53 protein-coding genes and 1 pseudogene (2 of these 54 running past the window's edge) are annotated in these 55,975 nt (G+C 73.8%); 22 read left to right on the plus strand and 32 right to left on the minus strand.

The features are described from left to right. From C892_RS0116995 to C892_RS0117005, 3 genes are all read right to left on the minus strand, one after another. Positions 1-1,355: the 5' portion of a hypothetical protein gene (locus C892_RS0116995; protein WP_017558149.1), read on the minus strand. It extends 898 nt beyond the left edge of the window; 1,355 of the gene's 2,253 nt are visible here — the first part of the coding sequence; its start codon is at positions 1,353-1,355; its stop codon lies off the left edge, out of view. A gap of 110 nt (positions 1,356-1,465) precedes the next feature. Next, positions 1,466-2,089, minus strand: a complete 624-nt coding sequence (locus tag C892_RS0117000) for a TetR/AcrR family transcriptional regulator (RefSeq protein WP_017558150.1) — start codon at positions 2,087-2,089, stop codon at positions 1,466-1,468. Between the two features lie 74 nt (positions 2,090-2,163). Then, positions 2,164-3,504, minus strand: coding sequence for a phenylacetate--CoA ligase family protein (locus C892_RS0117005; protein ID WP_017558151.1), 1,341 nt, complete (start codon positions 3,502-3,504; stop codon positions 2,164-2,166). 187 nt (positions 3,505-3,691) lie between these two features. Between C892_RS0117005 and paaN the strand changes: the two genes are divergently transcribed. The 6 genes from paaN to paaE all read left to right on the plus strand — a co-directional run bounded on the left by paaN (position 3,692) and on the right by paaE (position 9,291). Continuing rightward, a complete protein-coding gene (paaN, locus tag C892_RS0117010) occupies positions 3,692-5,362 on the plus strand; it encodes a phenylacetic acid degradation protein PaaN (RefSeq protein WP_017558152.1) in 1,671 nt (556 codons plus the stop codon). Positions 5,363-5,490: 128 nt separating this feature from the next. Further along, positions 5,491-6,468: a 1,2-phenylacetyl-CoA epoxidase subunit PaaA gene (paaA, locus tag C892_RS0117015; RefSeq protein WP_017538807.1), complete on the plus strand. Its 978-nt coding sequence runs from the start codon at positions 5,491-5,493 to the stop codon at positions 6,466-6,468. Between the two features lie 22 nt (positions 6,469-6,490). Then, the gene (gene paaB, locus C892_RS0117020) at positions 6,491-6,772 is read left to right on the plus strand and encodes a 1,2-phenylacetyl-CoA epoxidase subunit PaaB (RefSeq protein ID WP_017538808.1); all 282 of its coding nucleotides are present in this window, start codon (positions 6,491-6,493) and stop codon (positions 6,770-6,772) included. Further along, positions 6,769-7,581, plus strand: coding sequence for a 1,2-phenylacetyl-CoA epoxidase subunit PaaC (gene paaC, locus C892_RS0117025; protein ID WP_017538809.1), 813 nt, complete (start codon positions 6,769-6,771; stop codon positions 7,579-7,581). Before paaB ends, paaC begins: the two co-directional genes overlap by 4 nt. After that, positions 7,578-8,084: a 1,2-phenylacetyl-CoA epoxidase subunit PaaD gene (paaD, locus tag C892_RS0117030; RefSeq protein ID WP_017558153.1), complete on the plus strand. Its 507-nt coding sequence runs from the start codon at positions 7,578-7,580 to the stop codon at positions 8,082-8,084. The genes paaC and paaD overlap by 4 nt, the downstream gene beginning before the upstream one ends. A gap of 97 nt (positions 8,085-8,181) precedes the next feature. Then, positions 8,182-9,291: a 1,2-phenylacetyl-CoA epoxidase subunit PaaE gene (paaE, locus tag C892_RS0117035; RefSeq protein WP_017558154.1), complete on the plus strand. Its 1,110-nt coding sequence runs from the start codon at positions 8,182-8,184 to the stop codon at positions 9,289-9,291. 156 nt (positions 9,292-9,447) lie between these two features. Here paaE and C892_RS0117040 read toward each other — a convergent pair whose 3' ends face one another. The 18 genes and pseudogenes from C892_RS0117040 to C892_RS0117125 all read right to left on the minus strand — a co-directional run bounded on the left by C892_RS0117040 (position 9,448) and on the right by C892_RS0117125 (position 31,407). Then, complete coding sequence (locus C892_RS0117040; RefSeq protein WP_017538813.1) at positions 9,448-10,395, minus strand: beta-ketoacyl-ACP synthase III; 948 nt, start codon at positions 10,393-10,395, stop codon at positions 9,448-9,450. A 149-nt stretch (positions 10,396-10,544) separates the two neighbouring features. Then, positions 10,545-11,567 (minus strand): sugar phosphate isomerase/epimerase family protein, encoded by a 1,023-nt coding sequence (locus C892_RS0117045; RefSeq protein WP_017558155.1) that lies wholly within the window; start codon positions 11,565-11,567, stop codon positions 10,545-10,547. Positions 11,568-11,602: 35 nt separating this feature from the next. Further along, positions 11,603-13,003 (minus strand): alkaline phosphatase family protein, encoded by a 1,401-nt coding sequence (locus C892_RS0117050; RefSeq protein ID WP_017558156.1) that lies wholly within the window; start codon positions 13,001-13,003, stop codon positions 11,603-11,605. Next, positions 13,003-14,196, minus strand: a complete 1,194-nt coding sequence (gene eboE, locus C892_RS0117055) for a metabolite traffic protein EboE (RefSeq protein ID WP_017558157.1) — start codon at positions 14,194-14,196, stop codon at positions 13,003-13,005. Before eboE ends, C892_RS0117050 begins: the two co-directional genes overlap by 1 nt. Before the next feature lie 5 nt (positions 14,197-14,201). Further along, on the minus strand, positions 14,202-15,095 hold the full coding sequence (locus C892_RS0117060; RefSeq protein ID WP_017538817.1) for a TatD family hydrolase: 894 nt from the start codon (positions 15,093-15,095) through the stop codon (positions 14,202-14,204). After that, the gene (locus C892_RS0117065; RefSeq protein WP_017558158.1) at positions 15,095-15,787 is read right to left on the minus strand and encodes an EboA domain-containing protein; all 693 of its coding nucleotides are present in this window, start codon (positions 15,785-15,787) and stop codon (positions 15,095-15,097) included. The genes C892_RS0117060 and C892_RS0117065 overlap by 1 nt, the downstream gene beginning before the upstream one ends. Positions 15,788-15,960: 173 nt before the next feature. Beyond that, positions 15,961-16,857: a sugar phosphate isomerase/epimerase family protein gene (locus C892_RS0117070; protein ID WP_017558159.1), complete on the minus strand. Its 897-nt coding sequence runs from the start codon at positions 16,855-16,857 to the stop codon at positions 15,961-15,963. Further along, complete coding sequence (locus tag C892_RS0117075; RefSeq protein WP_017558160.1) at positions 16,854-17,714, minus strand: SCO3242 family prenyltransferase; 861 nt, start codon at positions 17,712-17,714, stop codon at positions 16,854-16,856. The genes C892_RS0117070 and C892_RS0117075 overlap by 4 nt, the downstream gene beginning before the upstream one ends. Further along, positions 17,714-18,885: pseudogene (locus C892_RS29110) on the minus strand (inositol-3-phosphate synthase). The gene C892_RS0117075 and the pseudogene C892_RS29110 overlap by 1 nt, the downstream one beginning before the upstream one ends. Continuing rightward, the gene (locus tag C892_RS0117085) at positions 18,885-19,559 is read right to left on the minus strand and encodes a hypothetical protein (protein ID WP_017558162.1); all 675 of its coding nucleotides are present in this window, start codon (positions 19,557-19,559) and stop codon (positions 18,885-18,887) included. Before C892_RS0117085 ends, C892_RS29110 begins: the two are co-directional and overlap by 1 nt. Positions 19,560-19,865: 306 nt before the next feature. Next, entirely contained in the window at positions 19,866-20,870 is a 1,005-nt protein-coding gene (locus C892_RS0117090) for a sugar phosphate isomerase/epimerase family protein (RefSeq protein ID WP_017558163.1), read from the minus strand. Between the two features lie 97 nt (positions 20,871-20,967). Further along, positions 20,968-24,432, minus strand: coding sequence for a ThuA domain-containing protein (locus C892_RS0117095; protein WP_017558164.1), 3,465 nt, complete (start codon positions 24,430-24,432; stop codon positions 20,968-20,970). A gap of 168 nt (positions 24,433-24,600) precedes the next feature. Further along, complete coding sequence (locus tag C892_RS0117100) at positions 24,601-25,512, minus strand: sugar phosphate isomerase/epimerase family protein (protein ID WP_017558165.1); 912 nt, start codon at positions 25,510-25,512, stop codon at positions 24,601-24,603. Next, positions 25,512-26,717 carry a substrate-binding domain-containing protein gene (locus tag C892_RS0117105; RefSeq protein WP_017558166.1) on the minus strand — a complete coding sequence of 402 codons (1,206 nt, stop codon included), beginning with the start codon at positions 26,715-26,717 and terminating at the stop codon, positions 25,512-25,514. The genes C892_RS0117100 and C892_RS0117105 overlap by 1 nt, the downstream gene beginning before the upstream one ends. 4 nt (positions 26,718-26,721) lie before the next feature. After that, positions 26,722-27,765, minus strand: a complete 1,044-nt coding sequence (locus C892_RS0117110; protein ID WP_017558167.1) for an ABC transporter permease — start codon at positions 27,763-27,765, stop codon at positions 26,722-26,724. Next, a complete protein-coding gene (locus C892_RS0117115) occupies positions 27,762-28,829 on the minus strand; it encodes an ABC transporter permease (RefSeq protein ID WP_017558168.1) in 1,068 nt (355 codons plus the stop codon). The genes C892_RS0117110 and C892_RS0117115 overlap by 4 nt, the downstream gene beginning before the upstream one ends. Next, complete coding sequence (locus C892_RS0117120; RefSeq protein WP_017558169.1) at positions 28,826-30,355, minus strand: sugar ABC transporter ATP-binding protein; 1,530 nt, start codon at positions 30,353-30,355, stop codon at positions 28,826-28,828. Before C892_RS0117120 ends, C892_RS0117115 begins: the two co-directional genes overlap by 4 nt. Next, positions 30,352-31,407, minus strand: coding sequence for a Gfo/Idh/MocA family protein (locus tag C892_RS0117125; protein ID WP_017558170.1), 1,056 nt, complete (start codon positions 31,405-31,407; stop codon positions 30,352-30,354). Before C892_RS0117125 ends, C892_RS0117120 begins: the two co-directional genes overlap by 4 nt. A gap of 169 nt (positions 31,408-31,576) precedes the next feature. Here C892_RS0117125 and C892_RS0117130 point away from each other — a divergent pair, with 169 nt between their 5' ends. Then, positions 31,577-32,806, plus strand: coding sequence for an ROK family transcriptional regulator (locus tag C892_RS0117130; RefSeq protein ID WP_017558171.1), 1,230 nt, complete (start codon positions 31,577-31,579; stop codon positions 32,804-32,806). A gap of 7 nt (positions 32,807-32,813) precedes the next feature. Here C892_RS0117130 and C892_RS0117135 read toward each other — a convergent pair whose 3' ends face one another. The 4 genes from C892_RS0117135 to C892_RS0117150 all read right to left on the minus strand — a co-directional run bounded on the left by C892_RS0117135 (position 32,814) and on the right by C892_RS0117150 (position 35,931). Beyond that, a complete protein-coding gene (locus C892_RS0117135; protein WP_017558172.1) occupies positions 32,814-33,479 on the minus strand; it encodes a DUF6069 family protein in 666 nt (221 codons plus the stop codon). A 143-nt stretch (positions 33,480-33,622) separates the two neighbouring features. Further along, the gene (locus C892_RS0117140) at positions 33,623-33,874 is read right to left on the minus strand and encodes a hypothetical protein (protein WP_017538833.1); all 252 of its coding nucleotides are present in this window, start codon (positions 33,872-33,874) and stop codon (positions 33,623-33,625) included. A 310-nt stretch (positions 33,875-34,184) separates the two neighbouring features. Then, positions 34,185-35,051, minus strand: coding sequence for an isocitrate lyase/PEP mutase family protein (locus C892_RS0117145; RefSeq protein ID WP_017558173.1), 867 nt, complete (start codon positions 35,049-35,051; stop codon positions 34,185-34,187). Beyond that, positions 35,011-35,931 (minus strand): cytochrome P450, encoded by a 921-nt coding sequence (locus C892_RS0117150; RefSeq protein ID WP_017558174.1) that lies wholly within the window; start codon positions 35,929-35,931, stop codon positions 35,011-35,013. The genes C892_RS0117145 and C892_RS0117150 overlap by 41 nt, the downstream gene beginning before the upstream one ends. A gap of 64 nt (positions 35,932-35,995) precedes the next feature. Here C892_RS0117150 and C892_RS0117155 point away from each other — a divergent pair, with 64 nt between their 5' ends. Beyond that, positions 35,996-36,730 (plus strand): ArsR/SmtB family transcription factor, encoded by a 735-nt coding sequence (locus C892_RS0117155; RefSeq protein WP_017558175.1) that lies wholly within the window; start codon positions 35,996-35,998, stop codon positions 36,728-36,730. A gap of 95 nt (positions 36,731-36,825) precedes the next feature. On the opposite strand, the gene C892_RS0117160 is transcribed toward C892_RS0117155, so the two are convergent. Further along, the gene (locus tag C892_RS0117160) at positions 36,826-37,707 is read right to left on the minus strand and encodes a sigma-70 family RNA polymerase sigma factor (protein WP_017558176.1); all 882 of its coding nucleotides are present in this window, start codon (positions 37,705-37,707) and stop codon (positions 36,826-36,828) included. Between the two features lie 84 nt (positions 37,708-37,791). Between C892_RS0117160 and C892_RS0117165 the strand changes: the two genes are divergently transcribed. Next, positions 37,792-38,256 (plus strand): carboxymuconolactone decarboxylase family protein, encoded by a 465-nt coding sequence (locus tag C892_RS0117165; RefSeq protein ID WP_017558177.1) that lies wholly within the window; start codon positions 37,792-37,794, stop codon positions 38,254-38,256. A gap of 228 nt (positions 38,257-38,484) precedes the next feature. Here C892_RS0117165 and C892_RS29115 read toward each other — a convergent pair whose 3' ends face one another. Continuing rightward, positions 38,485-39,657 (minus strand): HNH endonuclease signature motif containing protein, encoded by a 1,173-nt coding sequence (locus tag C892_RS29115; protein ID WP_017558178.1) that lies wholly within the window; start codon positions 39,655-39,657, stop codon positions 38,485-38,487. A 127-nt stretch (positions 39,658-39,784) separates the two neighbouring features. Between C892_RS29115 and C892_RS0117175 the strand changes: the two genes are divergently transcribed. Next, complete coding sequence (locus C892_RS0117175) at positions 39,785-40,393, plus strand: DUF5753 domain-containing protein (RefSeq protein WP_017558179.1); 609 nt, start codon at positions 39,785-39,787, stop codon at positions 40,391-40,393. Next, positions 40,390-40,578, plus strand: a complete 189-nt coding sequence (locus tag C892_RS0117180) for a DUF397 domain-containing protein (protein ID WP_026124437.1) — start codon at positions 40,390-40,392, stop codon at positions 40,576-40,578. Before C892_RS0117175 ends, C892_RS0117180 begins: the two co-directional genes overlap by 4 nt. Positions 40,579-40,605: 27 nt before the next feature. On the opposite strand, the gene C892_RS0117185 is transcribed toward C892_RS0117180, so the two are convergent. Further along, on the minus strand, positions 40,606-41,631 hold the full coding sequence (locus C892_RS0117185; RefSeq protein ID WP_017558181.1) for an alpha/beta fold hydrolase: 1,026 nt from the start codon (positions 41,629-41,631) through the stop codon (positions 40,606-40,608). A gap of 91 nt (positions 41,632-41,722) precedes the next feature. On the opposite strand from C892_RS0117185, the gene C892_RS0117190 reads away from it, so the two are divergent. From C892_RS0117190 to C892_RS0117215, 6 genes are all read left to right on the plus strand, one after another. Then, positions 41,723-42,334 (plus strand): TetR/AcrR family transcriptional regulator, encoded by a 612-nt coding sequence (locus C892_RS0117190; RefSeq protein ID WP_017558182.1) that lies wholly within the window; start codon positions 41,723-41,725, stop codon positions 42,332-42,334. A 458-nt stretch (positions 42,335-42,792) separates the two neighbouring features. Further along, positions 42,793-43,323: a hypothetical protein gene (locus C892_RS0117195; protein WP_017558183.1), complete on the plus strand. Its 531-nt coding sequence runs from the start codon at positions 42,793-42,795 to the stop codon at positions 43,321-43,323. A gap of 110 nt (positions 43,324-43,433) precedes the next feature. Next, positions 43,434-44,015 carry a hypothetical protein gene (locus tag C892_RS0117200; protein WP_017558184.1) on the plus strand — a complete coding sequence of 194 codons (582 nt, stop codon included), beginning with the start codon at positions 43,434-43,436 and terminating at the stop codon, positions 44,013-44,015. Beyond that, positions 44,006-44,641, plus strand: a complete 636-nt coding sequence (locus C892_RS0117205; RefSeq protein WP_017558185.1) for a hypothetical protein — start codon at positions 44,006-44,008, stop codon at positions 44,639-44,641. The genes C892_RS0117200 and C892_RS0117205 overlap by 10 nt, the downstream gene beginning before the upstream one ends. A gap of 227 nt (positions 44,642-44,868) precedes the next feature. Beyond that, positions 44,869-45,678: a siderophore-interacting protein gene (locus C892_RS0117210; RefSeq protein ID WP_017558186.1), complete on the plus strand. Its 810-nt coding sequence runs from the start codon at positions 44,869-44,871 to the stop codon at positions 45,676-45,678. A gap of 262 nt (positions 45,679-45,940) precedes the next feature. Further along, complete coding sequence (locus C892_RS0117215) at positions 45,941-46,606, plus strand: DUF4360 domain-containing protein (RefSeq protein WP_017558187.1); 666 nt, start codon at positions 45,941-45,943, stop codon at positions 46,604-46,606. Between the two features lie 88 nt (positions 46,607-46,694). Here C892_RS0117215 and C892_RS32310 read toward each other — a convergent pair whose 3' ends face one another. Next, positions 46,695-47,228 carry a DUF6653 family protein gene (locus tag C892_RS32310; protein ID WP_239647424.1) on the minus strand — a complete coding sequence of 178 codons (534 nt, stop codon included), beginning with the start codon at positions 47,226-47,228 and terminating at the stop codon, positions 46,695-46,697. A 348-nt stretch (positions 47,229-47,576) separates the two neighbouring features. Here C892_RS32310 and C892_RS0117225 point away from each other — a divergent pair, with 348 nt between their 5' ends. Next, entirely contained in the window at positions 47,577-48,248 is a 672-nt protein-coding gene (locus C892_RS0117225) for a CAP family protein (RefSeq protein ID WP_017558189.1), read from the plus strand. Positions 48,249-48,272: 24 nt separating this feature from the next. Here C892_RS0117225 and C892_RS0117230 read toward each other — a convergent pair whose 3' ends face one another. Together C892_RS0117230 and C892_RS0117235 are read right to left on the minus strand one after the other, a co-directional pair. Beyond that, on the minus strand, positions 48,273-48,908 hold the full coding sequence (locus C892_RS0117230) for a hypothetical protein (protein ID WP_017558190.1): 636 nt from the start codon (positions 48,906-48,908) through the stop codon (positions 48,273-48,275). A gap of 126 nt (positions 48,909-49,034) precedes the next feature. Beyond that, the gene (locus C892_RS0117235; protein WP_017558191.1) at positions 49,035-49,721 is read right to left on the minus strand and encodes a hypothetical protein; all 687 of its coding nucleotides are present in this window, start codon (positions 49,719-49,721) and stop codon (positions 49,035-49,037) included. A 285-nt stretch (positions 49,722-50,006) separates the two neighbouring features. Here C892_RS0117235 and C892_RS0117240 point away from each other — a divergent pair, with 285 nt between their 5' ends. The 3 genes from C892_RS0117240 to C892_RS0117250 all read left to right on the plus strand — a co-directional run bounded on the left by C892_RS0117240 (position 50,007) and on the right by C892_RS0117250 (position 53,432). Continuing rightward, positions 50,007-52,313 (plus strand): glycosyl hydrolase, encoded by a 2,307-nt coding sequence (locus C892_RS0117240; protein WP_017558192.1) that lies wholly within the window; start codon positions 50,007-50,009, stop codon positions 52,311-52,313. Positions 52,314-52,386: 73 nt separating this feature from the next. Then, positions 52,387-52,803, plus strand: coding sequence for a TFIIB-type zinc ribbon-containing protein (locus C892_RS0117245; RefSeq protein ID WP_083934404.1), 417 nt, complete (start codon positions 52,387-52,389; stop codon positions 52,801-52,803). Next, entirely contained in the window at positions 52,800-53,432 is a 633-nt protein-coding gene (locus C892_RS0117250; RefSeq protein ID WP_026124439.1) for an ATP-binding protein, read from the plus strand. Before C892_RS0117245 ends, C892_RS0117250 begins: the two co-directional genes overlap by 4 nt. A 122-nt stretch (positions 53,433-53,554) precedes the next feature. Here C892_RS0117250 and C892_RS0117255 read toward each other — a convergent pair whose 3' ends face one another. Continuing rightward, on the minus strand, positions 53,555-54,871 hold the full coding sequence (locus C892_RS0117255; protein WP_017558195.1) for an aminotransferase class I/II-fold pyridoxal phosphate-dependent enzyme: 1,317 nt from the start codon (positions 54,869-54,871) through the stop codon (positions 53,555-53,557). A 417-nt stretch (positions 54,872-55,288) separates the two neighbouring features. Here C892_RS0117255 and C892_RS0117260 point away from each other — a divergent pair, with 417 nt between their 5' ends. Next, a protein-coding gene (locus C892_RS0117260) for a glycine/sarcosine N-methyltransferase (protein ID WP_193374786.1) crosses the window boundary here: on the plus strand, positions 55,289-55,975 show its start. The gene runs 969 nt beyond the window's last position; the window shows 687 of its 1,656 coding nt (coding positions 1-687); its start codon is at positions 55,289-55,291; its stop codon lies off the right edge, out of view.

The raw sequence follows: 55,975 nt of genomic DNA on the forward strand, positions 1-55,975 counted from the left end.
GTGACGATGAGCGCCGCGAACAGCAGCACGCACAGCGGCAGCGCCGCCTCCGGGGCGGGAAAGGACCACCAGGGCACCAGGTTGGCCAGGTAGCTGGCGACCGGGACCGCCGCCCCGCCCAGCGCCACCGCCCGGGTCGCCGCCAGCACGGTCGCGCGCTTGTCCCGGTCGCGCTCGCCGTAGCGGTGCACCGCGTAGGCGGCCGCGGCGTAGATGAGCAGCTGTAGGGCGACCAGCAGGCTGAAGAACCCGGCCATCAGCGACCCCACCACGTTGGCCGCGGTGTTGAACTCGGCGAGCTCGTCCACGGCGGCCTCCAGCTCGCCGGGGCGCTCGACGGAGGCCCAGGTCCGCCCGACCATGGCGGGCGGCGGGGTGAGCCCCATCGAGCGCAGGACGGTGGGGCTGGCGTCGGTGAGGGTGACCAGGCCGTCGCGCCGGGTGGACTCGGAGGTCAGGTAGCCCCCGCCGTACCCGTCGCCGGTGACGGGGCCGGGGCCGTGCAGCAGCGCCGCGTTGAGGTTGGACGGCCCGGCCTCCACCGACACCCCGGCCACCATCAGCGTCGCGTCCTCGGGGAGGGCGTCCACGACCTCGGCGAGCCGGTCGTCGATGGCCGAGAGCGCCTCCAGCCGGTCCTCGTGCTGCACCGGGTCGGGCTCGGGCTCGGCCTCCCCCTCCGGGGAGGCCGCGGGGCCGGAGGGGGAGGCCTCGGGGTCCACCGGCGGGTCGAGGTACAGGTCGGAGAGGCCGTCCAGGTCGACCACGGTCAGCCGGGCCTCGGCCATCTGCGACTCGGTGAGGGCGGCGGGGTTGGCCAGGTAGCGGTCGACGCGCCCGTCCTGGTCGGCGGCGGCCAGGGCGGCGCCGGGGCCGACCGCCAGGGTGCTGCCCCCGGCCTCGTGCACGGTGCTCCCGAGCAGGCCGACGCGGGCGGTGTAGGGCGATGCGGCGTTGACCGCCACGTGGTCGTCGTAGTCCTTGACGACCGCGCCCTCGCCGTCGCGCTCGGGGGGCACCGGGAGCTCGCAGATGGAGTGCCGCTGGCGCTCGCTGAACGCGCGCTGCCCGGCCGAGACGGTGAGCCACCCGTCGACGGGGCAGGTGCGGGAGGTGGCGGTGCGGATCGACATGTCCCCGATCGCGCTGCGGCCGGCCAGCGACCACAGCTCGGGCATGGTGTCCCGGTCGACCTCCTCCCACATGAGGCCCGGGATCCCGACGACCACGGCCGGGCCGCCCGAGGGGGGCTCCTGCGCGGCGGGCGCGGCCCGCGCCGGAGCGCCCGGAACGGCGGCGAGGACGGTGGCGGCCACGGCGAGTGCGGCGGCCAGGGCGGCGGCCGGAGCCGACACGGCATCCTCCTCGCTCCGGGGGCGTTCTGCTGCACACCGTAGCGGTCCGGGCACGCCCTATCCGGGTGTGCCACGCACCCTGTGGACGGAGGAGGCGGGACGGGAGCCCCTCACTCCTTGCGCAGGCCTTCGAAGGCGACCGCCGCCACCTGCGCCGCCAGGGCCTCGGGGTCCAGGCCGCCGCCGGGGCGGTACCACTCCACCAGGGAGTTCACCATGCCGAAGAGCAGCCGCCCCGCCACGTCGGGGTCGACGTCCGGGCGGATCGAGCCCTCGGCCATCCCCTCGCGCACCAGGTCGGCGACGAACCGGTCGAACTCGCGGCGCCGCTCCAGCGCCCGCCGCTCCACCGGGGTGTTGCCCCGCACCCGCAGCAGCAGCGTCACGTGCGGCAGCTCCTCGGCGAGCGCCAGCACGCTGCCGCGCAGCACGTGCTCCAGGCGGCCCAGGGCCGGCCCGCGCCGGGCCTCCGGTTCGCGGGTGACGGCGAACAGGGCGTCCAGCGCGCGGTCCAGCGACTGGCGCAGCAGCTCGGACTTGCCGGAGACGTGGTGGTAGATGGCGGACTTGGTCACGCCCAGCGCGCGGGCCAGGTCCTCCATGCTGGTGCCGTCGTACCCGCGCTCGTTGAACACCCGCACCGCCGTCCGCAGGACCGAGTCGGCGTCGTGGCCGGGACGTCCGGCGCGGCGGCGCGCGGGGGTGGCGGGGCCGGGGGGAGTGGAGCGGGACACAGAGGGTGAATCTACCCCGGCCGCGACCGTGCCCGTGCGCGCATCGCCGCTCGCGCCGCCAACGGTGTCCGACGTCACGGCCGCTCGTCGATCGTCCTGCGCACCTTGCCGGTGGACCGCTCCAGGGAGCCCGGGTCGAGCACCTCGACCGCGGCGCCCACCCCGGTGTGCTCGCGCACCGCCTCGGCCAGCGCGGCCCCGGCCCGGGCGCGCTCCTGCTCGGCGATGCCCGGCCGCGCCTCCACCCGCACCGTCATCTCGTCCAGCCGTCCCGGGCGCCGCAGCACCAGCTGGAAGTGCGGCGACAGTGCCGGGACGCGCAGCACCTGCTCCTCGACCTGGGTGGGGAAGAGGTTCACCCCGCGCAGCACGATCATGTCGTCGCTGCGCCCGCCGATCCGCTCCATGCGCCGGAACGCGGGCCGGGCGGTCCCCGGCAGCAGCCGGGACAGGTCCCGGGTGCGGTAGCGCACCACCGGCATGGCCTCCTTGGTGAGCGAGGTGAACACCAGCTCCCCCTCGCCGCCGTCGGGCACCGGCGCGCCGTCGACCGGGTCGACGGTCTCGGGCAGGAAGTGGTCCTCGAACACGTGCGGCCCGTCCTTGGACTCCACGCACTCGTTGGCCACCCCGGGCCCCATCACCTCCGAGAGCCCGTAGATGTCCACCGCGTGCAGGTCGAAGGCCTCCTCGATCTCGGCGCGCATGTCCTCGGTCCACGGCTCGGCGCCCAGGATCGCGGTGCGCATCGAGCTCGCCCGCGGGTCGATGCCCTGCTCGCGCATGGCGTCGGCGATGGTGAGCAGGTAGGAGGGGGTGACCATGATGGTCTCGGGCCGCAGGTCGTCGATGAGCTGCACCTGCCGCGCCGTCTGCCCGCCGGAGACGGGGATGACCGTGCACCCGAGCCGCTCGGCCCCGTAGTGCGCCCCCAGGCCGCCGGTGAACAGCCCGTAGCCGTAGGCCACGTGCACCTTCTCCCCGGGCCGCCCGCCGGAGGCGCGGATGCACCGGGCCACCAGGTCCGACCAGATGTCCAGGTCGCCGCGCGTGTACCCGGCCACCGTGGCCCGCCCGGTGGTGCCGCTGGAGGCGTGCAGCCGCAGCACCCGGTCGTGCGGCACGGCCAGCGCCCCGTACGGGTAGGCGTCGCGCAGGTCCTGCTTGGTGGTGAAGGGGAAGCGCCGCAGGTCCGACAGTGAGTCCAGGTCGTCCGGGTGCACCCCGGCGGCCTCGCACTTGCGCCGGTAGAAGGGCTGGTGGGCGTAGGCGTGGGCGAGGGTCCAGCGCAGCCGCTTGAGCTGGTGCTCCTCCAGCATCCCGCGGTCGGCGCGCTCCATGGGGTCGAGCATCCCGGGGCCGGGGGCGGGTCCGAGGCGCCTGCCGCCGGCGGGGTGGGGGGACGGGTCGGTCACGGCGTCGTCCTTTCGGCTGGCGCACCCCGGCGGGGCGCGGGGACGGACCCTTGCGGCCTGAACGAACGGTCGGTTAGTAAGTACGGCATAGACAAGCACCACCGGCCGGGGCGCTGTCAAGGGGCCCGGCGGACATCGGTGCTGGAAAGCGCAGCAGGACGCGACGACGCGTAGGGAGAGGCCGCCCATGGACCCCAGCGAGCTCTACGAACGGCACCGCAAGACCCTGGAGGAGGCGGTCGGCGCGATCCGCGGACGGCACTTCTGGTCGCCCTACCCCGAATCCCCCAGCCCCAAGGTGTACGGGGAGGAGGCGGCGCCGGCCGGAAAGGCGGCCTTCGAGGCCTACCTGGGGCGGGACTTCCCGCTGGAGGGCCACCCCGGCACCGGGGACCGCGTGGTCACCGAGCGCTCCCCGTACGGGCTGGCGCTGGGCACGGGCTACCCCCGCGCCGGCGCCGACGCGCTGATCGCCGCCTCCGGGCAGGCCGCCGGGCCGTGGCGGGACGCCGGCCCGGACGCGCGCGCCGGGATCTGCCTGGAGATCCTCGACCGGATCAACAAGCGCAGCTTCGAGATGGCGCACGCCGTGCAGCACACCAGCGGCCAGGCCTTCGTCATGGCCTTCCAGGCCGGCGGCCCGCACGCCCAGGAGCGCGGGCTGGAGGCACTCGCCTACGGCCACGACATGACCACCGGCTACGCCGGCGCGGTGCGCTGGGAGAAGCCCCAGCGCAAGGGCGACCCGCTGGTGATGGAGAAGCGCTTCACCGCGGTCCCGCGGGGCACCGCCCTGCTCATCGGCTGCAACACCTTCCCCACCTGGAACGCCTACCCGGCGCTGTTCGCCAGCCTGGTCACCGGCAACACGGTCATCGTCAAGCCGCACCCGCGGGCGGTGCTGCCGCTGGCGATCACCGTGGCCGTCGCCCGCGAGGTGCTGGCCGAGTGCGGGCTGGACCCGAACGCGGTGCTGCTGGCCGCCGAGCGGGCCGAGGACCGGATCGCCGCCGACCTGGCGCTGCGGCCCGAGGTGCGGATCGTCGACTTCACCGGCTCCAGCGAGTTCGGCGAGTGGCTGGAGGAGAACGCCCGCCAGGCCGCGGTGTTCACCGAGAAGGCCGGGGTCAACTGCGTGGTGGTGGACTCCACCGACTCCTACGCGGGGATGCTGGGCAACCTGGCGTTCTCGCTGTCGCTGTACAGCGGGCAGATGTGCACCACCCCGCAGAACATCTTCGTGCCCGCCGCCGGGATCGACACCGACGAGGGCCGCAAGAGCGCCGAGCAGGTCGGCGAGGACCTGTCCGGCGCGCTCGGGCGCCTGCTGGGCGACCCGGCCAAGGCGGCGGGCGTGCTCGGCGCCATCGCCAACGAGGGCGTGATGGACCGGCTGGCCGGGGCCGAGGGGCTGGGTGAGCCGGTGCGGCGCTCGGAGGAGGTCGCCCACCCGGACTTCGCCGACGCCACCGTGCGCACCCCGGCCGTGGTCCGGGTGGAGGCCGACCGCGAGGAGGTGTTCGGCCGCGAGCACTTCGGCCCGGTCTCCTTCCTCGTGCCCACCTCCGGAACCGGGGAGTCGCTGCGGCTGCTGCGCCGGAGCGTGGAGCGCCGGGGCGCACTGACCGCCGCGGTCTACTCCACCTCCGAGGAGGTGCTGGCCGAGGCGGAGAAGGCCGCCCTGGACGCCGGGGTGAACCTGTCGGAGAACCTCACCGGGCAGGTGTTCGTCAACCAGTCGGCGGCCTTCAGCGACTACCACGGCAGCGGCGCCAACCGGGCGGCGACCGCCGCGCTGACCGACCCGGCGTTCGTCGCCGGCCGGTTCAGCTTCGTGCAGTCCCGGCGGCACGGCTGAGCAGTACGGCCGAACGGGGCCGCTCCGCGGCCGGAGAGGGCGGGGTCGCGCCGTTGACCCCGCCCTTCTCCGGGCGGTAATTTCTCACTGAACGTTCGGTCGGTATTATGGCCGGGGGAGGACCCGCGATGACGGACCGAGGGACGGCGACGGCGGCGCCGGAGAACGCGCCGGAGCAGCGGCGCTTCGAGGAGCGGATCGCCGCCGACGAGCGGATCGAGCCGCGCGACTGGATGCCCGACGACTACCGGCGCACCCTGATCCGCCAGATCGCCCAGCACGCCCACTCCGAGATCATCGGCATGCAGCCCGAGGGCAACTGGATCACCCGCGCCCCCTCGCTGCGCCGCAAGGCGGTGCTCATCGCCAAGGTGCAGGACGAGGCCGGGCACGGCCTGTACCTGTACAGCGCCGCCGAGACCCTGGGCGTGGCCCGGGAGGAACTGCTCGACCTGCTCCACCAGGGGCGCCAGCGCTACTCGTCGATCTTCAACTACCCCACCGTCTCCTGGGCCGACGTCGGCGCCATCGGATGGCTGGTCGACGGCGCCGCGATCACCAACCAGGTGCCCCTGTGCCGCTGCTCCTACGGGCCCTACGCGCGCGCGATGGTGCGCATCTGCAAGGAGGAGAGCTTCCACCAGCGGCAGGGCTTCGACCTCCTGTACACCCTGGCGCGCGGCACCGAGGCGCAGCGCAGGATGGCCCAGGACTCGGTCGACCGCTGGTACTGGCCCTCGCTGATGATGTTCGGCCCGCCGGACTCGGAGTCGACGCACTCGGAGAAGTCCATGGCCTGGAACATCAAGCGGTTCTCCAACGACGAGCTCCGCCAGCGCTTCGTCGACATGATCGTTCCGCAGGCCGAGGCGCTCGGGCTCACCCTCCCCGACCCCGACCTGGCCTGGAACGCCGAACGCGGCCACTACGACTTCGGCACCCCCGACTGGGACGAGTTCATGCAGGTCCTCAAGGGGAACGGGCCCTGCAACAAGCAGCGCATCGAGCACCGGCGCGACGCCCACCGCGAAGGGGCCTGGGTGCGCGAGGCGGCCCGTGCGCACGCGGCCAAGAGCCGGGCCCGGAGCCGGACCGCGGCGGCCTGAGGTGAGAGGCGGGAGAGACACGATGGCGGACCAGCCCCTGTGGGAGGTCTTCGTCCGCGCCCGGCGCGGACTGTCCCACGTGCACGTCGGCAGCCTGCACGCCGCCGACGCCGAGCACGCACTGCACAACGCGCGGGACCTGTACACCCGGCGGCAGGAGGGCGTCAGCGTGTGGGTGGTCCCGGCGGCGGAGATCAGCGCCTCGGCGCCCGAGGACAAGGACGCGTTCTTCGACCCGGCCGAGGACAAGGTCTACCGGCATCCCACCTTCTACCCGGTCCCCGAGGGGGTGGAGCACCTGTGAGCGGCCAGGAGAGGGGATCGGCCCACGCCGGGCCGGACACCGCGCTCGCCGCCTACGTGCTGCGGCTGGGCGACGACGCGCTCGTCGCCTCCCACCGGCTGGCCGAGCTGGCCGCCCGCGGGCCGCAGCTGGAGGAGGACGTGGCGCTGGCCAACACCGCCCTGGACCTGCTCGGCCAGGCGCGCTCCCTGCTGACCTACGCCGGCTCCCTGGAGGAGCGGCTCACCGGCGTCCTGCGCACCGAGGACGACCTGGCGTTCCTGCGGGGCGAGGACCAGTTCGCCAACTGCCTGCTGGTGGAGCTGCCCAACACCGACTTCGCGCACACCGTCGCCCGTCAGCTGCTGTTCTCCGCCTACCAGTTCGAGCTCTACTCGCGGCTGGCGGGCTCGGCCGACGCGACCCTGGCCGGGATCGCCGGCAAGGCGGTCAAGGAGGTGGCCTACCACCGCGACCACGCCGCCGGGTGGACCGTGCGGCTGGGCGACGGCACCGAGGAGAGCAGCGAGCGGATGGCGGCGGCGCTGGAGGCGGCCTGGCCCTCCACCGCGGAGCTCTTCGCCTCCGACCCGGTGTTCGCCGCGGTCGCCGCGGCCGGGCTCGGCGCCGACCCTCCCGAGCTGCGCCCGGCCTGGGAGGCCTGCGTGGACGGGGTGCTGGCCGAGGCGGGCCTGGCCCGCCCGGAGGTGCCGCCGGTCACCGGCCCCGCCGGGAGGGGCGGCCGGCAGGGCGTGCACACCGAGGCCTTCGGCTACCTGCTGGCCGAGATGCAGCACCTGCACCGGTCGCACCCGGGAGCACTCTGGTGACCGGGCCGGCCCGCACCCGGGACGCCGCGCTGGAGCGCGTCGCCGAGGAGGCGGCCGCGGTGCCCGACCCCGAGATGCCCATGCTCACCCTGCGCGACCTGGGCATCCTGCGCGGGGTGGAGCGCGGCGCGGACGGGCGGCCGGTGGTGGTGATCACCCCGACCTACTCGGGCTGCCCGGCGATGGAGGCGATCCGCGAGGACGTGCGCGAGCGGCTGGCGCGGCTGGGCCACGAGGACGCCGAGGTGCGCACCGTGCTGTCGCCGGCGTGGAGCACCGACTGGATCACCGAGGAGGGGCGGCGCAAGCTCGCCGAGCACGGGATCGCTCCGCCGAGCGGGTCCGCGCCCGTGGGGCCGGTCCCGGTCCGGCTGAGCGTGAAGTGCCCGCGCTGTGGTTCGCCCGAGACCCGGACGCTCAGCCGCTTCGGCTCCACCGCCTGCAAGGAGCTGCGGGTGTGCACGTCGTGCAAGGAGCCCTTCGACCACGTCAAACCGCTGTAGGGCGCCGGAGAGGGCCGGGCGGAGGTGCGCAGGTCCGCACACGGTCCGCACACGGTCCGCACAAGCACAGTGCCGGCACGGACCAGACGGGAGAGTCATGACCGCAGGCCGCCGCAGGGCCGCCTTCCGCACGCTGACGGTGTCCGCCGTGGAGCGGCTGACCGACGACGCGGTGGCGGTGACCTTGGATGTCCCGCCCGAGCATGCCGAGGAGTTCCGGTTCGTGCAGGGGCAGCACCTGACGGTGCGCCGCCCCGGCGGGGCGGAGGAGGTGCGGCGCACCTACTCGATCTGCTCCCCGGCGCCCGACGGGCCGCTGCGGATCGGCGTCAAGCGCTTGGAGGGCGGCGCGTTCTCCTGCTTCGCCAACGACGCCCTCAAGCCGGGGGACGCCCTGGAGGCGATGCCTCCGCTGGGCGGCTTCAACGTCCCGCTCGACCCCGGCGCCGCCCGGGCGCACGTCGCCGTCGCGGCCGGCAGCGGCATCACCCCGGTGCTCTCCCTGGCCGCGACCACGCTGGCCCGGGAGCCGGAGAGCACCTTCACCCTGGTCTACGCCAACCGGACCTCCCGGGACGTGATGTTCCTGGAGGAGCTGAACGACCTGAAGGACCGCCATTCCGCGCGCTTCCAGCTGCTGCACGTGCTCAGCCGCGAGCAGGGAGAGGCCCCGCTGACCAGCGGGCGCATCGACGCCGAGCGCATGGGGGAGCTGCTGGGCGTGCTCCCGGACACCGCAGGCGTCGCCCACTGGTACCTGTGCGGTCCGCAGGAGATGGTGGAGACGGTGACGGAGGTGCTGACCGACCGGGGGGTGTCCCGGGAGCGCGTGCACTTCGAGCTGTTCCACGTCGAGGGGGCCCCGCCGCCGCGCAGGCGCCGCACCTCCGAGGCGGGAGGCGCGGCGGGCGGCCCGGCCCCGGCGGCGTCGACGCGGTTCACCTTCACCCTGGACGGCCGCACCAGCACGGTGGACACCGACGGCGACGCCGAACCCCTGCTGGGGGCGGCCCTGCGGGTCCGGGCCGACGCCCCCTTCGCCTGCCGGGGCGGGGTCTGCGGCACCTGCCGGGCGAAACTGTGCGAGGGCGAGGTGGACATGCCGGTCAACTACGCCCTGGAGCCCGCCGAGATCGAGGCGGGCTACATCCTCACCTGCCAGTCCCGCCCCATGGGGGCCGAGGTGGCCGTCGACTACGACGCCTGAGGCGCCCTGCCCTCAGCACTGCGGCCCTCACCGTGGAAAGGGGGACCCTCATGGGGATCCTCGTCGTGTCCGGGGGCGGGAGCACGCTTCACTTTCCCACCCCTGAGAAGAATCCACCCCTTCCGGAGACCATCGGGCCCGAAGGCCGCCCCGGCGTCAGGGGCAGCGGACGACCTGGCCCGCGTAGGACAGGTTGCCGCCGAAGCCGAAGAGCAGGACCGGGACGCCGCTCTCCACCTCGCCCCGTTCCAGGAGCTTGGAGAAGGCCAGCGGGATGCTCGCCGCCGAGGTGTTGCCCGACTCCACCACGTCCCGCGCCAGGACCGCCTGCGGGGCGCCCATGCCGCGGGCGATGGACTCGATGATGCGCAGGTTCGCCTGGTGCATGACCAGCGCCCCCAGCTCCTCGGGCGCCACGCCGCCGCGCTCGCACGCCGCGCGCGCCAGGGCCGGCAGACGGGTGGTGGTCCACCGGTAGACGGCCTGGCCCTCCTGCACGAAGCGGGTGGGCGTGCCGCCGATCCGGATCGCGTCGCCCATCTCGGGGAAGGAGCCCCACAGCACCGGGCCCACCCCCGGTTCGGCCCCGTCCGGGCAGGCGGCCAGGACCGCCGCCCCGGCGCCGTCGCCGACCAGGACCGAGGTGGAGCGCTCGGCCCACTCCACGACGTCGGTCATCTTGTCCGCGCCCACCACCAGGGCGGTGCGCGCGGCCCCGGCCCGCACGGCGTGGTCGGCGGTGGCCAGGGCGTGCGGGTAGCCCGAGCAGACCACGTTCACGTCCAGCACGGCCGGGGCCGGGGCGCCGATCCGGGCCGCCACCCGAGCGGCCATGTTCGGGCTCCGGTCCACGGCCGTGGAGGTGGCCACCACGACCATGTCCACGTCGGCGGCCTCGGTCCCGGCGTTGGCCAGCGCCTTGGCGGCGGCGTTCGCGGCCATCTCGTCCACGGTCTCGCCGGGCGCGGCCACGTGGCGGGTGCGGATGCCCACGCGGCTGCGGATCCATTCGTCGCTGGTGTCGGTGAGCCGGGCCACGTCGTCGTTCGTGAGCACGGTGCTGGGCTGGTAGTGGCCGAGCGCCACGATCCGCGACCCGGTCATGTTTCGTCTTTCCCCCGCTATGTCAGGCCTTCTGGGCCTTGGCATGTGTAAGCCACGCCAGTCTTAGGGCTACTGGCCAGTCGCACAAGCGGAGGCCGTCCCCGGCAGGCGGGAACGGCGTGCCGGGGACGGATCCTCTCCTCGGACGACTACTGCTCGTCCTCCTCTTCGGCGGAGCCGAACGCCGCGTCGAAGGAGGCGTCCGGGGCGTCGAACAGGTTGGAGCGCACGAACGCCACCGCTTCGGCCGCCCCCTCCAGCCGGTCCATCCCGGCGTCCTCCCACTCGATCGAGACCGGCCCGTGGTAGCCGATCCGGTTGAGCGTGCGGAAGCAGTCCTCCCACGGCACGTCGCCCCTGCCGGTGGAGACGAAGTCCCACCCCCGGCGGGGGTCGCCCCAGGGCAGGTGCGAGCCCAGCCGCCCGTTGCGGCCGCCGCCCACGCGTTTGCGGGTGTCCTTGCAGTCCACGTGGTAGATGCGGTCGCGGAAGTCCCACAGGAAGGCGGCGGGGTCGATGTCCTGCCAGACCATGTGGCTGGGGTCCCAGTTCAGCCCGAACGCCTCGCGGTGCCCCACGGCCTCCAGCGCGCGCTCGGTGGTCCAATGGTCGTAGGCGATCTCGGAGGGGTGCACCTCGTGGGCGAAGCGCACCCCCACCTCGTCGAACACGTCCAGGATCGGGTTCCAGCGCTCGGCGAACTCGGCGTACCCGGCCTCGATGACGTCCGCTCCCACCGGAGGGAACATCGCCACGTACTTCCAGATCGGCGACCCGGTGAAGCCGACCACGGTGTCCACACCGAGCCGGGCGGCCGCGCGCGCGGTCAGCCTCATCTCCTCGGCCGCGCGCCCCCGCACGCCCTCGGGGTCGCCGTCGCCCCAGATGCGCGGGCGCAGGATGTCCTTGTGCCGGTGGTCGATCGGGTCGTCGCACACGGCCTGCCCGGTGAGGTGGTTGGAGATCGCCCACACCTTCAGGTCGTACTTGCCGAGCACCGCGCGCTTGGCGTCGACGTAGGACGGGTCCTCCACCGCCTGGCGGACGTCGAAGTGGTCGCCCCAGCAGGCGATCTCCAGGCCGTCGTAGCCCCACGAGGAGGCCAGGCGGCACACCTCCTCGAACGGCAGGTCGGCCCACTGGCCGGTGAACAGGGTGACGGGTCGGGGCATGGTGTCGGCTCCTTAGGGGGTCGGGGCCTCAGGGGTCACGGGCGGGTCGGCCTCGCCGGTGCCGGCACACCGGCGAGGCCGAGCATGAGGTCGCGGACGTCGGTCGCGGCGATCCTGTCCCGGGAGAAGGACGGGTCGCCGCAGACGGCGACCGGACCGTCCAAGGGGTCGTCCGGCATGCGCCCGTGCGTGCCGCGGACCCATCGGGCGTCGGTCGGCACGACGTTCATCGTGTAGCGCAGGCCGGCCTTCTTCTTCGCCAGGTTGAGCGCGGCGCGCGCTTTGGCGGCGTTCGGGGCGGCGGGGTCGAGGAACAGCTCGGCGGGGTCGAATCCGGGCTTGCGGTGGATCTCCACGCCGCGCGCGAAGTCGGGCGCCGAAGCGTCGTCCAGCCAGTAGTAGTAGGTGAACCAGGCCTCCGGCCCGGCGACCAGCACCAGCTCGCCGGAGCGTTCGTGGTCCAGCCCGTGGTCGGCCTGGGCCGCCTTGTCGAGCACCAGGTCCACACCGGGCAGCGAGGACGCCAGGGACGCCACGTGCGGAACGTCGGCGGGGTCGGCGACGTAGACGTGCGCCGCCTGGTGGTCGGCCACGGCGAACGCGCGCGAGGCCCACGGGTCCAGGTACTCCATGCCGTGCTGGGTGTAGACCTCCAGCAGGCCCGCCTCGCGCAGCGCCCGGTTGACGTGCACCGGGCGGCTCGCCGGGGTGATCCCGTACTCGCTCACCACCAGCACCCGCGTCCCGCGCTCGGCCGCGTCGTCGAGCAGGGGCGCCAGCGCGGCGTCCATGTCCCGCACGGCGGTCCGGGCCTGCTCGGAGTGCGGACCGTGGCGCTGCAGGTCGTAGTCGAGGTGCGGGATGTAGCACAGGGTCATGTCGGCCCGGGGGAGCAGGGCGCGCGTCGCGGAGACGATCCACGCGGTGGAGCGCAGCGACGCGGTCGGCCCCCAGTAGTCGAACAGCGGGAAGGGCCCCAGCGAGGACGTCAGCTCCTCGTGCAGGGCGGGCGGCCGGGCGTAGCAGTCGGGGGACTTGCGGCCGTCGGCGTGGTAGACGGGGCGCGGGGTGACCGTCCAGTCGGTGCTCGCCCCCATGGCGTACCACCAGCACACGTTGGCCGCCGTGTAGCCGGGGAAGGCGCGGCGGGCCGTCTCCCACGCCTTCTCCCCCTGCACCAGGCGGTTGTGCTGGCGCCAGAGCATGACCTCGCCGAGGTCGCGGAAGAACCACCCGTTGCCGACGATGCCGTGGTCGCGGGGGAGGCCCCCGGTGAGGAAGGTCGACTGCACCGGGCAGGTCACCGCGGGCAGCACCGTGTCCAGGGGCGCCTGCCACCCCTGGTCGGCCAGCGCCTTCAGGCGGGGCGCGTGCTCCAGCAGGCGCGGGGTGAGGCCGACGGCGTCGACCACCAGGACCGGGTGCGGGGCGGGCATCAGGACGCCACCTCCAGGCCGAGCGCGGTGAGCCGGTCGCGGGTCCAGGCGATCTCGGCGGCGATCCCCGCGATCAGCCCGTCGTCGCCGGCGGGGCGCTCCCGCTCGGGCAGCACGGACCAGGTGTAGGTCTCCACCTCCACGTGGTCGGTGAGCGGAGCGGCGCCGCCGAAGGCGTGGAGCAGGACCGCGGAGAGGTGGTCCCCGGTCCCGAGCAGCGGTGCGGCGGGCGGACGGTGCACGGGCACGTGGAAGTGGACGCGCCAGGGGGCCGCGCCGGGCAGCGGGTCGGTCCCGTCCAGCGCATCGGGCAGGTCGTCCCTGGCCCCCGGGCCGCCGCCCTTCGCGGGCCCCTCCCGCACCTGGTGCAGGAAGCGGTCCTCGGCGAACGCCCGCAGCGCCGCGCGCTGCCCGGGGTCCCCGGGGCGGGGCGCCTCGACCGCCGCCGAGGCCTGCAGTTTGACGATCGGCAGGCCCGCGCCGCGCACGCGCTCCAGCGCCTCGCCGGGCTCCTCGAAGCCGACGGCGAGGTGGCACGTGTCCAGGCACACGCCCACCCGCGGTCCCACTCGGGAAGCCCCGGAGCGGCCGCCGAGGTGCGCGGCGGCGTCCTCGGCGGTCTCCACCGCGCAGCCCGGTTCGGGCTCCAGGCCGACGCGGACGGTGCGCCCCTCCTCGGCGGCCAGCCCGTCCAGCCCGCCGGCGAGCCGGTCGAGGTTGGCCAGGGCGCGGGCGGTGCTCTCCGGCCCCCAGCCCTCGCGCCGGCCCAGCGGCACGGTGGAGACGCTGCCCCGCACCGCGTCGTCGGGCATCAGGCGCGCCAGCACACGGGCGCAGTCCAGGGTGTACTCCAGCCGCTCGGGCGCGGTCCAGTCGGGGGTGAACACGTCGTGCTTGACCCGCGGGGCGTGGAAGCGCGCGTAGGGGAAGGCGTTCAGGGTGACGACCTCGCAGCCGGCGGCGTCCAGGGCGGCGCGCAGGCGCTTGATCTCGGCGGCCGACGCGGCCAGCTCGCGCGCGGCCGGGGCGGGCAGCCACAGGCCCAGGCCGAGCCGGCCGGTGTCCAGGGCCCGCCGGACCCCGGAGCCGTAGCGGCGGATCTGGGCGATGAGGCCGTCGACGTCCTCGGCCGGGTGCACGTTGGTGCAGTAGGCGATGTGGACGGTGGTGCCGTCGGGGTGCCGCATGCGCACGCGCGTCAGTCCTCTCGGGGCTCGGTGGCGGGGGGATCGGGTTCGGCGTGCCGGCCCCGCAGGACGGAGTTGCCGGCGAACGCGCCGCCGGTGTCGGGGACGGCCTCCTCCAGCAGCAGGCGCCCGCTGCGGGCGAAGAACTCCACGGGGTTGCGCCACAGCACCCGGTCCACGTCGTCCTCGGTGAACCCGGCGCGCAGCATCTGTTCGCCCGTGTGCGCGGTGGACAGCGGGTCGCTGTGGCCCCAGTCGGCGGCGGAGTTCACCACCACCCGCTCCAGGCCGCGCTCCTGGAGGATGCGCACCATGCGGACGGGGTCCATCTTGGTGTCGGGGTAGATGGAGAACCCGAGGGTGCAGCCGGAGCCGTCGACCAGGTCCACGGTGGTCTCGTTGAGGTGGTCCACCAGCACCCGCTCGGGCGGCAGGCCCGACTCGGCGACCAGTTCGAGCGTGCGCCGGGTCCCGGCCGCCTTGTCCCGGTGCGGGGTGTGCACCAGCACCGGCAGGCCGTGCTCGGCGGCCAGGGCGAGCTGGTGCCGGAAGGCCTTCTCCTCCTCGGCCGTCAGGGCGTCGAAACCCACCTCGCCCACCGCCACCACCCCGTCCTTGGCGAGGTAGCGGGGCAGGGTGCGCAGCACCTCGGTGCAGCGGGGGTCGTTGGCCTCCTTGGGGTTGAGGGCGATGGCGCAGTGGTGCCGGATCCCGTAGCGGGAGGCGCGGAAGCGCTCCCAGCCCACGAGGCCGTCGAAGTAGTCGTGGAAGGATCCGGGGTTCGTGCGCGGCTGGCCGAGCCAGAACGCGGGCTCCACGAGGGCCCGGACCCCCGCCTCGTACATCCGCCGGTAGTCGTCGGTGGTGCGGGAGGTCATGTGGACGTGCGGGTCGAAGATGCGCATCACGCCTCCTGGCCGGTGGTGGGCGGAGCGGAGGCACCGGTTCCGGTGCCGTCGTCGGTGCCGGGGGAGTCGGCCGGGTGCGGGGAGAGGGCGATCAGCCGCCGGACGTCGGCCGGCACCTCCCGCCCCGCGGCCTCGCGCTCGGCGGCGTACCCGGCGGCCATCCGGCCGAGCTCGGCGTCGGCGCGCTCGGCCAGGCCGTGCACGGCGGCCAGCGGGACGTCGCTGAACAGGCACTTGAGCACGCCGTGCCGCCAGGCGTGGTCGTCGAGGGCGGCGGCCGCGGGGGTGCCGAGGGCGGCCGCGATGAGCCGGGGGTCGTTGCCGCGCAGCGCGTCCGCGATGAGCCCGGCGGCGAGCCGGCCGGCGTCCCCGCCCCGGCCCAGGAGGGGCAGGGAGCGCAGCACGGCGCGCTTCTCCTCGGCGTCGCCGAACCGGTAGAGGGCCTCGACCTCCTCGGCGAACCGTTCGGCGCCGACGGTGTCGCGGAGCGCGGCGACCACGGCGGCCCGCGCACCGTCCTGGAATGTGGGCCCGAGGACCCCTTCGGGATCGCCGGACGGGCCGGGGCCGCGCCCGACCCTCCTGCCGACCGCGGGGAAGAGCCATCCGACCGCCCCGGGGTCGCGGCGCACCCGTTCGACGAGGGCGGTGAGGCGGTCGGTGACTCCGGTGCCGTCGGTGCCGTTCATGGAGGGAACGCTCCTTTCCGCCGCCCCGCCGGAGCCGTTACCGCCGTGGGGGAACGGGCTGCCGTACCCGGCGCGGGCGGGCTGGTGCCCCCGCTCTGGTGCCCGGTCGGCGGGGCGGGCCAACGGGACGTTCGGTCCCGGCCGCCCGGCAGGCGGCAGGATGTCGTGGTCGGTCACCGGGCCTCCCTCCGGTCTTTCCGGGCCTGGCGCTCGGCGGCGCGCAGGGCCTGCAGGGAACCGGCGGCGACCTGCGGGGCGGCGTGGCCGTGCCGGGGAAGCTCCACCGAGGCCAGCCCCCGGTACCCCGCGTCGACGAGCGCCCCGAGCGCGGCGGGCAGGTCCAGTCCGCCGTCGCCGAACTCCAGGTGCTCGTGGACGCCCGGGCGCATGTCGTCCAGTTGCACGTTGGCCAGCAGCGGCCCCGCCTCGGACACGGTTGCGGCGGCGTCGAGCGGCTCGTTGCACACGCAGTGGCCGACGTCGAGGGTCACCCGCAGGCGCTCGGGCCGGCCGAGGCGCTCCCGCAGCTCGTGCACGTCGGCCAGCCGGGCGCAGAACATCCCCGGCTCGGGCTCGAACGCGCAGGTGACCCCGTGGCGCTCGGCCTCCTCCAGGACCTGGCCGACCCCCGCGGTCAGACGGCTCCACCCGACCGCCTCGGGGACCCCGGGCGCCAGGACGCCCGACCAGAAGGAGACGGCCTCGGCGCCCAGGTCGGCGGCGATGCGCACGGCCCGGCGGAGGAGGTCGACCCGCCGCTCCCGGCCGGTGTCGGAGACCAGCGTGGGCTCGTGCTTGCGCCAGGGGTCCATGAGGTAGCGGGCCCCGGTCTCGATGACCACCGCCAGCCCCAGCCGGTCCAGGACCCGTCCCACGGCTGCGGTGCGCGCGGAGGCGTCCGGCGCGAACGGGTCCAGGTGCGGGTGGTCCAGGGTAAGCCCGACCCCGTCGTAGCCCAGTCCGGCGATGACCTCCAGGGCCTGCTCGAGCCGGTGGTCCCCGAACCCGTTGGTGCCGTAACCGAACCGCAGGGCCGTCCCGTCCTGTCGTCGAGGGGTCCCGTCCGTCATGTCGCCGACACCGCCTTGAATCCGGCCCGGGCCGCGGGGACCGCGCCCGAGAGCGCCGCCGCGGTCACGGGCGCCCCTGCTCGGGCGATGTAGGCGGCCTGAAGCGGGATCATCCCCCGGATGCCCGCGCCCGTGGCCGCCATGACCGTCGGGGCCTCAGGGCATCGGACCGCCGCAGCCTGGGCGGCGCCGACCGACGCGCCGTACCAGGCGCCGAACGCTCCGGCGGCCAAGCGCGCACGATCCGCCTTCCACGGCGGGGCGAGGGGGAGCAGGACCCCGGCCGCCGTTCCCGCGACGACCGTCCGGGCCGTCGGCCTGTCGGTGCCGTGCACCTCACCGCGGCTCAGCAGGGTCACCCCGAAGGTGTGGACGGCCAGCCCGAGCGCCGGCAGCGCCGCCGCGCGCGGGCGGGGCCCTGCCCCCATGACCACGTCCATCCCGCGGTTGAACGCCATCCCCAGCGGGGCCAGGGGGGTGGGTTTGAGCAGCAGGTCGTACGTCCACACCCCGGCGGCGAGCAGTGACGCGGTCACCGCGCTCCCCCGCCCTCCGGCGAAGGCGGCGGCACCGATGCCCGCCCCGGTCAGCCCGGCGGCCGCGGCGAGCGCTTCCCAAGGGCGCACACGCCCCGACGGCAGGGGGCGCTCAGGGCGCTCCCGCGCGTCGAGCTCCCGGTCCGCGTAGTCGTTGAGCGCCATCCCGGCCCAGTACAGGCAGGCCGACGCCACGGGCATGGCCCAGGTGCGCCGCCCGTGCGGCCATCCGGCAGCGGCGGCCCCGGCGAGCGTGTCCCCGGGCACGGACAGGGCGGCCGGGAGCCGGACCAGCTCGGCGAAGGCGCGAAGCCGTCCCATCACGCCCCCTCGCCTTCGCGGCCCAGCCGGGCGCACCATTCGACGAGGGCGTCCCACTGCGCCGACAGGGCGTGCTCCTGTGAACCCACGGGGTCCTTGAAGAAGAACGCCAGCGCCCCCAAGGGCCCGGTCTCGCCGACCTGGTGGGCGCGCGCTGTCAGGCGGGCGATGTCCAGCACCAGGGGCGCCGCCAGCGCCGAGTCGCACCCGGCCCAGGTGAACTGCAGGCTCATCCGTACACCCAGGAACCCCTCGAACGACACGTGGTCCCACGCCGTCTTGAAGTCCCCCAGGTCCGGCACGTAGTCGATGTGCAGGGGACCTGCCACGTCCGTGCCGAGCATCGAGCGCAGCCCCCGCCCCTTGGAGGCGGTCTTGCTTCCCGCGCTGGCGGGGTCCGACAGTGTCTCGCCGTCGCCGCCGCCGAGCAGGTTCACCGACGACCACGACCGCACCCGCAGCGCACGCTGCGCGAACATCGGTGCGAGCACGCTCTTGAGCAGGGTCTCCCCGGTCTTGCCGTCCGAGCCCGCCCAGCACAGCCCCTCCCGCAGGGCGGCCTCCTCCAGCGCGGGCAGGCACGGCCCGGGGCCGGGGGTGAACGAGGCCACCGGGCACCCCGCGCGGAAGGCCGCGTAGGCGTACAGCGAGCTGGCCGGCAGCGGGGCCCGCCCCGCTCCAGGGCCTCCTCCAGCAGGTCCGCCGAGGCGGCCGCCGCGGCCGCGGGCCCGTCCGGCGGCAGCGGCGGCCCGGTGCTGGACACGTCCACCACCACGACCCGGTCCAGGCCCTCCTCCTCCCGGAAGCGCCGCAGGTCCTCCTCGATCCGCGCGGCCGCCTCCCGCTGCGCCCGGCCCCGCGACGGTGCCGCGCCCGGCCGGATCCGCGCCTCGACCGCCGCCAGCTCCTCCTCCAGCACCCCGGGCAGCCCGGCCGGGACGACGCCGCCCTCGGCCAGCATCGCCACCCGCTTGGGCAGCGGCGGCCCGGCCACGTCGTGGCCGCCGAACACCAGGTCGCCCACGCCGGGCGCCCCGGCCCGGTCCGGGCCGGGCAGGTCGGCCACGCAGCCCACCGGCTCGGCCGCGCCCGCGCGCAGCGCCAGCGCCCCGGCCACGGTGGTCGCCGCCACCGACCCGCGGGCGCCGACGAGCCATACCCCGGTCCGCATCAGTGGCCGTCCTCTCCGCCGTCGCCGCCCTGCCCGCCGTGGGCCTGGGAGCCCTCGGGGGCGGAGTCCGGCGCCAGCGCTCCGCTCCCGGGCGCGGCCGGCAGGTAGATGTGCACGTGCCCGTGGCCGGCCTCCAGGGCGACCGCGTCGAGCTGGGTGGCGGCCACCGACCACGCCCGCACGGCCTGGGTGCGCAGGTCGGAGGCGAGGGCCTCCAGCCGCTCGCGCCCGCCGCCGTCGGCCTCCAGGGCGGCCCCGTAGGCCTCCACCGACGACCCGAGCAGGTCCACGGCCGACCGCATGCCGCCGCGGGCCACGTTGTAGCCGGTGCCGCCGGAGGGGGAGGCGCTCAGCTCCTCGGAGACGCCGTCGACGGCGTCCGCCCAGCCGTCGACCTCGCCGCCGGAGGGCGCCTCCCCCGGCTGGGACCCGTCGGCGGGAAGGGCGGTGTCCAGCCCCTCGACGACGGGGAGCAGCTCGTCATAGGCGTCGCGGGTGGTGTCGATGAGCGCGCCCGCCTGCTCGACGCCGCGCGCGCTCTCGGAGGCCTCCAGCTCGGCGACCCGGTCGGGGTCGGGGCCGGGCGGCGGCTCGCGCAGGAACAGGTAGTAGCCCCCGACGGAGGCGCCGGAGACGGCCAGCGCCGCGGCGACGGCCAGCAGCGCGCGCCGCACCGGCCGGGCGGGCCCGGGCGGGGGGTTCGGGGAGGACGATCGGCTCCTGCGGGGTGTCGCGTCGGTCGGCCGACTGGGCACGGCGCCACCTTTCTGGTGTGACCCCCGTCACCTCTGCCCCCGGTGGGGCAGGAGTCTCAGTACCTACCGAGTGGTAGGGAAGCGGTCGGTGACGGCGGATTGCGCGGATGATCCTGCGTCGGGGGAAAGTGCTGGTCAGTCGGTTCGGTCGGTCCGGGCCGGGACGGAGGCGGCGGTCGCGCCCCTCCGGCGGGCGGCGGCGCCCGCCGGAGGGGCGGCACCGGCTCAGTGCCCGTACGGTCCCCGCCCCGGGTGGGGGCGGCGCAGCCCGCGCATGGCCCGGTAGCTCCGCTCGGCGTTGCCCAGCGAGTCCACCGGGTGCGGGGGCACCGCCGAGTCGGGCGCGTTGTCCTGCTCCCACAGCGCGTGCGGGCGGCCCCGGACCCGGGAGAAGAAGTCGGCGTAGCGCAGGTCGCCCTCGCCGAACTCGATGATGTCGTAGCCGAGCGGGTTGTCCTCGTTCTCCTTGCCGTCCTTGACGTGGAAGAGCGGGTAGCGCTCCGGGTGCGCCAGCACGTACTCCACCGGGTCGAACCCGGGGTAGACGTGCTGCCCGACGTAGGCCCAGTAGACGTCCATCTCCAGGAACACCAGTGCGGGGTCGGTGTGCTCCAGGAACACGTCGTAGAGCCGGGTGTCCGGGTCGTCGTCGGCGAAGGCGAACTCCCAGTGGTGGTTGTGCTGGTAGAAGCCGATGCCCCGCTCGGCGGCGAGCGCGCCGATCCGGTCGAACTCCCCGGCCGCCCTGCGGTACCCGTCCACGGTGGTGTCGTCCGAGGGCGGGTCGGCCGTCCCCGCGTACGGCGCCCCGAGGATCTCGGCGCTGTCCAGCTCCCGCTCGGGGTCCTCCCGCCAGGCGCCCAGGCCGACGTGGGTGCCGGCCGCCCGCAGCCCGTTCTCGTCCAGCAGCCGCCGGATTTCCTGCACCGTGATGGGGCCGACCCCCGGCTGGGTGTACCCGGCCAGCTCCACCTCGGCGTAGCCGATCCGCGACAGCTCCTCGAAGACGCGGGCGAAGCCGAGCTCGGCCACCTTGTCCCGGATGCTGTACAGCTGGATGCCGATGCGGCCCGTGGGGAAGACGCAGCCCCCGCCCGCGGCACCCGCGGCCTCCGAAGCACCTGCGGCGCCCGCCGGGGCCGCGCCCGCCAGCGTCCCGGCGCCGACGGCGACGGTCCCCGCCGCCACGGTGCCCAGGAAGCCTCGTCTGTCGAATTCGATCCGTGCCATGTCCGCTCCCGTCTCCGGTCACGTAGGGGGATGGGTGGGGTAGGGGCGGGGGCCCGCGAGGGGCGCTCCGCCGGAACGGATGGGCCCTCAGGGGCCGCTACGGATCGGTGCGCAAGGCCTCGGCGGTGTCGAGCAGCAGCTCGCGCGCCTCCTCGTCCTCGACCTCCTCCGCCACGTCGGCGAACCGGTCGAGCGCCTTGCCCGCCTGCTTGTGCCTGTCCTTGTCGGTGTGCCTCTCGGCCGTGTCCAGGTGGGCGTTCAACCGGGCCGACTGCGAGGTGGTGAGGACGCCGTCCTCCTCGTAGCCGTCGAGCAGGTTCCGCGCCTCCTCGAAGGTGCCCGGGACCTCCGGTCCGCCGTCGTCGCCCCCGCCGGGGTCGGCGGCTCCGGGTCCCCGGAACTGCAGGTAGTTCAGATCGAACAGGTCGTCCCCGTCGCCCGTGAACACCAGGAACAGCTCCACGGGCCGGCCCGGGTCGGTGAACTCCACCGGCACGTCGGTCCAGGAGTCCCACCCGCCGGTGGGCTCCACCTCGGCGGTGCCGATCAGCTCCCCGTCCGGGGCGTCGGCGCGCAGCTCCACGGTGCCCCCGGACCCGCCGGAGGCCGCCCGGAGCCCGAGCGACTCCACGCCGGCCAGGCTCACCGGGGAGTAGGAGACGTGGTCCCCGTCGCCGAGGGCGGTCAGGTGCTCCAGCCCGCCCTCGGGATCGGTGGTCTCCTCCACCGAGACCCCCTCGGCCGACGAGGTGTACTGCGCCTGCTTCCGCTTGGGCTGCAGGAGCGTGTCGGTGCGCCCGGGCAGCGGGTCCACCTGCCCGTCCGCGCCGCCGGAGTCGGTGTACTCGGCGGCGATGACGTAGAACAGGTTCGCCTCGGCCCCGTGCCCGTCGTCGGCCAGCGTCTCGATCTCGGCCTCGCACCCCTGCACCCGGTCCACCAGGTGGGCGTGCTCGTCATGGCCGAGCGAGGCCGTGATGGTCACGTCGGCGCAGTCGATGCCCCCGTCCGCGGTGGACCCGTCCTCGGCGTCGGTGACCGACACCTCGACGGGCACCGTGTCGCCGAATTCGAACACCGACCCGTCCGGCGGCGCGGTGATCTCCACCTCCGGCGCGGTGTTGCCCACCGCGACCGGGACGTTGGCGGTGGCCGTGCGCCCCTGGGAGTCGGTGGCCGTGAGCTGGGCGACGTAGTCGCCCACCTCGGTGTAGGTGTGCGTCGGGTTCGCCTCCTCCGAGGTGGCCCCGTCACCGAAGTCCCAGCTCAGCTCTAGGTCCTCGTCGGGGTCGGGGTGGCCGGTGCCCTCGGAGGAGAACGCCGCCTCCAGCGGCGCCGGCCCGTCGTCCGGCTCGGCGGAGGCCTCGGCGACCGGGTACTGCTCCCCGCCGGTGTAGTCGATCCGGTACAGGCCGGCGTCGCCGCCGGTGCCGAAGCCCGCGCCCCACTCCAGCAGGTACAGCGAGCCGTCCGGGCCGTACTCCATGTCCATCGGGTAGTCGAACTCGGTCTCGGGCAGGAAGGACCCGATGTCGAGCACGTCCCCCTCGCCGTCGAGCGCGACCTCCTTCAGGTAGTAGCGCCCCCACTCGTAGAACATGGGCTTGCCGTCCATGGAGGCGGGGAACTTGGTGGGCGACTCCAGGCCGGGGTCGTAGTGGTAGACCGGCCCGGCCATCGGCGCGGCGGGCCCCTCGCCCAGTTCCGGCCACTGCTCGGAGGGGCCGTAGCCGTAGTGGAAGTCCGGGGGGACCGACGGCGGCAGGTCCGTCAGACCGGTGTTGTTGGGCGAGTCGTTGACGGGGTTCTCGCAGTCGAAGGCCCCGCCGGACTCCCCGGTGGCGAAGTCGTAGTCGATGTAGGGCTCGTTGGGGCCGTGGCAGTAGGGCCAGCCGAAGTTGCCGGGCCCCTCGATGGCCATCCACTCGACCAGGCCCTCGGGTCCGCGGTCGGGGTCGCCCTCGGCGGCGTCGGGGCCGTAGTCGGCCGTCATGACGTGCCCGGTCTCCGGGTCGACCGCGAACCGGAACGGGTTGCGGAAGCCCATCGCGTAGATCTCCGGCAGCGCCAGGTCCGGGTCGTAGGTCCCGTCGGGGAACAGCTCGTCCCACTGCCCGCCGTTGAACAGGTTGTCGTCGGGGACGGTGTAGGTGCCGTCGTCCTGCGGGACGATCCGCAGCAGCTTGCCGCGCAGGTCGGCGGTGTTGGCCGCGGTGCGCTGGGCGTCCCAGGACGCGCGCCCGTCGCGCTCGTCGATGGGCGTGTAGCCGTCGGAGGCGAAGGGGTTGGTGTCGTCCCCGACGCCGATGTACAGCTCGCCGCCCGGGCCGAACTCCAGCGCCCCTCCGGTGTGCCCCGGCTCGTTGACGCGCGACGCCGGGACCTCCATCAGCACCTTCTCCGAGTCCGGGTCGAGGGTGCCGCCCGCCTCCTCGGTGACGGTGAACCGGGAGACCCGGTTGTGCATGTTCTCCGGGTCGGTGTCGTCCTCGGACGCCGGGGCGTAGTACAGGTAGATCCACCCGTTGTCGGCGAAGTCCGGGTCCAGGGCCATGCCGACCAGGCCGTCCTCGCCGCCGGTGTAGGTGTCCAGCTTCCCGGTGGTGCGGGTGCGGTTGGTGGTCGGGTCGAAGACCTTCACCTCGCCCTGGCGCTGGACGTAGAACACCCGGCCGTCGTCGGCCACGCCCAGCTCCAGCGGGTCGTAGGCGCCGCCGTCCAGGGTGACCTTCTCGTAGTCGTCCCACACCGTTCCGCCGCAGTCGGCCTCGGCCGCCCCGGCGGCGCTGCGCACGCCGCCCAGCAGGTGGTCGATGAACTCCGGCTCGCTGTAGGCGTCGGCGGGGTGGCCCATCGCGGTGGCCCACACGGGGGCCCCGTCCACGTCCCGGCACCAGGAGACCGGGTGGTCGTGCCCCATCGCGTCGGGGCCCGGGTCGTAGGTGGTCTCGTCCGCGCTGACCAGCACGTGGGCGTCGCCCCGCACGCTGGTGTCGAAGTTGTACCACTCCTCCGAGCGCTGCCAGCGGGCCGGCAGCCCGTCGGTGGAGGGGTGCGCGGGGTCGGTGACCTGGGCGGTGCCCTCCAGCACCCCGGGGGAGTGGGTGGGCATGTGCGCCCCGGCGTTGACGTGGTCGTCCCACCAGGCGAACCCGCCCTCGATGTTCATGTCGGTGGCGTTGTGGATCGCGGCGATTCCGCCGCCGTCGGCCGCGTAGTCCTGCACGGCCTGGCGCTGGGCGTCGTCCTCCCACACCATGCCCGAGGTCTGGAACATGATGACGACGTCGAAGCGGTCCAGGTCCTCGTCGTTGAAGACCGAGGAGTCCTCGGTGTGCTCCAGGCCGAAGTGGTTCTCCTCGGCCAGGCGCTCGAACAGGGCGATCCCCGAGGGGATCGAGTCGTGCCGGTATCCGGCGGTCTTGGTGAACAGCAGGGCGTTGAACTCCTCGTGCGCCGCCTCGGCGTCGGCGGCCGCGGGGGCGGCCGCCAGTGAGAGGGCGAGCAGCAGCGAGGAGAGCACGGCGCCGAGTCTTCGCAGGCGCCGGTTGCGTGCGCTCATGGAGGTAACCTCACCGGTCGTGTGTCCAGGGCTTGGAGACGTCGGGCAAGGGTCGTCCGTGCGGCGTGCCGGCGCCGACGGGCGGACGCGTTCGGCGGCGCGGGGCCGCGTCCTGCGTCCGGGGGGAACCCGTTCAGGGGTGCTCGGTCGGGGTGCCCGTGGTCGGGCTCAGGCAGGGGGCGCGGGGGCGCTCCTTCCGTCGTCGGGCGAGGCGGACGCGGGGCGGCCCCGCTGCGCGCGGCGCAGGAAGGCCAGCCCGTCCCGGGCCAGGGTGTCCTGGTCCGGAGCGAGGGGACGCCACACCGAAGCGGCGGTGGCGATGGCGTCGTTGTCGGCGGTGAAGGACTCGATCACCAGGGGCCCGGCGTACCCGGCGCCGTCGAGGGCGCCGAGGATCGCCGGCCAGTCCAGGTGGTCCCGGCCGGGGGAGCCCCGGTCGTTGCCGCACACCTGCACGTGGGCGATGCGCCCGGCCGCGCCGCGGATCGCGGCCGGGGGGTCGGTCTCCTCGATGTTCATGTGGTACACGTCCAGCGCCAGCCCGCAGTGTTCGGCGGGCAGCGCCTCGACGGCCCGGAGCCCCTGCTCCACGGTGTTGACCAGGCTGGTCTCGTAGCGGTTCAGCGGTTCCAGGGCGACCTTCACCCCGGCCTGGGCGGCGTGCCCGACCACCGGGCCCAGCGCCTCGGCCAGCTCGGCGAAGCGGGCCTCGCGCTCGCCGGGGCCCATCCGCCAGGTGCGCCCGACCGAGGCGTAGGCCGGGCCGGCGATGACCGGGGAGCCGACCTCGGCCGCCGCGTCCACCGTGCGGCGCAGGTGGTCCCGGGTGGCGGCGACGGTGGCCCGGTCGGCCGCGACCAGCTCCCGGCCCGGCCCCATGACCAGGCACACCGTCGCCGAGAGCCCCAGGCCCTCCAGCAGCCGGGCGGCGCGGCCGGGGTCCCAGTCGCCCGGCCGCTCCACCGGCAGCTCCAGGGTGTCGAAGCCCCACCCGGCCGCGCGCGGGGCGATCCGCTCCAGTTCCGCGTCGGTCAGCGGGGAGGTCCACACCCAGGTGCTGACGCCCAGTGCCCTGTGCATCAGCGGTCCTGCCAGGCCTCGGGGTACCCGGGCAGGTCCTCGCCGCCGAACTTGGCGTAGTGCAGGCTCGGCATCTCGGCGTTGCGCTCCAGGTACTCGTCCAGGTCCTCCTCGGTGACCGGCTCCTGGGGCAGCACCCACTCCTTGGGCACCTCCTCGCCGTCCAGGACCATCGAGGCGGCCAGAACCGGGGTGCGCCACTGGAAGTTGGAGTAGACGGGGGCCAGCGCGGTCAGGTCCTCCTCCTCCCACGTGCGCATGAAGCTCAGCTCGTCCTCGCCGGAGATCACCGGGTAGGGGCGGCCGGCGTCCTCGAACGCCTCCAGCGCGGCCACCGCGCCGTCCCCGGCGTCCATCCAGATGCCGTCGACCTCACCGCGCTGCAGGTGCTGGGTGACCAGGTCCTTGATGGTGGCGCCGTCGCCCTCGGTGAACTCGTGGCCCAGCACCTCCACGTCGCTGTCCTCGAACACCCGCTGGGCCGCGGCCCACCGGTGCTCCAGCACGTCCACCCCGGGCAGGATGCGCAGCGCCAGCACCTTCGATCCCGGCTCCAGCTCCTCGACCAGGAACTCGGCGGCGTCGGCGCCGTAGGCGTAGCCGCCGATGGGGTGGATGAAGCTGACCATGCAGTCGGTGTCGACCCCGCGGTCGAAGACGATGACCGGGGCGCCGCTCTCGCAGGCGGTCTCCACCGCGGGGGTGAGGGTGGCGGTGGTGGAGGGGGAGATGATGATCGCGTCGCAGTCCCCGGAGTCCACGAACGCCTGGATGTCGGAGATCTGCTGGTTGTCGTCGTCGGCGGCGTCGGAGACGCGGAACTCGCCGATGTCCCCGCTCTCCTGCAGCACCTCCACCTGCTGCTGCATGGTGATCCACCCGGTGACCCGCCAGGGGTTGGACACCGAGGCGTTGGAGAAGCAGACGGTGGGGTCCTCGCGCTCCCCGCCCTCCAGCGCGTGCTCGGAGGTGTCGGCGTACTCGGGGTCGATCGCCTGGAGCCAGGGCTCGTCCTCGGGCCCCTCGGGCTCGATGTCGCGCTGGGCGAGCTGGGCCTCGTACTCCTCGGCGTCGAACCAGTCGCCGCCGGTGCCGGTCTCGGCCCCCTCGTCGGGGGCGCCGTCGGTGGGGGCGTCGGTCGTGCACGCGGTGAGCACCAGGCTCAGCGCGGCGCCGGCGGCCAGTAGGGCGCGGGATCGGCGCATGGTGTCAGACCTCCTCGCGGGGGGACTTCTCCGGGCCGCCGGCGTCCGCCGGCGCCCGGGGGGATCTGCGGGACCGCTCGCGGGAGGCGTAGGCCACCGCGGCGATGATGATGAGGCCCTGGACGGCGGGCTGGATCGTGGAGGGCAGGTACAGCTGGTTGAACAGGGTGAACAGCGCCTCGACGGCCAGCGCGCCGCCGATCGCGGCCACCACGGTGCCGCGCCCGCCGCCCAGCACCACCCCGCCCAGCACCACCGCGGTGATGGCCGAGAACTCCAGCCCCTCGCCGACCTGGGCGGTCACCCCGGCGAAGCCGCCGATGAGGATCGCGGCCAGGGTGGCCAGGACGCCGGAGCCGACGAAGGCCAGGGTGCGCACCCGCCACACCCGGGCGCCGGAGAACGCCGCGGCGGTGGCGTTGTCGCCGACCGCGACCAGGGTGCGCCCCTGCGGTGCGCGCATCAGCGCGACGGCGGCCGCGCCCGCCGCCGCCGCGATCAGCAGCGCCCAGGGGACGCCGCCCAGCAGGGGCAGCTCCACCGCGTCGCCCCGGCCGGCGGTGCGGAAGGCCTCGGACAGGGCACCGGTGGGGGCGCCGCCGGTCCACAGCCGCACCGCCCCGTAGAGCACCAGCATCATGCCCAGCGTCGCGATGATCGAGGGCACCTTGAGCACCGTGGTGACCAGGCCGTTGACCAGGCCCACCGCCGCGCCGAAGGCGACCATGAGCAGCAGCACCGGCAGCGTCGCCGACTCCTGGCCGTCGATCAGCCGGGCGGCGATCACCACCTGGGCGCCGACCAGGGAGCCCACCGACAGGTCCAGCTCCCCGGCGACGATCACCAGGTACTGGCCCACCGCCAGCACCACCAGCGGGGCGGCCTGCTGGGCGAAGGCCAGCAGCGAGGGCGGCTGGGCGAAGGAGGGGTTGATCGCGAAGACCACCGCGAACACCAGGGCCAGCAGGGCGTACACGGTCCCGCTGCCGCCCCCGGCCAGGGCGGCCCCCGTCCGGCGCAGGGCGCCGGTGACTCCGGTCGCGGTCATGGCCGGCCTCCTGTCCGTCGGCGCAGCAGCGGGGGCAGCAGCGGCGGGGGCGGGAAGCGCGGGGGCGTGGCGGCCCGGTCGACCTGGCGCCGGGCGTAGAGCGCCACCGCGGCGATGACGACCGTCCCGCGCAGCACGTCCTTGAAGAACGCGTCGACCCCCAGGACGTTGAAGACGGTGTCCAGGGTGGCCAGCACGAGCACCCCGGCGACGGTGCCGCCCACCCCGCCGCGCCCGCCGAGCAGGTAGGTGCCGCCGAGCACCACCGCGGCGATGGACTCCAGCTCGTAGCCGGAGGAGTAGACCAGGGTGCTGCCGGTGCCGAAGCGCGCGGCGATCAGCAGCCCGGCCAGCCCGGCGGTGACCGCGCACAGCACGTGCGCGGCCAGCAGCGGCCGGTCCGCCCGCACCCCGGACATCCGGGCCACCTCGGCGTCCCCGCCCACCGCGTACATGTGCACCCCGGTGCGGGTGCGGCGCAGGAACACCACCGCCAGCACCGCCACGGCGGCCATCACCGCGAACGACAGCGGCACCACGCCGATCCGGGTGTAGCCGAAGAGCTGGAACTCGGTGGGCACATCCCCGGCCGGCCCCTTGTACCGGGTGTCCAGGTAGCCCTTGATGATCAGGCCCATGCCCAGGGTGGTGATGAAGGGGTTGACCTTCAGCCGGGTCACGATGAGCCCGTTGGCCAGCCCGACCAGCCCCGCCACCAGGACCACCGCGGCCACGCCCAGCCAGATCCTCGACCCCTGCCCGGCCATGGCGGTGGCGCCGACCACGCTGGACAGCGCCATCACGTAGCCCACCGACAGGTCCAGCGACCGGCACAGGATCACCAGGGTCTGCCCGATCGCGACCAGCCCCAGCAGGCTGGACCGGGTCAGCAGGTCGACCGTGTTGGCGGTGGTCAGCAGCTCCTGGCCGCGCGCGGCGGCCAAGGCGGCCCCGGCGAGCAGGACGGCCAGCAGCGCCAGGTACACCAGCCCCGTGGTGCCCGGGCGGGGGAGTCCCGGGCGGGCCGGGCGGGCCGTGGGCCGCTGGGCGGCGGGGGCGCTCACCGGTCCGCCTCCCCGCCGGCCCGGGCCGGGCCGGCGCCCACGGCCAGCTCCATCACGGACTCCTCGGCCGCGCCGCCGGGCAGCTCCCCGGCGATCCGCCCGTCGCGCAGCACCAGCACCCGGTCGGCCAGCCCGATGACCTCGGGCAGCTCCGAGGAGATGAGCACGATCGCCGCGCCCTCGGCGGCCAGCCGCCGGACCAGCGTGTACACGGCGTGCTTGGCGCCGACGTCGATGCCGCGGGTGGGCTCGTCCAGGACCACCACCGAGGGGTCGGCCGCCAGCCACTTGGCCAGCACCACCTTCTGCTGGTTGCCGCCGGACAGGAAGCGCACCTCCTGGGCGGGGGAGCGGGCCACCAGCTCCAGGGAGGAGAAGAGCCCGGGCAGGCGGCGGGCGCGCTCCCGGGAGCGCAGCGGCATCACCGCGTCGAGCACCAGGCGCCCGTTGTCCAGGACCGACCGGTGCAGGGCCAGTCCCTGCGTCTTGCGGTCCTCGCTGACCAGCGCCAGGCCCGAGCGCACCGCGCGGCGGGGGGAGCGCACCGCGACCCGTTCGCCGTCGATGCGCAGCTCGCCCCGGGTGAACCGGTCGATGCCGAACAGGGCGTGCGCCACCTCGGTGCGGCCGCTGCCCTGGAGCCCGGCCAGGCCGACGATCTCCCCGGCGCGCACCCGCAGGTCGATCCCGTCCAGCCACCTGTTGCCGCCGCCGGACACCTCCAGGCGGGCGCCGCCGGTGCGGGTCCCCTCGGCCTTCGGGGGGAACACCGCGCTGACGGGCCGGCCGACCATCATCCGGATCAGTTCGGCGTGCCCGGTGGCGCCGGTGTCGACCGTGCCGGCCAGGGCGCCGTCCTTGAGGACGGTGATGCGGTCGGACAGGTCGAAGATCTCCTGGAGCCGGTGCGAGACGTACAGCACCGCCGTCCCGCGCTCCTGGAGCCGGCGCACCAGCCGGTACAGCAGCTCGACCTCGGCCCCGGCCAGGGCGGCCGTGGGCTCGTCCATGGTGATGATCCGCGCGCTCTGGGCCATCGCCTTGACGACCTCGACGATCTGCTGCTCGGCGACGGACAGCGCGCGCACGGGCGTGCGGGGGGAGAGGGCCGTCAGGCCGAGCTCCTCCAGCAGGCGCCCGGTCTCCTCCTCCATCGCGCGCGCGTCCACCCCGGCGCGCAGCCCGCGCCCGCGCGGTTCGCGGCCCAGGAAGACGTTCTCGGCCACGGTGCGCTCGGGCAGCAGGTTGAACTCCTGGAAGACGGTGGCCACCCCGGCCTCGCGGGCGCGCACCGGGTGGTCGAAGTCGACCCGCGCGCCGCCGAGCTCCACCGTCCCGGCGTCGGCGCGGTGCACCCCGGCCAGGATCTTCATCAGCGTCGACTTCCCGGCGCCGTTCTCCCCGACCAGCGCGTGCACCTCGCCTGCGCGCACCTGCAGGTCCACGTCCCGCAGCACCGGGACGCCCAGGAAGGACTTGCCCACGCCGCGCATCCGCAGCAGCGGCGCCTGCGCCGTCCCGGTCACCGGGCGACCTCCTGCCATCCGCCGGAGCGGGCCGAGGCCAGCACGGCCTCGGCGATCCGGGCGGCCCGCAGCCCGTCGGCGAAGACGGGCAGCCCGTCGGGGGCGGTGCCGGAGGCGATCGCCTCCCCGGTGTCGCCGACGAAGGATTCGAAGCACTCCTGGTAGCCCTGCGGGTGCCCGGCGGGGACCCGGGCCAGCCGGGCGGCGTCGGGCAGCAGGGTGTCGGGGTCGCGCATGAGCAGCTCGGTGCGCTCGCGCCCGCCCTTCCACAGCAGCTCGGGCTGCTCCTGGTCGAAGGCGAGGGTGTGCTCGGAGCCGGAGACCTCCAGCGACAGCCGGTTCTTGCGGCCGGCCGAGACCTGGCTGACCACGCCGGTGCCGATCACCCCGGCGCCGGTGCGGAACTGCAGCACCACCAGGTCCTCGGTGGAGACCGGGGCGCCCTCGCCGGGGCCGCGCCGGGGCACGGGGGTGCTGGTCTGCGCGCTGACCGCGGTGATCGGCTCGCCCAGCACGAACTCCAGCAGGTCGCACCAGTGCGAGCCGATGTCGCCGAAGGCGCGCATCGCCCCGCCCAGCTCGGGGTCGACGCGCCAGTTGTCGTCGCCGGGGCGCAGCAGCCAGTCCTGCAGGTAGCCGCCGTGGGCCAGGTGCACCCGGCCCACGGCGCCCTGGGCGACCAGGGCGCGGGCCTGGCGCACCATCGGGTGGAAGCGGTAGACGAAGGGGACGGCGGCCACCCGGGATCCGGCGGCGTCGGCGGCGGCCGCCATCCGGGCGGCCACGGCGGCGTCGGTGGCCAGGGGCTTCTCGCAGACCACGTGGCGGCCGGCGTCCAGCGCGGCCAGGGTCAGCGGCGCGTGCAGGTGGTTGGGGGTGCACACGTGCACCACGTCGACCTCGTCGTCGGAGATCAGGGCCGCGGCGTCGTCGAACGCCCGCTCGGCCCCCAGGGGGCCGGCCGCGGCGCGGGCGCGTTCGGGGGTGGAGGCCGCGACGCCCACCATGCGGCCGCCGCAGGCCCGGATCGCGCGGGCGTGGACGCGCCCCATGAACCCGGCTCCGATGACCGCGGCCCGGTAGCCGCGCGCTGTGACCTGACTCACTCGCATACGAGGAAGGTAGACGGCACTTCTGTCGAAGGTCAAGCATAAGTTGCCGAATCGGACCAAAATAGTCGAGCGATCACCATGACTTAGTCCCGTGTGCTTCACTTGTCGTGTGACAGAAGACGCGCTGACCAAGACGCAGGACCGGCGGCGCGACGCCGGTTCCGCGGCCCCCGCCCCGCCCGTCCCGCCTGGCGCCGGCACCCTGCTGCGCCTGCTCCGCGACGGTCGGCCCCGCACCCGGGCCGAGCTGGCGTCGGTCACCGGCTTAGCGCGCTCCACCGTCACCCAGCGCGTGGACGCCCTGCTCGCCGGGGGGCTCATCGGCCCCGCGGGGGAGGCCGCCTCCACCGGTGGACGGCCGCCGACGACCTTCGTGTTCGACCCCGGGGCGCGGGTGGTGCTCGCCGCCGACCTGGGGGCCACCTACGCCCGGCTGGCCCTGACCGACCTGTCCGGGCAGGTGCTGGCCGACACCGCCGCCGACATCGAGATCGACCGCGGCCCGACCGAGGTGCTGGGCTGGGTGGCCGAGCACGGCCGCGCGCTGCTGGCCGAGGCCGGGCGCGCCCCCGAGGAGCTGATGGGCACCGGCATCGGGCTTCCGGGGCCGGTCGAGCACGACACCGGCCGGGCGGTCAACCCGCCGATCATGCCCGGCTGGGACGGCTTCGACGTCCCCGGGTTCATCGGCGGGCTGCTGCCCGGGTCGGTCCTGGTCGACAACGACGTCAACATCATGGCGGTGGGGGAGCACTTCGCCCGCTGGAGCGAGGCCCGGCACCTGCTCTTCGTCAAGGTCGCCACCGGCATCGGCTGCGGCATCATCGCCGACGGCGCCGTCTACCGGGGCGCCAAGGGGGCGGCCGGGGACATGGGGCACATCCAGGTGCCGCACGGGGCCGACGTGCCCTGCCGGTGCGGCAACAGCGGGTGCCTGGAGGCGGTGGCCAGCGGGTCGGCGATCGCGGCAGCCCTGACCGCGCAGGGGATCGAGGCGCACGGGGCGCTGGAGGTGGTGGAGCTGGCGCGCGCGGGCGGGCTGCCGGTGCTGCGCGCCCTGCGGCAGGCCGGCCGCGACATCGGCGAGGTGCTGGCGGCCTCGGTGAACATGCTGAACCCGTCGATCATCGTGATCGGCGGGTCGCTGTCCCAGGCCGGCGACCACCTGCTGGCGGGCGTGCGCGAGGTGATCTACCAGCGCTCGCTACCGCTGGCCACCGAGGGCCTGAGCATCGTGTCGTCCCAGGTGGGCGAGCGTGCGGGGGTGATCGGCGCGGCCGTGATGGTGATCGAGCACGGGCTGGCCCCCCAGCGCGTGGACGCGCTGCTGGCGGGCTGAGCGCCCGCTAGTCCCGGTCGGGCCGGGTGCGGGCGTCGGGGTCGTAGGCGCGGTGGCGGCCGTCGTAGCGGCGCCGGGGCTGGTCGGGGAAGGCGTCCCGGTAGCCGCTCTCGTAGTCGTCGGCGGAGTAGCCCGGGTCGAAGCCGGTGTCGGGAAGCGCGCCCTCGCCGTGCAACCGCGGCCGCCCCGGCGGTGAGCGCCGCAGGGCGCTGGCGCCGACGCTGGTCAGCAGGGACACGATGGCGATCCCGCACACCGCGTTGATCAGGCAGGTGGCGATCTGGCTCGGCAGCGGCGCCGTCTGGGTGAACGGGGTGACCGCGGCGACCACCGTGGCCAGGCCCACGATCCACCCGAAGAAGGTCATGGGGCGCGGCGCGCTCAGCATGAGCAGGTGCAGCAGGGCGGTGGCGATCAGCGCCGCCACCGCGGCCGTGGCCGCGTACACACCGGTGGTCGCGTCGCCCAGGTAGCCGGCCTCCTCCGGCGCCAGCACCGGGATCCCGAGGACGCCGCGCACGATGAGCGCGCCCACGAGGATGACCAGGCCGGCGACGACGGCGGTCGCCAGACCGCCGGACCAGAGCCGCGAGACGTTGACGCTCCGGCCGTTGTCGTATCCGCTCATCGCCGAACCCCCCGATACGGCACCGAACTCGGTCACGGTGCCCATACCCGCAGGTCATCGTCGAAAACACGAGGCCGTACCGCCCCGTCACGGTCCGTCGTGGCCCGTGGGGGGCCAGGGGCGGAGGGGCCGGGGCGCCGGCCGTGCGGCGCCCCGGCCCCCGATCGGCGGGGCGCCGCAGGCCCCCGCTACTTCGGGGACGGGCCCTTCTCCAGGTAGAGGATCCAGGTGTCGGACGACAGGCGGTCGCACTCCCAGCCGATCGTCCAGTCGTCGGAGGCGACCGCGGCCCGGCCGGCCTTGTCGCATCCGATGGCCGTGTCGTAGTAGCCCTCGAGGATCATCTCGGCGCTGGCCGGCCCGGCGAGGGCCAGGCTCCCGGCGAGCGCCCCGCCGAGGGCGGCGGAGACGGCGGCGACGCGACTGGCGGTGCGAATCATTCATCCTCCATCAGGAATCGGATGTCCGTCGGATATCGACGGGTTCCGATCCTCGGGGACGAGCGAGGGAGGTATCCACCTTTTTCCACCAGGAACGAAAAGAGGTGGTCGCGCCACGGAAGCGCCTGTCCGGCCCTCCCCCCGCCTTGTTGATCTCGGGGGAGTCGGCCTTATGGCGGCCCTCTTAAGCCCGACTTCCCCGAGATCAATGCGGGGGCGCGGCTCGTGACTTTTCCCTCCCCTTGAAGGTGTTTCGCGGAAGAACCGAGCGGTCCTTTTATTAGAGCCCCCCCCGATAAAAAGAGGGCGGTCACCCGTCCGCGTCGCGGTAAAGGGTCGCGAGTGATTCGACGTCGTCGTATCCGGGGATTCCCGACGCGGCCTGACCGCCATCGGCCCCGCGTCCGCCCGCCGTGTCGACGGCGGTCCGCACGGCGCTGTGCAGCGCCGCCCGGAACAGCAGCGACCCGGTGCTCACCCGGGCCACGCCCGCCTGGGCGAGCGGGGCGATGCCGCCCGGGGAACGCGGCGCGAGGACGTTCAGCGGGAGCCCGACCCGCTCGGCCAGGTCCGCCATCACCGCCGTGTCCTCCAGCCCGGGGACGAAGACCCCGTCGGCGCCCGCGTCCCGGTAGGCGCGGGCGCGCTCCAAGGTCGCCGAGGCGCGCTCGGCGCCCGAGCCCGGGCGGAACAGGTGCCGGGAGAGCCAGTAGGTGTCGATCCGGGCATTGACGAAGAGCGCGGGGGCGGCGCCCTTCATGGCGCGGATGAGCGCGCACTGCTCGTCTGCCGGCGCGAGTGCCGCCCCGCCGCGCCCGTCCTCGATGTTGACGCCCGCGATCCCCAGTGATGCCAGGTGCGCGGCGAGTCCGGCGGCGCCGGACTCGCCGCCGCCGAAACCCGATTCGACGTCCACGGTCACCGGGGCGTCGAGCCGTGCCATCCCCTGGGCGAGGGCGAGGGTCTCGGACCGGGTGCACCCGGACGCGTCGGGCCTCCCGGCTGCCGAGGCGACGCCCAGGCTGGTCGTTCCGATCGCCGGGAATCCGGCCTGGGCGAGCGCAGCGGCCGAGGCCAGGTCCCAGGCGTTCGGGAGGACGAAGGGGCGCCCGGGCCGGTGCAGGGAGCGGAAGGCCTCAGCGCGTTCGTGCGGGGGCGGCGTGAGCGGAGTGGGCATGGAGGACTCCTGTCGCCATGGCGAGGGCGTGGTCGGACCCGGGGCAGGGGCGCTCGCCGGATCCGAAGGACAGTGCGGGCGGAGCGGGGCGTGGGCCGGAGAAGCGGTGGGGGACGAACCGGTCCGGCGAGGCGTACACGTCCGGGTCCCGGTTGGCCGCCGCGAGGTCCAGCACGACCTCGGTCCCCGCGGCGACCGGGGCGCCGCCGATCCGTGTCCCGCGTTCGGCCACCCGGCGTATCAGCGGTGCCGGGGGAGAGAACCGCAGCGCCTCGGAAAGCAGGGCTGTCACGGACGCCTTGAACAGGGTCCCGTCATCGTCCTGCGGCACACCGTGCTCAAGGGCCGCCCGGATGAGGCCGGCCGTCGCGTCGCACGTCTGGACCAGAAGACAGACCCGCTGGGCGGTCTCCTCGGGCGCGACGTCGGGGAGCATCCCCACCAAGGCGCGCACCCCGGTGTCCGCGCGGCGCTCGCTCCCCGCCCCCGCCCCGGGGAAGTAGGCGGGGGCGACGTCCCGGACCGCCGCCACGGCGTTCGGCACATCGGACCGGGGAACACCGAGGGCTTCGGCGAGGACGGCGACGGGCACATAGGGCGCCTCGTCGGGGCCCGCCGAGCGCGCGCGGGCGGCGGCCGCACTCCGGAGCTCGACCGGTGGGAGGCCGGTGAGGAGCGCCGAGGCGAGCGCCCGGCGCCGGCGGTGGTCGGTCCCCGTACTGAACCGGGTGGCGCGCCTGCGGAGCCAGGCGAGCGACGGTACGGACGGCAGAGGGGCGTCGCCGTCCGACGCCTCCGGGGGAGCGGGCACCACGAGGCCGGGGTCGCTCAGGACCGCACGGACGTCGGCATGGCGCACGACACGGATGGTGGTCGTCATGGCGGCGACGCTAGGCGCGGCACGTTTCGGCGGCCGCCGAAACGTGCGCCGGTTAGCGTGGAGTGTGCTTACCACGACGCGTCCCACCTCGGGAGAGGGCGCCCAGCCCGACCTCGCCGCTCTGGCCTCCCTCCTCGCGGACCGCACCAGGGCGGCCTTCTGCACCGCCCTCCTGGACGGGCGGGCCTGGACGGCGGGGGAGCTCGCCCGGCACGCGGACGTCGCACCGTCGACCGCCAGCGAGCACCTGACCGCCCTCGTCGAGGCGGGGCTGCTGGCCGAGGTGCGCCAGGGGAGGCACCGGTACGTGCGGCTGGCCTCGCGCGAGATCGCCGAACTCATCGAGGCCATGTCGGCGGCGGCGCCCAAGGCCGCGCCACCGCGCGGGCTCAGGGCGGTGCACCGGTCGAACGCCCTCGCGCGCGGCCGGACCTGCTACGACCACCTCGCCGGAGCGCTCGGGGTGGCCGTCGCCGACGCGGTGACCCGGCAAGGGTGGATCGCCTGGGAGGACGGCCCCTCCCTGACGGCCGAGGGACGAACCGGCCTCGCCGCCCTCGGCGCGGAACTCCCCGCCCGGACCCGGCGCCCGCTCGTGCGGTCCTGCCTGGACTGGACCGAGCGGCGCCCCCATGTGGCCGGGGCCGTCGGGGCGGCCCTGTGCTCGCGCGCGCTGGAGGCGGGCTGGCTCGTCCGCCCAGGGGGCGGGCGCGCCGTACGGGTCACGGCCGAAGGCCGCACCGTCCTCGCCGGGACGCTGGGCGTCTCCGGCGACGTCCTGGAGTCAGCAGGCGCATGAGACCCCGGCGGGGGCCGGTCCCCTCCGCGGTCTCCACGGGGAACCCTTCGCGGTGCCGGCACCGTTGCTCCTCTCTTCCATCGGGGATGAGGGGGTCAAGCGGTGAGATCGGCGGGCAGGAGCGCCGTCAGGCGCTCGGGGTCGGTGATCAGGTCGAAGTGGCGCACCCGGCCGCCGACGATCGTGTGGCAGGCCAGGCTCCGCGGTCGGCCGCCGGTCACGTCCACGAAGCCGGCGCAGCCGTTGACCAGGACCGGGACGACCTCCACCGGGCCGAAGGCCCGGTGGAAGCCGGCCGCCTGGCGGGCGATCCGGGCGGCGCCGTGCACCACCCGCAGGGGGTGGACGCCGTCGTCGTGGCGGAGCTCGAGGTCGGGGTCGAGCATGCTCATCAGCGCCTCGGTGTCGCCGCCGCGCGCGGCGGCGAGGAACGCCTCGACCGCCCGGCGCTGCGCCGCCGGGTCAGGGTCGGGTTCAGCGGAGGACTCCTTGACCCTGCGGCGCGCGCGGCTGGCCAGCTGGCGCGCGGCCGGGGCCGACCGTTCGACCACCGGGGCGATCTCCTCGAAGGGCACCGCGAACATGTCGTGCAGCACGAAGGCCAGGCGCTCGGCCGGGGCGAGGCGCTGGAGGACGACGAGCAGCGCGTACCCGACCGTGTCGGCCAGCTCGGCCTGCTGCTCGGGGCCCACCGCGTCCGCGGGGGCGACCACGGGGTCGGGCAGGCGGTCGGGGAGGGGATCCTCGCGCCGGGAGGTGCGCGAGCGCAGCATGTCCAGGCAGATGCGGCCCACCACGGTGGTCAGCCACGCGGCCAGGTCGTCGATGGAGGCGTCGCCGGTGCGGGACAGGCGCAGCCACGCCTCCTGCACCGCGTCCTCGGACTCGGAGAGGGAGCCGAGCATGCGGTAGGCGACGGAGGTGAGCCGCGGGCGGTGCCGCTCGAACCGCCGGGCCAGAAGATCTTGGTCGTCCACTGTCACACCTCACCATCGGCGTCCGTCTCCATGGGCGACGGACCGACCCCCCGCCTTCGCGGCGGGCACCCCTGAGGAGAGCCGATGGAGATGCGCTTCGACAACCCCGCGACGGCCATGCCGGGCATGTACGAGGCGGTGCAGCCGATGCTGAAGGTCGTCCACCAGGGCGGGGTCCCCAAGAGCACGCTGGAACTGGTGCACTTGAGGGCGAGCCAGATCAACGGGTGCAGCTTCTGTGTCCATATGGGCGTCGAGCAGATGAGGAAGGCCGGCGAGACGGACGACCGCCTCGGCACGGTCGCGGCCTGGGCCGAGTCGCCGTTCTTCACCGAGGCCGAGCGCGCGGCACTGGCCCTGACCGAGGAGGCGACCCGGCTCGCCGACCACAACGGCCAGGCCGTCCCGGACGAGGTGTGGAACGAGGCGGCGAAGCACTTCGACGAGCGCCGGCTCGGCTCGATCGTGCTGATGATCGGCCTGACCAACTTCTTCAACCGGGTCAACGCCACGGTGCAGATCCCGGCCGGGACCCCGATGCCCGCCTGACCCCGAGGACCCGGCGAAGGCCACCGGGCCCGGGCCGAAGGACGGCGGCCGGGGCCCGGTGATCAGGACCGAACGGCGGCGGTCGGCCCTCCCCGACGTGGTCGACCGCGCGCCGGGCATGTTCGAGCCTGGCGCCCACGGGAGGAAGGCGGTGCTGTGCTGTCGATCTCGGGGCAGCCGGGGTGATACCCGCCGGTACAAGGCCGACTTCCCCGAGATCGACACGGGTCATGCGGCCCGGGGTAGGGAGCCGTCCCCGTCGTCGCCGCCCGGGTCCCCGCCCGAGTCCCGCTTGCCGGTGCGGGCTTGGTGGCGGCGGGCCCGGTAGTGGGCCTCCAAGCGGCGCATGTGCTTCTCGCGGTTGTGGCGCCCGCACAGCAGCTGGGCGTTGGCGGGGGTGGTGGTGCCGCCTTCCCACCATTCGGTGCGGTGGTCGCCCTGGCACCAGCGGGCCGGGACCGAGCACCCCTCCTCCCACTGGCAGGTCCCCGCGGTGGCGCCGAGGGCTTCGCGGACGGGGGCGGGGAAGGTCCGGCGGGCCCGCCCGATGTCCACCAGGCCCTTGACCGGGTCGGTGACCACCCGCCGCAGCACACAGTCCGAGGAGAACGCCCGCGCGGCGGACGGGGGGAGGAGACGGCCCCGGTCGGTGGTGGCGGGCTCGGCACCCGCCTCAAGGAGCAGGGAGTCCAGGGAGACCACCAGGTTCACCTGCGGGCGGCTCATGCCGCGGCGCCGCTTCCCGGCGGCCTCCGCGTCGGGGCGCGGAGCCATCAGGGCAGCGGCCGCGTCGGAGCCCTCCTCAGGGGCGGGCACCGGGAGGCCTTCGGCGACGAGGCGGTTCTCGCAGAGCTGGACCAGGGCGTCGAAGCGCGCCTGGGCGATGGTGCGCCCGTCGGGCGGGGTGGTGTGGGCGTCGATGGCGGTGCGGATGATCTCCTCGGAGGCGGCATCGCCCCACGCCTGGAGGGTGAATCCGAAAGCGTCCGTGGTGTAGCGGGCGCCGCGGTCGTCGTAGGCCTCGCGGTGGCGGTCCTCGTGCTCGCCCGGGTCGATGCGTTGGGGGAGCCGGTTGCCGATGCGCTTGAGCGTCCGGTCGGCGACGCCGCCCTGGGCGGCTTGGACCATGATGTGCTCGGCTTTGGACCGGTAGTCTCCGGCGTCCGGGTGCAGCGCGGTGCACCGCCCGGCCACGGCCTTCTCGGAGAGTTCCATGACCAGGGCGAGCTGGGCGAAGCCGATCCGCCCCTCCTCGGCCGCAGCGACCGCCCGGGGGTAGTGGTCCAGGTGGTCGGCAACGGTGGTGATCGCACCGGCCTGGGCGCTGGAGCGGCCGTGCTCGCGCAGGAGGCCGGCCACGGTGGTGCGGCCGGACCCGGCCAGGGCGCCGGAGGCGCCCACGGAAAATGTTTCTCCTCCTCTTCTGCGCCACCGGAGCAGGGCGCGTGATCGACCGGGGAACCGGCCCGCGCTCTTCGGGTGAAGGGCGGGGAGGCGTCGCGCTCTGCTCCCGGGGTGCGAGTTCGGTGTGCACGCGGGCCAGCCATGGTGGGAGCGCGCGGTCGTCACCGATGCCGTCGTTATCGTGATGCTCGAACAGCGGGCAGCGGAGATTCGCGAGTACCACACGGTCCCCATCCCCGGTCTGCTGCAGACCAGCGCCTATACCCGAGCACTCGCCATCGCCGGGCGTCCCTCTCGTACGCCGGAGGAGATCGAGGGGGTTGTCGAGGGGCGGCGTCGCCGTCAGGAGATCCTGGGGAGGCAGCAGCCCGCTCCGCCGCTGCTTCTCGTGGTGCTTGATGAGATGGTCATCCGAAGGCCTGTTGGAGGACGGCGGACCATGGCCGACCAACTCGAACGGATCCTGGATGTGGAGAGTGAGGCCAGGGTGACCGTCCAGATCGTTCCTTACCGGACAGAGCAGCACCCTGGGCTGGCGGGCGCGTTCCGGCTCGTACGGGCGGACGACGGTACCGACGTGCTGTATCTGGAACATGCGCAAGCTGGCATCCTGATCCAGGATTCCGCAGACCTCAAAGAGTTCAGCGAACGCTTCGCCGACCTCCGAGGAGTGGCGCTGCCGCCACCGGAGTCGCGGAAACTGATCGAGGAAATAAGAGGAGAGTTCCGATGACCAGTGCGGATTGGGCCTGGCGTACATCGACCCACAGCACGGACCGTGGAGAGTGTGTCGAGGTCGCCGACTGCCCTGGGACCAGTGCCGTGCGCGATACCAAGCACCGCGACTTCGGCGCTCTGCTCTTCAGTTCTCCCGAGTGGCGGGCCTTCGTCGACGCCGCCAAGCGGGACGCCTTCTGATCTCGGGGTTGGGCGCGGCCGCCGCCGTCACCTGTCGTGCGTGGCCCAGTATCCCTCCAGCTCCGGGCCGAGTCGGTCGGCGGCCTGCATCGGCAGGGAATGGGTGGTCTCGGGCCACACGGTGACCGGGTCCTTGCCGAGGCTCCGGGCGCGGTCGGCCGCCTCCCGGCCGCCTGCCAGCGACTTGTCGGCGGCGATGTCGACGCGGACCGGCATCTCCATCGACCGCCACTCGTCGTCCGTGAGCGTGCGCGGGACCTGAGTGGGGGCGGCGTAGTGCTCGGACCCCTCGTCCACCATCACCGACATCGGCGTGCGCTCCCGCACCTCCTCGACCGTGGTGCCGCCGATCTCCGCCATCGCGTGGTCCTTCCAGGACTGGGGCGCGGGCAGGACCAGCAGCGATGACCACAGGTACACCGAGGCGGGCAGCGCTTCGAGCACCATCACCGGTTCGAGCAGTGTCAGGGAGGCCACCCGTCCGGGATGGCCGAGGGCGTGGACGGCGGCGACGGCCCCGCCGAAGGAGTGCCCGACCATGTGCGCGCGCTCGATGTCCAGGCCCGCGAGCATCTGCTCGACCCACTCCGCCCGGTCGTCGAACGAGGTGAAGGGGACCGACTGGGTGGACATCCCGGAGTCGCCGATCGCGTCCATGGCGTACAGGGTGCGGTCGCCGATCCAGGAGGGGAGGTTGTCGCCCCACATCGGCGCGCCGGAGCCCGCCCCCGGCAGGAGCACGACCGGCAGGCGGGTTTCCGCGTCGTCGCCGGCCGCGTCGTCGGCCGCCCACTCGTAGACGCGCACGGTGCCGAACTCCGTGCGGACGTCGTGGGTGCGGGTCGGTTCGGGCAGGTCCGCCATCACGGTGTCGTAGGCGGCCCGGTAGGAGGCGTACCCCTCTTGGCCGCGCCAGTGGCCGACCTGCGGCTCGGGTGAGACGAGGGCGGCCGCCTTGTCGACGACCAGCCAGGCGGCGACCAGGGCCGCGAGGACCTTGAGCACCGTGAGGGCGCGGCGCCGCCGGGGCCGGCGGTTCGGTTCGGTGCTCATGGAGCCCCCGTAAATACAGTCGTATTGATCGTTGGATGCGAGTGTACCCGCCTGTCAATACGTTCGTATTCACCGCCGCTAGGGTGGGGGCATGGACGGCATGGACGGCATGGACGGCATGGACGGCATGGACAGCTTGGACACCACGGACCCCGACGACCGCCGGACGGCGATCATCCACGCGGTGTGGCAGGTGATCGCCGAGAGCGGCATGGGCGCGGTGTCGATGCGCAACGTGGCGGCGGCCGCGGGGGTGTCGGTGGGCAGGATCCAGTACCGGTTCCGCAGCAAGGACGAGCTGCTGCGGGCCAGCCTGGAGGCGATGGTGGCGGGGGCGGACGATCTCCACTCCGCGGCGACCGAGGGGGTCGGCGACCGCGAGGCGCTGTGGCGGCTCATCGCGGCCCCGATCCCGCTGGCGGAGTCGTCGCGGGCGATGGTGTCGGTGTTCCACCAGTACGTGGCCGCCGGTATCAGCCATCCGGGGCTGGCGGAGGTGCTGGCGGAGGCCAAGGAGGGCGCGGAGGTCGAGACGGCGAGGCTGCTCGCCCGGATCGCCCCCGGAACCGCGGATCCCCGCAGGACCGCACGGTCCCTTATGGCGACCGCCGACGGGCTGACCATGCGGGTGCTGATCGGAGGGTTGTCGGTCGCGGAGGCGGAACGCACCCTGCGCGCCGAGGTGGACCGGGCGACGGACTGATACCGGGGCCAGAGGTTCACGGCGCTGAGATCGCCGACTCTTCTGCAGTGCTCGGACCGGAACAGGTCGACTCCCTCGCGGTTCTCCATGGCCGCCGCCATTGATCCTGATCTCGGCCGTGGCCTCGGCTGAAGCGCTCAGGACGAAAGGCGGATCCGTTCGTTCGCGGGGGCGGTTCTCCGCTCTCGGCAACGGGATTCGGACGAACCTATGGACTTATGTGTTGTCCGAATAGCGGGAATATCACGGTGTGGCTTGTGTCGGCGCTCACTCTACTCATGAGTATACGGATGAGTAGTCCTTCACCCCGCTCTTGACCGGCGCATCTTCGGACGCCGGATGCAACGGCGAAACGGGCGTTGAATCGTGCCTCCCTTTACCCCCGTTCCCCGTCACTCACGGCGACGCTAGGCTGACCGCGCCATTTCGTCCTCCAAGCGAACCAAAGGAGTGGCCAGGTGAAGAAAACGCTTCCCCGTGCCGCCGTCGGCGGCGCGACCCTGCTGCTGGGCACGGTGCTCACCTCCGGGACGGCGGCCGCCGAAGCCGAAGAGCCCGAAGAGCACTGCGTCGCCGACATGGACACCGGCGAGCAGACGTGCTTCGCCACCCTGGACGCGGCGCTCTCCGCCGCCGAGGCGGAGACCGGGCCCTCCGGCCCCGCCGCCCTGGACGCGGAAACGAACGCCCAGAACGACGTCATCGTGGGCACCTTCTTCACTGAACGGGGCTACGGCGGAAACTCCCTGACGGTCACGGCCGAGGCCCCCTGCGTCAAGGACGGCTGGGTGGACTACCAGTTCAACCTGACCGGAGACTTCGCGGACTGGGCCGACGACATCACCTCGGCCCAGCCGTGGGCCGACTGCTGGATCTGGCTCTATCCCGAGGCCGACCTCGGCGGGGACCGCGACGGCCCGTACAAGGAGAACACCGCCTACGTCGGCGACTTCATGAACGACCGCACCGTCTCGATCGGATTCAGCTGAGCGCCTTCCCCTGCCTCTGAAGCGCCCCTCACCTCTGAAGCACGTGCCCCCCACTTCTGAGAGGAAGACGGAATCCCCCTATGCGAAAACGATGGACCCTCCCCGCCGCCATGACCGCCGCGTCGCTCATGGTGGGGTTCTTTCCCGCACCGACCTACGCCGACCACGAGGACACGCCGACCTCGCGCCAGCTCCTGGAGAAGTGCGACAACGGCACCGACGTCTGCGTCTTCCACCCCGAAGGCCGTCCCGAATACGTCGCCGGCCCGAAGCGGCAGGTCGGCAAGGAGGTCTTCAACTGCACCGACCGGGAGCAGCGGTTCGAGGTCGGCTGGTCCGACACCACCTCCGAGTCGAACAGCATCGGCGTGTCCCTGAGCGCGGATTACGGCTTCGCCGAGGTGTTCACGAGCACCTTCGAGGCCACCTACGGCCACACGTGGACGAACTCGCACACCGAGAGCCAGACCACCTACGTCTTCACCGGTCCCGGCGAGGTGGGCTGGGTGGAGCGACGGCCGCGCATGGAGCGGGTCAACGGCACCTATGAGCTGCACTTCCCCGACCGCTACTACGGCCATTACTACTGGTACGTGCCCTTCGAGGCCACCGGGCCCGCGCCGGGCGGCGACGAGGCGATCGTGCAGAAGACCCGTCCCATGACCGAGGCGGAGAGGAACGCGTGCCCGTGACCATGCCAGCGCCGCTCCGCCGGACCATGCTCGCCTGCGGCTCCGCCGCGGCGGCCTTCGTACTCGCGGCCGGGGCCGCCGCACCGGCCCACGCCGACCACGAGGACACGCCCACCGTGCGCCAGCTCCTGGAGAAGTGCGACAACGGCACCGACGTCTGCGACTTCCACCCCGAGGGTCCGGTGCGGGAACACCAGGCGGCCCGCCACGCGGTCGGCGCCCCGGTCTACAACTGCACCGACCGGGAGCAGCTGATGTCGGTCGGCTGGTCCGACACCACCAGCGAGTCCAACAGCGTCGGCCTGTCGCTGGGAGGAGAGTACGGGTTCGCCGAGGTCTTCACGGTCTCCTTCAAGGTGACCTACGGGCACGAGTGGACCCACTCGCACACCGAGTCCCAGACCACGACGGTCGCCACGGGGCCCGGTGAGGTCGGGCGGGTCTATGTCGGGCCGAGGATGCAGACCGTGAAGGGCACCTATGAGCTGCACTTCCCCGACCGCTACTACGGCCACTACTACTGGTACGCACCCTTCGAGGCCACCGGCCCGACCGATGACCAGAGCGGAACCATCACCCAGTCGACGCGGCCCATGACCTCCGAGGAGAGAGCCGCGTACTGCTGATCCGCACCGGGGCCGGGCGCCCCGCGGGGCGCCCGGCCCCGGGTGAACGCGGAGCGGAGGCCCGGGGTGCCGAAGGCGTGTTCCCCCGCCCCCATTGCGCTGACGTTAAAGTAAGCCTTACCTTAGGGTGTGCATCGCAGCGGTGATGTCCCGGGGGCGGGCCCTACTGCCATGGGCCGGATCCGTCCCCGGGGGCCACCGGAGCCCGGGGACGAGGAGTGGACCGCATGCCCGCGCAGACCCGTACGGAGAGAACCGCCGAGCGCCACGGCGTCACGGCCGTCGCCGCCCATGCGCGCCGCTCGCGGCGGATCGCCGACCACATGGTCCGGGTGACCCTGGCCCACCCCGACTTCGCCGACGCGGTCCGCTTCCCCTACCACGGCCCCGACCACCTCGTCCGGCTCTTCCTCCCCGGACCGACCGGGGCGCTGAACCTCCCCCGGTCCTCGGCGGGCTGGTGGAAGGAGGTCCAGGCCATGGACGAGGCCGACCGGCCCCGCGTGCGCAACTACACCGTGCGCCGGATCGACCGCGGCCTCGGCGAGATCGACGTCGACTTCGTCCTCCACATGGACAACGCCGGCCCCGCTGCCGCCTGGGCCGCCCAGGTCCGCCCCGGCGACGAGATCGGCGTCCTGAGCGACCGCGCGGGCTACGCGCCTCCCGCCGGCGCCCGGTCCCTCCTCCTCGTCGCCGACGAGACGGCGCAGCCCGCCCTCGCCGCCGTCATCGAGTCGCTCCCGGCCGATGTGCGCGCGCTGGCGGTCCTGGAGTACAAGCCGGGAACGGCGCCCGAACTGCCCGCCCGCCCCGGCGTCGAGTGCGTCCACCTCCACCCGTCCCCGGGCGCCGCCCCCGGCGAGGCGGCCCTCGCCCACCTGGAGCCCCGCGACCTCGGGGCCCTCGACTACGCCTGGATCTCGGGCGAATCGACCCTGGCGACCTCTGTCCGCCGCCACCTGGTCACCGGCCGGGGCATGGACAAGGACCGCGTCTTCTTCTGCGGCTACTGGAAGCAGGGCGTCGCCCACTGACGCAGCCGCATCGGTCCCGGCGGTCCGTCCGCGTCCGCAAGGAGGGCGTCATCCCATGGGGCGTCATCCTATGAGGGATTGACCCCAGATATTCACATTCATCTTTCCCGTCGACTGGGAAGAACGATCACGAGCAGGGGTATTGACCCTGTGTAGTGGCATGCTTACCTTCCAGGGGAAGCGTTCGCCCGGTGAGGCGGACGCCGCTCGGACCGGCCCCCACCCGGTCCGTACCGCATCCCCCACCGAAGGTTGGTCCCCCATGCGCAGACCCCGCACCCTCCTCAGCGCCGCGGCCGCCGTGTCCGCAGCGGCCCTCGCCCTGTCCGCCGCCCCGGCGGCCGCCTCCGGCGGCCCCTCCTGGTGGCCGGAAGACCCGCCGCCCCCCGGGAAGGTGGAGATCGACCTGGTCAACGCCAACGGCTCCGGGTGCGCGCCCGGCACCGCCGCCACCTCCGTGGCCCCGGACAAGACCGCCTTCACCGTGACCTACAGCGAGTACCTGGCCCAGGCGGGCGGCGGGGCGAGCCCGATCGACAGGCGGAAGAACTGCCAGCTCGCGGTCCTGGTCAGCGTCCCGCAGGGCTACACCTACGCCATCGCCCGCGCCGAGTACCGGGGATACGCCGACCTCGCGGACGGGGCCGAGGGCACCCAGAAGGCGAGCTACTACTTCCAGGGCATGCCCGAGACCGAGGCCGTCACCCACGAGCTGCCCGGGCCGTACCAGGACAACTGGCAGTTCAACGACCGCGCCAACGTGGCGATCTACGCGCCCTGCAACGCCGAGCGCAACTTCAACATCAACACCGAGCTGCGCGTGGACGCCGGCGACTCCGACCCCGACGAGCTGAGCTTCATGGCGATGGACTCCACCGACGCCAGCATCACCACCACCTACGTCTTCTCCTGGAAGAAGTGCGACTGACCGCCCTGGCTCCGTGCGCGCCCGGTCCTCCGCAGGCCGGGCGCCTCCGTCCGCCGGGTCCGCTCGGGCGCGGACACCGTAACCGGCCTCACTCCTTCGGGGCCGCCTCTCCGGTGGCGCCCTGGGTGTCCTGCTCGGCGGTCCGGCGCTTGTTCGCCTCGTAGTAGCGGACCATCTGGCTCCAGTAGACCATCGTCAGGCCCATCGTGACCGCCGTCCCGACCACCGCCGGGGCCGCCTTGCGGCGCCAGGCGGAGGCCACCGCGACGGTGCCGGCGGCCGAGGCGGCGATCTGTACCGCGAAGGCGGCGTCCTTGGGGCCGTCGTCGATCCACTGCTCCTCGCCGAGCATCGCGCGGGTCGCCCAGTCGGAGTCGTCCTTCGGCTCCGGGAAGAGCACCGGATTCACCGCGAACCATGTGCCCACCGCCACCGCGTGCTTCCAGTTCCGCGTCCACGCCGGGACGAGGACGAGAGGCGTGGTCGCCCAGCGGCTCCAAGCGCTCCACGGGTTGGAGTGCCGGGCGAACACGGCCCGCCCTGCGCGGGCGATGAGGCTCGTGGGCGCACGGCCGTCGGCCGCGGAGGCGGGCGAGGGGACAGGGGCGGAGGGGTCTGCCATCGCCGGACTCCGATCATCGTCGTTCCAGAACGGTGCACGCCGACCGGGCTTCCCGGCTCACCGACGGTGACGCTACGCCCGTTCCCCGCGCGGAGGCAATGACGCCGTGGTGCCGCGATCGGCCAGGTGGCCTGTGAACCCGGTCGGGTCGCCTTCGAAGGAGCGCGTACCGCCATGGCCCCCGAGGGTTCCGTGTTCGCGCTGCGACGGGTGCCGGGGCGGTCGCACCACCTCGGAATTTCATCACTCCACGTAAAGGGGTGATGATTTTGAGTTAGAGTCCCGTGCGGGTGGCCTCCCCACAGGGCCCTCCGAACCCGATGTCCTCCCGAACGCGCCAGGAGACCGATGCGCTCCCGATTCCTCCCGCTCTTCGTCGCGGCCGTCCTCGTCGGCCCCGTGCCCGCCCCCGCGAACGCCGAGCCCGTCCGTTCCGACGGCTCCGCACCCTCCGCCGACACCGCCGATGCTGCCGACACCGCCGGCCGGGCCGGGACCGAGAGCGGCTCAGGGCCTGTACGCCCGCCGTTCCCCGACAACACCGACGACGTGTTCCTGGGCGAGGTGATCGAGGCCGCCGACGCCCACCGTGCGCGGCACGGGGCGCCCCCGCTCGAACCGGACGGAGAACTGAACGCCCTTGCCCTTGAGCGGGCTCGGGAGTTCTCCGAATACGAGGGCCTGGACGAGGGCCACCGCGGGCGGGAGCCGGGGCACGGCGAGACCGTCCACTACTCGGCCTCGACCGATCCCGCCGCCGAGCCGAGCGGGGCCGACGCCGTCGACGACTGGTACGCCGGGAGCGAGGAGTACGACTACGAGGCCCCGGGCTTCTCCCCGCAGACCGGAGCGTTCACCCAGCTCGTCTGGAAGGCGACCACCAAGGTGGGTGTGGCGCGCGTCAGCGAGCCGGAGTCCTCACAGGACACCTGGCGCGAGCACTACGTGGTCCTCGTCTACGCGCCGCCCGGCAACATCCGCGGCGAGTACGGGGAGAACGTGCTGCCGCCGGAGGGGTGAGCGCCGCCTGCGGGCCCCTCCGGGTCAGTCCAGCGCGGAGACGGCGCGTTCGGTGATCCCGAGCAGGGGCTCCTCGTCCCCGGTGAGGCCGGCCTCCCCGGAGCCGCCCCGCGCGTCGCGGGCCTCGTTCGCGGAGACCCGCACCAGCACTTCGCCCACGCGCACCACGACCCGGCTCGACGAGGTCAGGCCCTCGTCCGGGTCGCCCCAGCGGTAGTGGACCGCCAGCGCCTCGTCCCCGAGGTCGGGCTCGTGGGAGTCGACCACCTCTGAGGTCCAGTACGTGTCGTCCGACTCTTCGAGAAGGTCGTCCGACTCCGCCTCGAACTCCTCTTCGGCGGCCCGCGTTCCGCGCTCGGGCTCGCCGTCCTCATCGGTCGGCAGGCTGTAGGAGACGTCCAGCCACCCCAGGGTCCCGTCGGAGAACTCGCCGTACCAGGAGCAGGTCGCGTCGCTCTCGCTGAACAACGCGTTCGGCAGCTCGGCCCCGACCCGGTCCAGCTGGTCGCGGCTCGGGACGCCGCACGGGGGCTCCGGCAGGTCCTCGTTCCGGGGGGCGGCCCCTTCGGGCGCGGACGGGGCCCGGAGAGCGAGCACGGTCCCGGCGGCCCCTGCGACCACCGCATAGGCGCCCAGGGTGATCACCGCAGTGATGGCCACGGTGCGAGCGGTCCCGCCGCTCCGCGGAGGCCGCGGGGGCTGCGGGGGCTGCGGCGGAGGACCGGGCGGAGGGCCTGGCGGGGGGACGTTCGGGGGACCTGTGTACACGGCCCTGCTCCTTCCGGGTCAGCCGAACGCCGCGGCGGCGGCGTCGCCGAGAAGGTCCTCGGCATCGTCGATGTCGATCGCCTCGGCGTCGTCGGAGAGGGAGAGGACGAGCGTCCCCACGACCTCCCCTTCGCGGACGACGACGCTCGCGCGCTGGTCCGCGTCCTCGGTGTAGGCGAGGCCGTCGTCGATGGAGGTGAGGATGAGCACGCCCTCCTCACCGAGGTCGAGATCCCTTTCCTCGGTCTCGGCCTCCGCGTCGTCGGAGGCGTAGCGGTCCGGCTCCGAGGCCCGCTCGATCTGCAGCTCGTAGGTGGAGTCGGCGTCGCGGGGCGCCTCCTCGTCCCCGTACTGATCCACGAGGTCGGCGTCGGGCTCGGAGTAGGCGGCGAACCAGCCGATGTGCAGGGCGGCCTCTCGTCCGTCGACCTCGGCGTCCCAGGTGCATACGGTCTCGTAGCGGATCGTGCTCTGGGATTCCGGCTCGGCGCCGAGGCCGCGGAGGACGTCCTCCCCCAGGGCTCCGCACGGTTCGCCCGGCAGGCCGGGGGCGGTCTGGGGACCGGCGGTGGTGAGGCGCTCGTAGGCGTACACGCCCGTCGCGGTGAGCGAGCCGGCGACGACCAGCGTCACGGCGACGGTGGCGACGACGGCCACCCCTGTGCGGGCGGGCCGGTGCGGGGGCGGAGGAGGCGGGTACGTCATGCGGTGGCCCTAGCCGGGGAGAGGGGGCGGGACTTCCTCCAATGCTCGCATACGGTAATCGGGTGATTCGCGCGAGGTAGCAGAGAAGGGTGTGAACCCTGACACGGCGGTCTCGCATACGGCGCATTCGCGTCCGGCGTTCACCCCGCGTAACAGTTAGGAAACTATCCAGTTTTCCTGGATTGCCTTCACGGGGCCACCGGCTGACACTCGGGGCTCACGCACCGCATATGGGAGCGCTCCCACTTGCGGTGCCGACCGTGTCCCCCCGATGAAAGGCCGACCATGGCACGCATCCGTGACCGACGGCGCCTCCCGCGCGTCCGCCCCGCCCCCGCAGCGCTCGCCGCCCTCGTGATCGGCGCCGCCGGGCTCGCGGCCGCCGCGACCGACGGCGCCCCGGCCGGCGCCGACCCCGCCGCCGGTTCCGCGGCCGTCGTCCCCGTGGGCAGCGGCGGCTACACCGACGAGCGCCCCGCCGGGGAGCCCGGCCCGAGCGACCAGAACGGCGCCCCCGTCGCGCCCAAGGTCACCGACGACTTCGAGGGCCCGGCCCCCACCAACGAGTGGTGGTCCTCGCTCATCTTCCAGCGCTACCCGGGCAACCCCTACGGCGAGAACCTCTACGCCCACCCCTTCAGCTTCCGCCCGCACGCCGGCGGGCTGGAGGTCGGCTACCCCGACGAGCCGAACCTGGTCGCCGACGGGCTCAAGTACGAGTACCCCCACACCGCCGACCTGACGATGGGCGCCTCCGGCCTGGACGCCCCGCGCACCGAGGTCGCCGACCACGGCGACTGGACCGTCACCGCCCAGTGGGAGGGCGGCGGCACCCTGCGCACCACGATCGGCCAGGGCCTGCCCTTCGCCTACGCCGAGACCGAGGGCGCCGACCCCGAGGTCTCCTTCACGAGCGCGCCCGAGGTCTGGCACGAGGAGGGCGACGTGGTCGGCGCCACCGTCGGCGGCCGCCACTACGCGCTCTTCGCCCCCTCCGACGCGCAGTGGACGCGCTCGGGCAACGCCTTCACCGCCCCCGGCGCCTCGTACTACTCGGTCGCCGTCCTGCCCGGCCCCGGCGACCTGGACGCGTTCGCGCCCTACGCCCACTCCTTCGTCACCGGCTCGCGGGTGGAGTACGCCTACGACGAGGCCGCGGCCGAGCTGACCTCCACCTACCGGCTGACCACCGAGCCGAAGGAGGGCACCGAGGACGGCACGCTCATGGCGCTCTACCCGCACCAGTGGGACGCCGCCGCCGACCCGCTGACCGACCTGGCCTACGCCTCCCCGCGCGGGGAGATGCGGGTGGTCGACGGCGCGCGGTTCACCACCGAGCTGAGCACGCACGGCCTGCTGCCCGGCCTGCCCACCGCCGACGGCGCCGACGAGGGGCGCATGCGGGCCCTCATCGACGAGGAGCTGCACCACGAGGACCCGTTCCGCGGCGGCGACGACACCTACTGGAACGGCAAGGCCCTGGGGCGGCTCGCCCAGCTGGTGCCCATCGCCGACTCGATCGGCTACACCGAGGGCCGGGACGGGCTGCTGGAACTGGTCAAGGGCCGGCTGGAGGGCTGGCTGACCGCCGGGGGCGCGCGCCAGTTCCACTACGACTCCGCCTGGGGCACCATGCTCGGCTACCCCGACTCCTTCGGCGCCGCCGACCAGGTCAACGACCACGATTTCCACTACGGCTACTTCGTGCAGGCCGCAGCCGTCGTCGCCCGCTACGACCGCGACTGGGCCGCCGAGGACGCCTGGGGAGGCATGGTCCGGCTGCTCATCCGGGACGTCGCCGAGACCGACCCGGAATCGGACCTGTTCCCGCGCCTGCGCTCCTTCTCGCCCTACGCCGGGCACGGCTGGGCCTCCGGCCACGCCGGGTTCGCCGCCGGCAACAACCAGGAGTCCTCCTCCGAGGGCATGCACTTCGCCGCCGCCACGGCCCTGTTCGGGGCCGCGACCGGCGACCGCGAACTGCGGGACCTGGGCGTCTTCCTGCACGCCACCCAGGCCTCCACGGTGACCCGCTACTGGCAGGACCACGGGGGCGGCACCTTCCCCGAGGGGTTCGAGCACGACGTCGTCGGCATGGTGTGGGGCGACGGCGGCGACTACCGCATCTGGTGGGACGGCGGCGACGAGGAGCACTACGGCATCAACTACCTGCCGATCACCGCGTCCTCGCTCTACCTGGGCCACGACCCCGAACACGCCGCCGCGATGCACGCCTCCCTGGAGGACCGGCTGGGCGGCGAGCCCCAGGTGTGGCGGGACGTCCACTGGGAGCACCAGGCGCTCTCCGACGGCCCGGCCGCGCTGGCGCGCTTCGAGGAGCAGTGGGCGTCCTACGAACCGGAGGCCGGCGAGTCCAAGGCGCACACCTACCAGTGGGTGTCCACGCTCGCCGAGGCGGGCACCGTGGACACGTCGGTCACCGCGGACACCGCCCACTACGCGGTCTTCGACAACGGGGGGACGAAGACCTACGTCGCCTACAACCCCGGGACCGCGCCGCTCGACGTCTCCTTCTCCGACGGGGCGTCCATGACCCTGGAGGCCGGTGAGCTGGGGACCGCCTCCTCCTGACGGCCGGAGACGGAGCACGCCCGGTGGGGCCCTGCCCCCGCTCCGCCGGGCCTCCCGTCTTCACGCCCGTTTAATGTCCCCGCCCTACGATGAGCGTGTGACATGTCCCAAGTGCCAAGGCCAGATGCAGACCTTCGACCGGCAGGGGATCCACATCGAGCAGTGCATGGGCTGCCGAGGGATCTTCCTCGACCGCGGTGAGCTGGAGCAGATCGTCGCTGCGGAAGAGAGCCACTACGGCGCCCCGCCGCCCTACCCCGGCCGACCGTCGCACGGCGCACCGCACGGCGGCGGACGGGCCTACCCGGTTCCGCCGGACTCGCCGCGCGGTTACGACAAGGGCCGCCGCGACTCGCCGAGCCCTTACGGGCACAAGGGTCACGGCTACAAGGACTCCCCGCGGCCCTACGGCGGGGGGTACGGCTACAAAGACTCGCCGCGCCCCTATGGCCGGCGTAAGAAGAGCTTCCTAGAGCAGCTGTTCGATTGAACCCGCTGATCTGCCCTGAGTGCGGTGAGCTCGACGAGGCACCGGGCCCCGGGCCGTCGGGGGAGGGGCTGCACTGCCGCTTCTGCGGACACGTGCGGCCCTTCCTCCGTGCACCCCTGCTCTGTGTGACCGGCCCCAGCGGCACGGGCAAGTCGACCGTGGGACGGCTGCTCATCGAGGCGCTGGCGGACCGCTTCGTCGTGCTCGAACAGGACGTCCTGTGGGTCGAGGGCCTGCGCGACGACTCGCCCGACCACCGCCCGTTCCGCTCCACATGGCTGCGCACGGCCGCGATGGTCCAGCAGAACGGGCGCCCGGTGGTGCTCTTCGGCACGGTGGTGCCGCCCGAGTTCGAACCGCTGCCCGAGCGCGCGCTGTTCTCGCGCATCCACTACCTCGCGCTCACCTGCGACCCGGACGTCCTCGCCGACCGCCTGCGCGCGCGGCCGTCGTGGCGGGAATGGGACGAGGAGCGCATCGAGGAGATGCTGGAGTACGCGCAGTGGGTGTCCGAGACGGCGGCGGAGATGCACCCGCCCGTCGACCTCTTGGACACGAGCTCTTCGCCCCCCGAGGAGACGGCCAAGGCCGTTCGAGCGTGGGTGGAGCAGGCGGCACACGGCCTCTGAAAGCCCTGTCGTCGAAGGGAACCGGCGCGGCAGCCGGTCCCGTCGTAGTGGTCCCCATCCGCCGGACACCGGCGCCGAACACCTTCTTCGCGAAGGGGGACCGTACGAGCGGGATACCGCCCTCACACCGCCGGGCCGCCGTGGCGGGTCGCGGCGGCGATGGCGGCCGCGAGGTCGGGCATGTCCCGGTCCTCCAGCGCCGAGACCGTCACCCGCAGCGCCGGGCGCGCCTCGGTGCGGAAGCGCGATCCGGGGGCGACCGCCCATCCCCGTGCCAACAGGCCCGCCACGGCGGAGCCCTCGTCGGGGACCGGGACCCACACGTTCACGCCCGAGCGGCCGCGGGCCGCGATCCCGTGCGCCGCCAAGTGCTCGATCAGGGCCGTGCGGCGCCGGGTGTAGGAGCGGCCGACCTCCTCGGGCGCCGCCGCGCCGGTGCGCCACATGTGCACGAACGCCTCTTGGAGCACGTGGCTGACCCACCCCGGGCCCGTCTGGATCAGGGCGCGCACCCGGTCGACGGTCACCATGTCACCGGCGACCATCGCCAGGCGCAGGTCCGGCCCGTACCCCTTGGCGGCCGACCGCACCACCGCCCAGCGGTCCGTGGTGCCGAACACCCCGTGGAAGGGGAGCTCCACCCAGCCGAACCCGTGGTCGTCCTCGACGGTGAGCACGGCGGGGTGCTCGGAGAGCACCCCGCGCAGGGCGGTCGCGCGCTCCCGGCTCAGCGCCGCGCCGGTCGGGTTCTGCGCCCGGTTGGTGATCACCACCGCGCGGGCCCCCGCACGCAGCGCCGCCGACAGCTCGCTCGGCAGCGGCCCTTCGCCGTCGACCGCCATCGGCACGCTCTTCAGGCCGATCGCGGCGAGCAGGTCGTGTTCGCTCGGCCAGCCGGGGTCCTCCAGGGCCACCGTGTCCCCGGGGCGCAGCGCCGAGCGGAGCACCCGGTCGATGCCGTCCAGGGCGCCCGAGGTCAGGCCGAGCGAGGCGGTCGGCACGCCGTCGGCCCCGAACACCTCGGCGGCGGCCTCGGCCATGGCCGGCAGCACCGGGGCGTCCCCGTACAGCGGCGGGGTGCGCCCCTGGCGGTCGCGGGCGACCGCGGCCAGGGCGGCCGCCAGGTCGGGCAGCAGCCGCGGGTCCGGGTTGCCGGTGGCGGCGTCGCGGGTGCCCGGGGGCACCGCGCCGGGGCCGGTCTCACGCGGGGCGGCGGCGGGGCGCTGGCGGACCCGGGTGCCGCGCCGCCCCCCGGTCTCCACCAGGCCGCGGTCGCGCAGCAGCCGGTAGGCGGCGGCCACGGTGTTGGGGTTGACCCCCAGGTCGCCGGCGAGGTCGCGGATGGGGGGCAGCAGCGTCCCGGCCTGGAGCCCTCCGCCGACGATCTCCCGTTCCACGCTGTCGGCGATCTCGTGCGAGCCGCGTCCGGTGATGACCATGACCGCATTATCCAGCAGCGCAGGGCCTGGAGGCACACCGGCGCGTCGGCGGGTGCGCGGCAAAACCTGACGGACGGCGGCGCGCCGTTTGGACGATCATAGAACATCCGCGATTCACTCTTATTTTCGGGGTGTTTTTCATCAATTCTTCATTGCGTGCTGCGCAATGCGTTGCGTCCTGCGGTTCTTCGGCGGTGGCCCGTAATGATCGACTACGCGCCCAGGGTGGCCGCCGGGCGGCTCCGCGGGGCTGTGTGCAGGGGGTTCGCTCAACGAATTTGTCCGCTCTGACCTGCGGATAAGCCGTGTTCGCGGTCTTGCCCACTTGAAGTGGGGGTGGGGTCATGCTTTTCAATGGGTCATACGCGAAGTTTCACCCTCGCCGTCGTGTGCCGGACGAGCGAAGGGTGTTCTAGTGTGAGGAGTCGACCTATTAAAGGGCAGGATCAGCAGCGATTTGGAGACGACCCGCTAGCCGTTCGCGACACCGACCACTACAAAGCCGAATACGTGACCGGGTTCGTCGACAAGTGGGACGAGCTCATCGACTGGAAGCGCCGCTACGAGAGCGAGGGGCGCTTCTTCGTGGACCAGCTCAAGGAGCGCGGGGTCCGCGAGGTGCTCGATGTCGCGGCCGGAACCGGCTTTCACTCGGTGCGCTTGGTCGAAGAGGGGTTCGACACCGTCAGCGCTGACGGAAGCCCTGAGATGCTCGCCAAGGCGTTCCACAACGGGATGGCCTACGGCGGGCACATCCTGCGCGTCGTCCAGGCCGACTGGCGTTGGCTCAACCGCGACGTGCACGGGACCTATGACGCGATCATCTGTCTGGGCAATTCGTTCACCCACCTGTTCTCCGAGCGGGACCGCCGCAAGGCCCTGGCCGAGTTCTACGCCATGCTCAAGCACGACGGCGTACTGATCATCGACCAGCGCAACTACGACGCCCTGCTGGACGGCAAGTACGGGAACAAGCACACGTACTACTACTGCGGTGAGGAGGTGTCCGCCGAGCCGGAGCACGTCGACGAGGGCCTCGCGCGCTTCGTCTACCGGTTCCCGGACAAGTCCGAGTACCACCTCAACATGTTCCCGCTGCGCAAG

Source organism: Nocardiopsis baichengensis YIM 90130 (assembly GCF_000341205.1).
Classification (GTDB): domain Bacteria; phylum Actinomycetota; class Actinomycetes; order Streptosporangiales; family Streptosporangiaceae; genus Nocardiopsis_A; species Nocardiopsis_A halophila.

Excerpts from the sequence above, each read along its gene's own strand:
- C892_RS0117135 (WP_017558172.1), bottom strand. The coding sequence starts at position 33,479 with ATGGGCACCGTGACCGAGTTCGGTGCCGTATCGGGGGGTTCGGCGATG.
- C892_RS0117110 (WP_017558167.1), bottom strand. The coding sequence starts at position 27,765 with ATGACCGCGACCGGAGTCACCGGCGCCCTGCGCCGGACGGGGGCCGCC.
- C892_RS0117255 (WP_017558195.1), bottom strand. The coding sequence starts at position 54,871 with ATGGTCATCACCGGACGCGGCTCGCACGAGATCGCCGACAGCGTGGAA.
- C892_RS0117240 (WP_017558192.1), top strand. The coding sequence starts at position 50,007 with ATGGCACGCATCCGTGACCGACGGCGCCTCCCGCGCGTCCGCCCCGCC.
- C892_RS0117215 (WP_017558187.1), top strand. The coding sequence starts at position 45,941 with ATGCGCAGACCCCGCACCCTCCTCAGCGCCGCGGCCGCCGTGTCCGCA.
- C892_RS32310 (WP_239647424.1), bottom strand. The coding sequence starts at position 47,228 with ATGGCAGACCCCTCCGCCCCTGTCCCCTCGCCCGCCTCCGCGGCCGAC.
- C892_RS0117075 (WP_017558160.1), bottom strand. The coding sequence starts at position 17,714 with ATGGGACGGCTTCGCGCCTTCGCCGAGCTGGTCCGGCTCCCGGCCGCC.
- C892_RS0117225 (WP_017558189.1), top strand. The coding sequence starts at position 47,577 with ATGCGCTCCCGATTCCTCCCGCTCTTCGTCGCGGCCGTCCTCGTCGGC.
- C892_RS0117065 (WP_017558158.1), bottom strand. The coding sequence starts at position 15,787 with ATGAACGGCACCGACGGCACCGGAGTCACCGACCGCCTCACCGCCCTC.
- C892_RS0117200 (WP_017558184.1), top strand. The coding sequence starts at position 43,434 with ATGACCGCCGCGTCGCTCATGGTGGGGTTCTTTCCCGCACCGACCTAC.
- C892_RS0117100 (WP_017558165.1), bottom strand. The coding sequence starts at position 25,512 with ATGCACAGGGCACTGGGCGTCAGCACCTGGGTGTGGACCTCCCCGCTG.
- C892_RS0117040 (WP_017538813.1), bottom strand. The coding sequence starts at position 10,395 with ATGACCGGGTCGCGGATCGTGGCGCTCGGCCACTACCAGCCCAGCACC.
- C892_RS0117105 (WP_017558166.1), bottom strand. The coding sequence starts at position 26,717 with ATGCGCCGATCCCGCGCCCTACTGGCCGCCGGCGCCGCGCTGAGCCTG.
- C892_RS0117190 (WP_017558182.1), top strand. The coding sequence starts at position 41,723 with ATGGACGGCATGGACGGCATGGACGGCATGGACGGCATGGACAGCTTG.
- C892_RS0117125 (WP_017558170.1), bottom strand. The coding sequence starts at position 31,407 with ATGGGGCGCGTCCACGCCCGCGCGATCCGGGCCTGCGGCGGCCGCATG.
- paaA (WP_017538807.1), top strand. The coding sequence starts at position 5,491 with ATGACGGACCGAGGGACGGCGACGGCGGCGCCGGAGAACGCGCCGGAG.
- C892_RS0117050 (WP_017558156.1), bottom strand. The coding sequence starts at position 13,003 with ATGCCCGCCCCGCACCCGGTCCTGGTGGTCGACGCCGTCGGCCTCACC.
- C892_RS0117150 (WP_017558174.1), bottom strand. The coding sequence starts at position 35,931 with ATGACGACCACCATCCGTGTCGTGCGCCATGCCGACGTCCGTGCGGTC.
- C892_RS0117245 (WP_083934404.1), top strand. The coding sequence starts at position 52,387 with ATGTCCCCGCCCTACGATGAGCGTGTGACATGTCCCAAGTGCCAAGGC.
- C892_RS0117090 (WP_017558163.1), bottom strand. The coding sequence starts at position 20,870 with ATGGCACGGATCGAATTCGACAGACGAGGCTTCCTGGGCACCGTGGCG.
- C892_RS0117210 (WP_017558186.1), top strand. The coding sequence starts at position 44,869 with ATGCCCGCGCAGACCCGTACGGAGAGAACCGCCGAGCGCCACGGCGTC.
- C892_RS0117070 (WP_017558159.1), bottom strand. The coding sequence starts at position 16,857 with ATGACGGACGGGACCCCTCGACGACAGGACGGGACGGCCCTGCGGTTC.
- C892_RS0117060 (WP_017538817.1), bottom strand. The coding sequence starts at position 15,095 with ATGCGCATCTTCGACCCGCACGTCCACATGACCTCCCGCACCACCGAC.
- C892_RS0117180 (WP_026124437.1), top strand. The coding sequence starts at position 40,390 with ATGACCAGTGCGGATTGGGCCTGGCGTACATCGACCCACAGCACGGAC.
- C892_RS0117145 (WP_017558173.1), bottom strand. The coding sequence starts at position 35,051 with ATGCCCACTCCGCTCACGCCGCCCCCGCACGAACGCGCTGAGGCCTTC.
- C892_RS0117185 (WP_017558181.1), bottom strand. The coding sequence starts at position 41,631 with ATGAGCACCGAACCGAACCGCCGGCCCCGGCGGCGCCGCGCCCTCACG.
- paaB (WP_017538808.1), top strand. The coding sequence starts at position 6,491 with ATGGCGGACCAGCCCCTGTGGGAGGTCTTCGTCCGCGCCCGGCGCGGA.
- C892_RS0117095 (WP_017558164.1), bottom strand. The coding sequence starts at position 24,432 with ATGAGCGCACGCAACCGGCGCCTGCGAAGACTCGGCGCCGTGCTCTCC.
- C892_RS0117140 (WP_017538833.1), bottom strand. The coding sequence starts at position 33,874 with ATGATTCGCACCGCCAGTCGCGTCGCCGCCGTCTCCGCCGCCCTCGGC.
- C892_RS0117165 (WP_017558177.1), top strand. The coding sequence starts at position 37,792 with ATGGAGATGCGCTTCGACAACCCCGCGACGGCCATGCCGGGCATGTAC.
- paaN (WP_017558152.1), top strand. The coding sequence starts at position 3,692 with ATGGACCCCAGCGAGCTCTACGAACGGCACCGCAAGACCCTGGAGGAG.
- C892_RS0117235 (WP_017558191.1), bottom strand. The coding sequence starts at position 49,721 with ATGACGTACCCGCCTCCTCCGCCCCCGCACCGGCCCGCCCGCACAGGG.
- paaE (WP_017558154.1), top strand. The coding sequence starts at position 8,182 with ATGACCGCAGGCCGCCGCAGGGCCGCCTTCCGCACGCTGACGGTGTCC.
- C892_RS0117045 (WP_017558155.1), bottom strand. The coding sequence starts at position 11,567 with ATGCCCCGACCCGTCACCCTGTTCACCGGCCAGTGGGCCGACCTGCCG.